Genomic DNA, 43,223 nt, shown 5'->3' on the forward strand with positions numbered 1-43,223 from the left:
ATAGCACGAGCGGCAACGCGGCCTGACAGACACGGGGTCATATCTCAGACTCCCACCAACACCCTTCTGCCGAGCACTTATTGAAATACGGGCCCCGGCCGTGCCGGAGTACTGCCGCTGGACCCCGGCCGAGCGGCCGCCCTTCTTCAAAAAGCCGGTGTCGTCCACGATCAGCACACCACCGGGGTCACCGAGGCGTTCGACGACGTAGTCCCGCACGTCACGGAGGACCGCGTCGGCACCCAGTCGATGCGGTTCAGCCGCCGGTGGATCCGGTCCGGCCCCGCGTGACCCACCCTCTTCGGCAAGGTCCACCGTTCTTCCGCTCCAAGGGAGCGATCAGGCCCCGCATGTATGCCGGAGCCGACTCACACGGCTCCGTCCTCGCGAATCGGTGCACGAACCGCTCATGCAGCTCAGCCGAACCGGCTCGTTAGCCGCACGAACTGCTGGAGCAGTTCCCGCAGCTGGAGCAGCTCTTGACCTTGACGTCGTCGATGACAGGGCCGTAGGGCGTTGGCCCGGATGTACTGGCGAACGTCAGCTTCGTGGAAGTCCGGTTGGCCACGAACGTGAACTACCGGGTTACGTAGCCCATGTTCGTGAATGCCTTGCCAGCGGTGTTGAAGGTGAAGTCCTGGAAGTTCTGCCCGTCGATGCGGACTTCGCCCGTTTTCACGTTCGGCAGGCCCCCAGGGTTGCTGGCGAGCGAATACGTCCCGGTGTACTTCGCCCCGGGCTCCGTCGTGAACGTCTGGGACAACGTGCCTGCGGTGACGCTGTTGAGGTCCACGGACGGTTGCCTTCCGCAGCCTGCCAGTAGCCGTCGTCCTCAAGGTCGACGCTCCCGCTTTCGACCTGCCACAGACCCATCGTCTGACCTGCGAAGTAGGTCGTAAACGAGTTCGGCGGCGCGGTGGGGGTTTCGAAGCTGCCGTTGGTGAAGGCGGTGGTGGCGGCCTGGGCTGCCACCGTGCGGGCCGAGTGGGCGCTGTGAGCAGGGGATGCCACTCCCATAACCGTCCATGAATGCGGCTGGAAGACACACAGACATCAGGGTGAGTACCGACCAGCCATCGAGCAGGCATCTGTTACGCGGCAACTGCGGGAGCGTGCACGGTGATACCGGTCTCCGCCATCGACACGACCACCGACCCGGCGAGCCTGTGCGGTCACAGCACTAGTTCATACGAGGGCCACGGCGCCTGTCACCGGCCCGTCACCCCCGGGGTCGTGCACATCAAGGGCCGAGCCCCGTGGGCCGGGGTAAGCCGAGTTCCAAGAATGCACATCCCGTCGGACGCGAACGGAGATGCCGGCTGTCTCGCCGCCACCGGCCCATCATGACCGCGGAACCCGACGTTCCCCCAGTTGCAGCACATCCTCGAAGGACCGACGATGGAATTAGTTTTCGACTTATAGCGGGGCTATTTACGGTCCACGCCTGTGGGTGTGCACTTCGAGTCTCCTGGGTGCATTTAAAATCGCCGACCGTGACTCCGCGCCACCTTCCGTGAAGGAGACCGAGATGGCTGTGCTGTCCCTGACCATTTTCAGAGATGGTAGTTTTCCGATTAGCGGAGCGCAGCTCGATGCAAATCTTGTATGGATGGCAAGGTCGACCGCGTCACCCCCCGTGGACGATCTTGAGGGCCCTAGACCAAGCGGACCCACAGTAATGTTGCGTCCTGCGGGGCCGGTGGCAGAGATCATTGAAAAGTCTTGCGGGATTCAGTCTGGAACAACGACAGCAGAAGGAAGAATACGCTTCGTTTGGGATCCCCAAGTGGTGGAGCAACACATCAACGATCTCGTGGCCAGCGCCGGCCCGCGAGGCGCAAAGCTCAGCGGAGAGTTCAGGGTGACGCTTCATGTCGACGGTGTGAAGCGTGAGGTTGTGTTCAAGAGGCGAATTCAGCGTTCGGACGAGGGCATCGATCAGAAGATAAGTCTAGTCTTCGCCTACAGTTGTGTTGGGCACACAACGACAAGCGAGTCAACGATCTGGTTCGCTCTGGTAGATCCTGGCCAGGAACAGGAGAGCTATTCTGTCCGTGTGAGTAAATTCGTGGGAACACCCGTAGGGGGTGGCTTTAGCGTTTGGCTGCCCAATCCGGTGTCCACAGTGCGGGCAACGATGAATGGCAGGACAGGGACGGCACGTATTGCCGGGTTGGACGCAGGATCTTCATATCGATACGAGGTTGTGAAGGCGGGACCTCATTCGCCCACCGATGACAGGATCATCGCCAGTGGGTCATTCGGAACCATGAAACGGAATCCGGGACAGATTCGAGTCGCGTTCGGATCCTGCAAAGATTTGGTGAACACGCCCTCCAAGTCCGAGGTGCTGAGGTCGCTGGCCAACCAGCCGCGCGACATGCTGTTCCTCATCGGTGATCAGCTGTATGGCGACTCGACCAAGCGAGCGCTCGATGGGGGCTCTGGATTTCTCGGCGCAGTCGGCGGGATTCGTCCCGGAGGATCTGTCAGAGTCTCCCAGTACTACGAGAATGCATATCTTTACTCGTGGCGCGATCCGTCGTGGCGGGAGTGCCTCACGCGAGGTCCGGTATACATGATGCTGGACGACCACGATATATCGGATGACTGGGGGACCACCTTCACGGAGGCGACAGATGCGGCTCTGGTCGGAGGTGGTCTTGATGCATATCGGAAATGGCAACACTCGCATAATCCGCCAACTCCACCAAATGACTACCACTTCCACTTCTCGGTCGGAGCGGCAACGTTCTTCTTTCTCGATCTGCGCACACATCGCCGCATTCGTGAGGATCCGGACCACCCGTTGCTCGGAAGCAGGCAGGCGACTGCCCTGGCAGCATGGGCGGCAAACGATGCGGCAAACGCCGATGTTGCCGTACTGGTGTCACCAGTTCCGCTGGCACTGATGCCTGCCGATTTGATTCAGGGCGTTCTGGACAGGATTCAATCGGGACGACAAGCACTTGAGGGCCTTCCCTTTGTGGGGGATGGCGTCGAGCTTGCATTCGATATCATCGAATCTGGGTTTGAGTACGTCTCCGGAAAGGAACTTTATAACGGGCGTGTGGTCGAGCCGGACGTCGCGGATCAATGGGTCGTTGAACCCGCTATGACTGACCTTAAATTCGTGCTTGACACGCTGTTCGATCTCGCAAATGATGTTGCCGGCGGTGGGCGACGGCGTAGGGCAGTCATTGTCCTGGCGGGCGATTCACATGTCGGTGCGATCCACGAGATCACCTCAAACGACCCGCGACACTCGGCGCAACCGTCGATCGTCCAGTTGACTTCCTCGCCGCTCACTGCGAATCCAGCAGGTGAATTTGCGGGCAAGTTGGGCGAGCTCGGCCTTCAAGTGGATGCACTGCTTAACAATGGCCTGGGCATGCCATCGCCATATTTTGCGCGGTTCTTGTCCATGCCGCGATTTCTGGTTGCGAATAATTTTGGAATGCTGAGCATAACCAGGACTGACCCCACACTTCGAGCGTATCGAATAGAGGGCTCGATCCGTTCCGGCAGTGGCAGCCTCATCTTCGACCGCCAATACAATCTCAGTGCCCGCCTATCGAATCAGCCCGGTACAAGACTTAGGCGTCGTGGGTGGCTGCGAGGCTGAGGAAGCACGGGTCTTGGTGGTCTGCGTCGTCGGGCTGCATCGTGCTGCACGGCTCACGTCACCCCTCCCCTTTGGGGGGTTGGGGGTCGTAGACGGTCCCGCCGCGGGGGCCGCACGTGGTGGCGGTCTCCAGTCCGCGGTGCAGGCACGCGCCGCTCGCCGCATGCCGCGTGTTCTGGCGAGGTGCTCGAAAGCCCAACTGCGCCCGTTCAACGAGCAGAGCCGGGCGGTCGTCGTCGTGCCCACGTCGCCGTGGTGCACGACGGCGGCCACCTGGCGGAAGAGTGCCTGTTGGTTGACCTCGTCGACGGCGAAGCAGTCGTCCTGGTCGTCGATCAGGGCCAGGTCGGCCCAGCCGCGCCCGACGAGTGCGCGGCGGCCCTGCGCGCGGATCGCCTCGACGGCCACCTCGGCGACGTCCTTCGAGGCGCGCATGGGCATGCTGCCGAAGCCCACGTACACCGGTGGTGTGCCGGCGTCCAGGAACGCCACCAACTCGGCCGGGAGCGGGCGCTCGTCCGGCCGGGACGTCAGGAGCTCGTGAGGATGACGAGTTGCCGGGTCGCTCGGGTCATCGCGACATAGCGGTCGACCGCTCCTTCGATGCCCTTGCCGAACTCTTCCGGGTCGATGAGGACGACCAGGTCGAACTCGAGCCCCTTCGACAGCTCCGGGGTCAGCGACCGGACGCGGGACGTCGTCCGGAATGTGGCATCACCGATGACACAGGCGATCCCGTCGGCATGTGCGGCGAGCCAGGTGTCGAGGATCGAGCTCAGATCCGAAGCAGATCCGTGGACGACGGGGACGTCGCTGCTGCGGATGGAGGTCGGCACGTTGGCGTCCGGGAGCACGGCCCGGATGACCGGCTCGGCTTCCGCCATGATTGCCTCCGGCGTCCGGTAGTTGATGCTCAGCGAGGCCAGGTTGATCCGGTCGAGCCCGATCCGCTCGAGCCGTTCCTGCCACGACTCCGTGAACCCGTGCCTGGCCTGGGCACGATCCCCGACGACGGTGAAGCTCCGGGACGGGCACCGGAGCAGCAACATCTGCCACTCCGCGTCGGTCAGTTCCTGAGCCTCGTCCACCACGATGTGCGCGAACGGGCCGGCGAGCAGGTCCGGTTCGGTCCCGGGCGACGCGGCCTCGTCGACCAGGGTGTCCTGCATGTCCTGCCCGCGCAGCATCGTCACCGCACCTTCGCCGTCGTCATCGGCCTCAAGCAGGACGTCGACCACCTTGGCCATGCGCTCGCGTTCGGCGGCGGCAGAGGCGATGTGCCGACGCTTGCGCCGCGACGCCTCCGGGTCGCCGAGCCGCTGCCGTGCTGCGTCCAGGAGCGGCAGGTCGGACACCGTCCAGGCCTGGGCGTCCCCGCGCTGCAGCTGCTGAACGTCATCAGGGCTGAGCCAGGGAGCGCACATCCGCAGGTAGGCGGGTACCGACCACAGGTCTCCGACGAGGTCAGCCGCTTCGAGCAGCGGCCACGCGCGGCTGAAGGCCGTGAGCAGCTCCCTGTTCTGCAGCAGCGACCTCCGGAGCAGGTCGGGCGAGACGTCGCCGTCGTGCTTGTCCACCAGGATCGTGAGCAGCTCCTCCCAGACCTGGTCGCGCGCCTCGTTGTGCGGAGTACCGGGTTCTGCCGCTTCGAACGCCACGGCCCAATCGTCGGCGCTCAGCCAGATGTCGGACCAGTGGGTCGTGACCGTCATCCCCTTGGTGGGCGGCTCCTCGTAGAACCTGACGGCCGTCTCGATCGCCTTCACCAGGTTCGCGGACGCCTTCAGCAGGGCCACGTCCGGGTCGGCCTCGACCGCTGCCGCGGCTCCCTCGGCGACGAGGTCCCGCAGGGTGCAGGTCTGCACGCCCTCCTCTCCGAGGCTGGGGAGGACGTCGGCGACGTAGGCCAGGTAGGGCCGGTGCGGACCGACGAACAGCACATCGCCCCGACGGTGACCGAGGCGAGGGTCGGAATAGAGGAGGTAGGCGGAGCGGTGCAGAGCGACGACGGTCTTCCCCGTACCCGGACCGCCGTCGACGACGAGAGCGCCGCGGGATCCCGCGCGGATGATGGCGTCCTGGTCGGCCTGGATGGTGCCGAGCACGTCTCGCATCCGTGCCGACCTGTTGCTGCCCAGGCTGGCGATGAAGGCGGACTGGTCGTCGAGCGCGGCGTGCCCGACAAACCCGTCCGAGGTGAACACCTCGTCCCAGTAGTCGCTGATCCGGCCGCGGGTCCAGCGATACCTGCGGCGGCTTGCCAGACCCATCGGGTTGGCGTGGGTGGCTCCGAAGAACGGCTCAGCCGCGGGGGAGCGCCAGTCGAGCAGCAGCCGACGACCCGCGCTGTCCGTAAGACCGAGTCGTCCGACGTACACCGGCTCGGGGTTGTCCGCGCTGACCATGTGTCCGAGGCACAGGTCCAGACCGAAGCGGCGCAGTGCGCGCAGGCGAGCGGTCAGCCGGTGGATCTCCACGTCCCGGTCCATCGCCTGCCGGCCCACGCCGCCGGGCGCCCTGCGCGCGGCATCGAGGCGGTCGGACAGTTCGGCGATCGCCTGCTCAAGGCTCTCCGCGATGGCCGCGAAGTGCTGCTCGTCGCCGGCGATCAGCGTCGGGTCGGCCTTGGGGGAGAGGTGGTCGGGAAGGTCAAACACGCTGGTGGTCAGCGGGTTCACGTCATCGGCTCCGATCTGAGGTCGCTCGCGACCATTGCGTGCAGTAAGGCGTTTGGACTGGCGTGACGAACCTGGTGGCCATGAGGAGCAACGCGCCGCCTGACGTGGACCCGTGTCCGTTGTCGGTTCAGGTCGCCAGGGTTTGCAGGTTCTCGTGTTCTGGGCCGGCTCGGCGATCCCGTGTGGTTCACGCGGACATGGGCGGCGCTTCTCGGCTGATCGCGTCGAGCAGCAGTTTCGCGGCCACGGTCGCCCCGTCGGTGCGGATCGTGCCGGCCACGGCCTTCGCTCGTGCGCGGGTCTCGGGGGTCAGGGCCACCTCGAGTCCGGCCGACAGGGACTCGAAGGTCGGAGTCGGACCGTCGTGTGCCGCGCCGATACCCAGCTCGGCCACCCGGCCGGCCCAGTACGGCTGGTCCACAATCTGGGGTACCACCATCTGAGGAGCGCCGGCCCGGGCGGCCGTCGTCGTCGTGCCCGCGCCGCCGTGGTGCACGACGGCGGCCACCCGGCCGAACAGTGCCTGATGGTTGACCTCGTCGACGGCGAAGCAGTCGTCCTGGTCGTCGATCAGGGCCAGGTCGGCCCAGCCGCGCCCGACGAGTGCGCGGCGGCCCTGCGCGCGGATCGCCTCGACGGCCACCTCGGCGACGTCCTTCGAGGCGCGCATGGGCATGCTGCCGAAGCCCACGTACACCGGTGGTGTGCCGGCGTCCAGGAACGCCACCAACTCGGCCGGGAGCGGGCGCTCGTCCGGCAGGATCCACGCGCCGGTCTGCACCACGTCGAGATTCGTCAGCTCCTGCCACGGGCCCAGGGTCGGGTCAGCCGCCAGCCACGGCCGGTCGGTGAAGACGTGGTCGCGGACGTTGTCCACCGGCGGCAGGCCGATCGACGCCCGGTGTGTGTTGAGCGCCTCGCCGTACAGCGCGTTCACGCTCTGGACGTCCAGGTCCCACAGCACCCGGTTGTCGGTCACCTCCGGTGGGAACGGCCGGCCCGGCCGCGGCGACGGCGGGTAGTGCGGCGACGGCAGTTCGAACGGATGGAAGCACGCGTACACGTAGCGGATGCCCAGTTTCTCGGCCACCGACCGTGCGCCGGCCGGCATCAAGCCGGTCGCCACCAGTGCGTCACATCCCTCGGCCGCCGCGGCGACCGTGTCGAACCGCGCGGCGACCAACTCGGCCGCGAGCCGGGGCACGTCCGCCGCCGACGGCGGGGTCGCCGCGGTCACCAGCGCGCGCACCGACCGGCCGAACGGCACCAGCGGCACGCCGACACCGGCCAGCAGCCGCGTGAACTCCTCGTCCGGCGGCGCGCACACCCGCACCTCCGCGCCGAGTGCCCGCAACTGCACCGCGAGTCCCACCACCGGTTCGACGTCCCCGCGCGACCCGTAGGTCGTCAACAACACACGCATTTCGCGACTTCCATTTCCGCAGATTCTGGCCTCGGCCGGTGATTCTGCGGTACGACCCGGGTCTTGCCGCAAGCCCCCCGGTGCGCTATACGTTGAGAGTGGAAAGGAGTGGGTACTCTCCTTTCGCTTCATCGTCCGCTGTGGACGGACAACCTCCTCGCGAAGACGCTACCGCCGCGTACGGCGGTAGCGTCGGCCCAGCATCATGGGGATCGTTCCTGACCGCCCCGTAACCACTCGGGGTACGGGCCGAACCTGCCTATTGGCAGGAACGGCTCGATCAACACGCACTCTTCGTCCGTGCGTTCCGCACGCTCCACGCCGGCGTTCCACCAGACCGTAGCGCCCGAAGCCGGATCTCACATTGGGGGGCTCCCCAGCTCGTGGGGACACGCTCCCACCCACGCCGCCCGGTACGCCCCCCACCCAGGCGCTCAGCCTTGTGCAGGAAAACGCCCCGCCAGGAAATGCTCGAACGTGGCCTTGCCCACGGTCCGTTCCGGCGCCAGATGCCCGCCCGCCCGGAACCCGTGGTAGGCCCTGCCGGCCAGGCGCACGTTCAGCACGGAACGGCGCCGTCCGCTCGCGCGCAGGTAGGCCCGGGCCAGCTCCGGAAACGTACGGACCTCGGGGCCGCCCATGTCCGGCACCCGCCCCGAGGGCGCCCCGGTTGCGAGCTCGGTCAGCCGGGCGGCGACCTCCGCCACCTCGATCGGCTGGTCGGCGACCCCCGCCGGGAGCAGCATGACCGGCAGCTTCGCCGAGCCCTGCAGGAGCTGCAGCACCAGGTCGTGGAACTGTGTCGTGCGCAGCACGGTCCAGCCGAGCCCCGACTCCTCGATCAGCCTCTCGACGGCGAGTTTGGTCCGGTAGTAGCCGAGCGGCACCTGGTCGACACCGACGATCGAGATGTACGCCAGATGCCGCACCCCGGCCTGGCGGGCCGCCTCGATCAGATGGCGTGCCGCCTGCTCGTCGCCGCCGCGCGGCGCGGTCGCGCAGTGCACGACCGTGTCCACGCCCGCGAGGGCCGCGGCCAGCCCCGTACCCTCGCGCAGGTCCACGGCGTACGGCCGCGAGTGCCGACTCAGCACGCGTACCTCGGCTCCGTCCGCGCGCAGTCGCTCGGTGACGAGCCGGCCGAGCGTTCCGGTGCCGCCGGTCACCAGGATCGTGGTCATCGCAGTTGTCGTCCCTTCGGTGGGCGTGCGCTCCCTGGTGGAGCGCCCGTCATCCTCTGAGAACCGACGAGCACCCATAGATGTGACAGCCTCCTCGTGACCGCACTCACCCCTCGGTCACGCTCCGGGGGCCATTGCGGCGAACTGTCGGCCCGCGAACACGAGTTTGTCCGGGTTCACGACGACCCGCACCTGGGCGATGACACCGTCGCGCAGTTCGAAGGAGGCAACACCGATGAGCTGCTCCGCCGAGTACGCCACCAGCGCCGGAGCACCGTTGACCTCGGCGACCGTGAGGTCCCAGCCGCCCGCGAACCGCTGCACGCCGCCCACCAGGAAGCGCACAACCGTGTCCCGGCCGACGAGGGGACGCCGGGCCGCGGTGACCTTGCCGCCGCCGTCGCTCCACCAGGTGACGTCCTCGGCGAGCAACTTCTCCAGTCCTGCCAGATCGCCCTCGCGTGCTGCCATGACGAAGGACTCGACGAGTTCGTGCTGCCGCTCGGCTGCCGGTGTGAAGCGGGCCTCGGGCGTCGCCACCCGCTGGACCGCCCTGCGGTACAACTGGCGGCAGTTGGCCTGGCTCAGGTTGAGCACCCCGGCGATGTCACGATGGCCGTAGTCGAACGCCTCGCGCAGAACGTAGACCGCACGCTCCGTCGGCGTGAGCCGCTCCAGCAGCACCAGCAGCGCCGTCGACACGGCGTCGCGCTGCTCGGCGGACTCCATGGGGCCGAGCGAACCGTCCTGCGTGAACACCGGTTCCGGCAGCCACGGCCCCACGTACTCCTCGCGCTGTACCCGGGCCGAGGTGAGCCGGTTGAGGCAGAGATTGGTGACGACCCTGGCGAGCCATGCCCCCGGGTGCTCTATCGCCGCACGGTCGGCGCCGCTCCAGCGCAGATACGCGTCCTGCACCGCGTCCTCCGCCTCCTCGCCGGAACCGAGCAACCGGTAGGCCAGGCCGAACATCCTGGGGCGGTGGGCAGTGAACTCCTCGGCGGTCCCTGATGTCACGCACCCAGCCTGCCAGAAGCACGAAAGCATCCGGCATTTGCCCCGGGTAGGAGGTCGACCCACGTGTGGCATCCTGCGGACTTGCGGCTCCACAGCCTGCGCCGGGGGCCGTCATCGTGCTCGTCCTCAGGCTGAGGGGCTTCGTCGCCCGGCCCACGTCACGGTCCGCCGCACGCGACAGCCGAAGCCTCGGTAGTGATTACTGCTGCCTGAGACCACCTTCTGCTTGGTCCAGCTCGTGCCGCTGACCTGATGCGTGGCACCAGAGTCGGAGTCCATGCCGGTTCAGCGTGGCTTCTTCGGTGAGTTCCGTCCCGCAATGCGCTGTTGAGGGACATTGACGCTCGGCCGACCGCGAGCCCGGACTCGGGTTCTGCGTTGTGGTCGGCGCGGCGGGAAGAGCACGCCGGTCTGCTTCCGAAGCCCGGTGCGGCTTCCCGGGCCGTAGTCATCGCGTACGCGATGAAGGGCGGCAGCGATCTCTACTGCTGAGCCGACGAGCAGCCATCACGTCCCAAGCCCATGCCTGGCGCCCGTCGATGTCAGGTCGGCGATGACGGCCGAAACTACGGCGCCTACCCCGCGGAGCGGGCACTGCCCGTACATTCTCGTCGAGTTGCCGGCGTGCGAACGGCGGACGTCGGGCAGCGACAGCTGAAGGATTTACGGATGCAAGCGTCATGGTGGCCCAAGTTTCCGGCTCCCCCGGGACCGTCGGGGGGCGACGGGAGAAGATCTCCGCCGTTGAACAGTGCACTTTCCACGGGGCATTGTCTCGTTCATGACCACGTGACCGCAGGGCCCCTGTCTCGACGCGTTCACCACTGCCACCATGCGGCGGCACGGGACGGTCGCGTCCCGCCTCACGGAGAAACGACCCCGCCGCGAGTCTTCCGAGCCCCGCGGTGGACCGACGAGAGGAGCAGACCGTGCAACGTCTCACCCGCCGCGACATGGTGCGAGCGACCACACTGGCTCTGGCCGGCGCCGCGCTCGCCGGCCCGACTGCCGTCGCCGCGGCGACCGCGTCGCAGCCCCGGGGCTCCCGGACGGCCGGAACCGGTACGACGCGCATTGTCGCCACGCGAGCGGCACAGGTGCCGGAGCCTTTCGACGAGGTGTACCTCGACCGCCACATCGAGGGGTGGCCCGTGGCCGAGGACCACGACGGTCATGACGGCCACAGCGCTCACGGCGGCCACACGATCCGCCCCGCGGACGAGGGCCACAGCGCCGTGGAGTTCGTCGTCCGCGTGGACGACGACGATCTGCACGTGATGCAGAACTCGGACGGCACCTGGATCAGCGTCATCAACCACTACGAGACGCACCACACGCCGCGTGACGCCGCCCGTGCCGCCGTACGGGAGCTGCGTGGCGCATCTCTCGTACCGGTCACCGTCTGACATCGCCTCGAGACCCCCACCGCAAAGGATCGTCGCCATGGCAGACCGCAAGAACCAAGCAGAACTGACCGCCACCGAGAAGCGTGATTTCGTCGATGCGATCCTCGAACTCAAGCGCCAGGGCCGCTACGACGAGTTCATCACGACCCACAACGCCTTCATCATGAGTGACACCGACAACGGCGAGAGGACGGGACACCGCTCGCCGTCCTTCCTCCCTTGGCACCGCCGTTTCCTGTTGCAGTTCGAACAGGCGCTGCAGAGCGTCAACCCCTCCGTCACCCTTCCCTACTGGGACTGGACGGTCGACCGTACGCCCCGCAGTTCCCTGTGGGCGGACAACTTCCTCGGTGGCGACGGCCGCAGCGGGGACGGCCGGGTCACCTCCGGCCCCTTCGCTTTCGGAAGCGGCAACTGGCCCATGAACATACGGGTCGACGGAAGGACCTTTCTGCGGCGGTCACTGGGTGTCGGAGTCCGAGAACTGCCCACCCGGGCCGAAGTGGACTCCGTAGTGGCCATGCCAACGTATGACTCGTCCCCCTGGAACAGCGGCTCCAGCGGCTTCCGCAACAACGTCGAGGGCTGGCGAGGCCCGAACCTCCACAACCGGGTCCACGTATGGGTCGGGGGCCAGATGACCACAGGAGCCTCGCCGAACGATCCGGTCTTCTGGCTCCATCACTGCTTCATCGACAAGCTGTGGGCCGACTGGCAGGGTCGGCATCCGTCCTCCGGATACGTGCCGACCACCGCTCCGCGGAATGTCATCGGCCTGCGCGACACCATGAAGCCGTGGAACGACGTCACGCCGGAGGACATGCTCGACCATACGCGGTACTACACCTACCGCTGACCCCCGGCCGCCGGGAAGTCCACCTGCGGGAGAAGACGCTGTGGCGGATGGTGTACCAGACCAACGCCCGGGCAGAGGAGATCCCGACTGCTGATGGTTGGCACTAGCTCTGCGGGACGTTCTTGACGAACACGATGCCGTCGCTGTCCGCCAGGTGGGCCGGGTCAAGCGGGGAGTAGCCGAACCAGGGGGATATGCGGGGCGCGGGCCGCGTGTCGCCGAGGGCGGCGGCCAGCCGCGGGGCGTCGATGACGCAGCGGTCCTCCGGGAGCGCGTACAGGAGTCCTTCGACGGTGTCCGGCGGCGGCGTGTCCACTCCCTGGTGCCGGATCGTGCCGAGTGCCGTGGCCACGAAGGCGTAACCCTCGCCGAGCTGGGCGCTCACCAGCGCTCCGGCGCTCCACCACTCCAGCGGCATCCCGCCCATCCGCATCGTGCTCTTCTCCCGCTGGAGATGGGAGTTGTGGGCGTGGATGAGTGCCGGGCCCCGTTCGGCGACGGCGAGGAGGTTGTGGGCCATCATCTGGTCCCGCAAGCTCACCAGCCGCGTCATGCGGGCCGGTGACGTGTCGGCCATCCAGAAGTGGTAGCGCAGCAGGCCGGTGGCGGTGCGCCCGTACAGGCGCGCCCGGTCCCAGTCGTCCCGCGAGGTCGCCGTGATCGGGTGCGGCGTCTGCGCGTCGAGCAACGCCACCAGATCATCGGCGAGCAGCCGCAGCCGACTGGCCTCGGCCGACTGCCCCACGGACCGGGCCGGGTCCATCATCGCGGCGGCATTGGTCCACCGGTCGTCGGCGCCGAGCAGGCGGTCGAGCGTTTCCCCGGTGCAGGGGAGCAGGTCCGCGTCCACCCGGGCCGCGAGGTAGCCGTGGAGTGCCGTGAGGGCCTGCCGGGGGCTCGCGGCGCCGGTGATCTCCAGCGGGCCGTCGAAACCGGCGAAGCGGAGCCGCTCGGACGCGGGCCGGCCGTCGTTGTACGCCCGTATCCACCGCACGAGTTCGCGGTTGGCCGCGGAGGTGCCCCAGCCGTGGCTGAATCCGCGCTCCATGACCTCGTCGACGGTGCCCGTGCCCGAGGTGACGTAGTCGTCCACGACCAGGCCCATCATGCAGTCGCTCTCGATCGCGATCGTCCGGTAGCCCTCCTGCTCGACGAGCTGCCGGAAGAGCTCGTTGCGCAGGTCGAGCAGGGTGTCCTCGCCGTGGGTGGGCTCGCCCAGGGCGAGCAGCCGCGGCCGGGCCGGAAGCAGCTTCATGACGGCGGCGGCCTCGAGCGTATGGACGGTGTCGGTGATGTCAGTAGCCATGCCTTCAACGGTATCGTTGAACCTTCGATTGAAACTTGAGCGCGATATTGTCAGGCCCGTGGGACGAAACCTTCAAAACAGCGGGCGGCTCAGGCCGATCGACCTGGCGCGCGGGCACGGTCTGTCCACGCAGGCCATCAGGAACTACGAGGAGGCCGGCATCCTTCCGGCCGCCGGTCGCACACCCCACGGTTACCGCACCTACACCCCGCTGCACGCGCGGGCCCTGGGCGCGTTCCTCGCCCTGGTGCCCGGCCACAGCCACCAGACGGCGACGTCGATCATGCGGGCCGTGAACCAGGGCGCGGTCGATGAGGCGTTCCGCCTCATCGACGAGAGCCACGCCCAGCTACTCGACGACCGGCGGACACTCCAGGCCGTGGAGAGCGCCCTCCGCGACCTGGCGCCCAACACGGCGTCCGAACCCGACGCGGCGGTGTCCGGGCCCGGCGGCACGTTCATCGGGCCGCTGGCAGGTGAGCTCGGAATCCGGCCCGCGACGCTGCGCAAATGGGAGTGTGCCGGGCTGGTGCGCCCGCGCCGCGACCCGCTGACCGGGTACCGCATCTACGACGAGGCCGACGTACGGGACGCCCGGCTGGCCCACCAGCTCAGGCGGGGCGGCCACCTGCTGGAGCAGATCGCCCCGCTGATCGCCCAGGTGCGGGCGGCCGGCGGGCTGGAGCCGCTGGAGGCCGCACTGTGCGACTGGCACGGCCGGCTGTCCGCCCGCGGGCGGGCGATGCTGACCGGGGCCGCCGAGCTGGAGGCGCACCTCCGCGAGCGCGGATGAGACTTCGCGCGCGTCGACGCCGCCGATGACCGGGGTGTATCCCACGTTGCAGCCCTGGGCGACCAGCAGCGCGGCGATCGTGACGTGCAGGTCCCTCGGCCTGGCCTCGCTGCCGGTGACCGAGGAGCGTCCAAGCGCGGCAGCATGGCGTTCACCATCGCCCGTAGGTCCAGCAGCGACGCCGGTTCGGGACTCCGGCTCCAGGGCGGCGAAGTGCAGTCGGCCGTCGTCGTCCAGGAAGATCGCGCGTCGTCCGGCAGACGTCCGACCACCTCGCGGTAGGTGCCGTCCAGCAGCGCGGCCCGCGCCGCCACGTGCTCGTCGGCCGCCGCGTGCAGGCCGAGCCAGCCGGCACGGTGGGTTTGGCCTGGTTCCCGTGCCTCCCCGGCCGGCAGCTTCGCCCGTGGGTCGCCCCACTTGCGAGTAGCTCCGATGTGGTGAGCGGTGGGCCGCCTTCCGATCTTGTGGGGCAATGCAGGCCCGAGGGACCCCCCGAGGTTGTCAGTGGCGGCCTGTTCAATGTGGCTCATGGAGATGGATACGCAGAGGCGTGGGTTGTTCTGGGATGTGCAGGCGGGACGGGTCCCACCGCCTCCTGCAGCCGTGCTGCTCGGCTGGGAACTGGTGGAGGTGGATCTGGAGCTGGGGACAATCGAGGTGGCGTTCCAGGCGGGAGATCAGTTCGCGAACCCCGTCGGCGTGATCCAGGGCGGGTTCTTGGCCGCGATGCTCGATGACACCCTGGGTCCCGCGCTGGTCGCGACGTTGCCGGAGAACCAGTTCGCGCCGACTCTCGATCTCCATGTTCAGTTCCTCCGTCCCGCCCGCCCCGGAAGGCTTCTGGGGCGCGGACGGGTCGTGCAGCGCGGCAAGGACGTGTGCTTTCTCGCCGGTGAACTCATCGGGCCCGACGGCAGGCCAGTGGCTGTGGCGACCGCGACCGCAAGAATCCAGACCATTCGTCAATGGTCGTAAGCGATCAGCGACGCATGACGTGGGCGCCAGTGGTGTGGTTGTGCCAGTGACCGCAGCCATGGCGAGGATGCGCAGAGCGACCCGGACCGCAACGCCGTCGAAGGTCCGGCCACCGTGCTGCTCCAAGTCAAGCGCGAGGCGGCGCGCCTCGGAGCGGAAACCGAACAACGCCTGCGCGACCTCAGTGGCGGCCGGCCCATTCAGCTCACGGGTGCCGTGGTTTCTTCCTCCTTGCGGAAGGTCAGCTCGCCGTCGGCGACATCGATCCGGAGGCGGCTGTGGGGCTGCAGGTTGCCGTCGAGCAGCATGCGGGAGAGCCGGTTGTCGACCTCGCGCTGGATCGTGCGGCGCAACGGCCGGGCGCCGTATTCGGGCTGGTAGCCGCGTTGGGCGAGCCATTCGACAGCGGCCGGCGTGACCTCGACGGTGACGTCCTGAGCGCGGAGCCGACGCCTGGAGTCGTCCAGCAGCATGCTGGTGATCTGCCGTAGCTGCTGGTCGGCGAGCTGGCGGAATATCACGATCTCGTCGATGCGGTTGAGGAACTCGGGCCGGAAGTGTTCGCGCAGCGGGCGCAGCACCCGCTCACGGCGGGCCTGCTCGTCGGCGTCCGCGTCGCCGGCGCCGAAGCCCATCGCACCGCCGCGTCCGGTGATTGCCTGAGAACCGAGGTTGCTGGTCATGACGATGACGGTGTTCTTGAAATCGATCGTGCGGCCCTGGGAGTCGGTGAGCCGCCCGTCGTCGAGTACCTGCAGCAGGATGTTGAAGACGTCGGGGTGCGCCTTCTCGATCTCGTCCAGGAGCAGCAGCGAGTAGGGGTTCCTGCGCACCGCTTCGGTGAACTGTCCGGCCTCCTCGTGGCCGACGTAGCCGGGGGGAGCGCCGACCAGGCGGCTGACGGTGTGCCGTTCCTGGTACTCGCTCATGTCGAGGCGAACCATCCGGTCCTCGCTCCCGAAGAGCGCCTCCGCGAGCGCGCGGGCGAGTTCGGTCTTGCCGACGCCGGTGGGGCCGAGGAAGAGGAAGCTCCCGATCGGGCGGCCGGGGTCGGCAAGACCGGCACGCGAGCGCAGGACGGCGTCGGCGACGGCGGTCACCGCCTCGTCCTGGCCGATGACGCGCTTGTGCAGATGTTCCTCGAGGCTCAGCAGACGGTCCCGCTCCTCCTGGGTGAGGCTGCTGACGGGAATCCCGGTCTGGCGAGACACGATGCCGGCGATGTCTTCGACGGTGACCTCGGCGACATGGCTGCGCGGCTGCTGCGGGTGGCTCTCCTTGCCGATCCGCTGGCCGAGGTCGGCGAGGCGGTCGCGCAGCTCGGTCGCCCGCTCGTACTGTTCGGCGGCGACGGCCTGGTCCTTGTCCCGCGTGAGTTGCTCCACTTCGCGTTCCAGCGCACGGATGTCGGTGCCGCGGGTGGAGGAGCGCAGCCGCACCCGTGCGCCGGCCTGGTCCATGAGGTCGATCGCCTTGTCGGGCAGGTAGCGGTCGGTGAGGTAGCGGTCGGACAGCTCGACGGCGGCCAGCAGGGCCTCGTCGGTGTAGCGGACCTGGTGATGGGCTTCGTAGCGGTCGCGGAGGCCCCGCAGGATCTCGACGGCGTCCGCGGGGCCGGGCTCGGAGACCAGAACCGGCTGGAAGCGGCGGGCGAATGCGGCGTCCTTCTCGATGTACCGGCGGTACTCCTCGAGCGTGCTGGCCCCCACGACATGGAGTTCACCGCGGGCGAGGGCGGGCTTGAGCATATTGCTCGCGTCCATCGGGCCGCCCTCGGAGCCGCCGCCCGCCCCGACGACGGTATGCAGTTCGTCGATGAAGACGATCAGCTCGTCCGAGTGGGCGCGGATCTCCTCGATGAGGCCGGTGAGCCGTTCCTCGAAGTCCCCACGGAAGCGGGTACCGGCAACGACTCCCGAGAGGTCGAGCTGGATGACACGCCGACCGAGCAGGAGGTCCGGCACGTCGCCGTCCGCGATGCGCTGGGCCAGGCCCTCGACGATGGCGGTCTTGCCCACTCCGGCTTCGCCGATCATGACGGGATTGTTCTTGCCTCGGCGGGCGAGCACCTCGATGGTCTGCTCGATCTCCTCGTCACGGCCGATGACCGGGTCGATACGGCCCTCCCGGGCCAGGTCGGTGAGGTCACGGCCGAACTTGTCCAGGTTGGGGGTGTTCCGCTCGCGGGGGCCGGGGCCGGGATGCTGGCCGGCGCTGCCGGGCACGGGTGCGAGGCCTTCCCTGGAACCGGCGGGTGGGGAGAAGTGCGCGGCGTTGAGGATCTGCCCCGCTGCGGAGTCGCGGTTGGCGGCGAGTGCCACCAGCACGTGTTCCGGGCCGATATAGGAGGCGCCGGTGGAGCGCGCGAACTCATGGGCGTCGAGCAGAGCGCGTTTGACCGCCGGCGTGACGGCGATGAAGCTGCGTGGCGGCCCTTCCCCGGCCTGCCGGTCGATCTCGGCGGCGAGCGCGTCGGGATCGGCGCCCGCCCGCGCGACCATGCCACGGGTCGGCTCGGTGGAGAGCGCGGCCCGCAGGAGGTGCTCCGTGTCGAGGTCGGTGCTTCCGTGCTGGGCGGCATAGGACGCTGCGACGGTGACGAGCTGCCGCGCGGGGCCGCTCATCAGACGGCTGAAGTCGATGCGCCGCGGGTCGGGCGGCTCCCCGCCCTGGCCGCTGCCGAGAAAGTGCGAGAGGAAGTCTCCGAGGGGGTCCGGACCGTGGTCCTCGGGACCCTTCTGTCCGTCGGTCATGGGTATCCGTCCCCGTGGCCCGGCCGGACCGGGCCACGCTGTCTCTGTGCACGAGCAGCCGTGTTGGACGCGGTCCCGCAAGTCGGGCGCGACCACGGACCGCCGCAAACCCCACTCGCCCCAATTTAGACGATATGAGAGGTGAACGGGGCGAAGGGGCGGCGGGACCGCAGTGGTGCTCGGCGGGGAGCGATCCGCTGCGGCCCGCACGTGGGACAGCCGGCGTCTGCGGGGACAGTCCCGCGGGGTGCTTCGACCCATAGGCGAGATCCGCACCCATCTCCGCGGCTGGGCCTGGCTCACCCTCATCCCTGAACAACTCGCCCACCGACTCGGGGGACCCGCCGCGCTGAAGGCGACCGGCGCCTTCCACGAGGTGCGGCCGCTGACCGCTGGTGGGTCCTCCTGCGCGCCACCACGCCCTCGCGAATCCTCCCCTGTTCGCGGATCACGCGTCGGCACGACTCGACTCCTCGGGCCGTGCCCGGCTCGGCCCGTGACCGTGTGGCCACTCACGCGAGCTCTCCCGGACCGGCTCCGGCCCACCAGGGCGTGTCGATGAGGCAGGACACGACGGCGCTAGGTGCCGTGGGCGGCCGAGGTGCAGCGCGGCGCTTGCGTGGTCAAGCCCTGCCGTGCGCCTTCTGCGAGAAGTGCGACAGCGAGTCGAGGGCTACGGCGGCAAGAAGCACTCCACCGGTGATCACGGATTGCATCGGCGTCGGGATACCCAGGAGAACCATTCCCGACGCGATGGACTGGATGACGAGTATGCCGAGCAGGACAGACCACGTTGTACCGCGGCCGCCGAACAGGCTGACGCCGCCGATGACGGCTGCGGCAACGGCGTTGATCAGCAGGATGCTGGAGCCCGAGGTCTGGCCCACTGCGGCGACGCGTGAGGCCAGGAAGAGCCCGCCGACAGCGGCCAGCGTCCCGGACACCATGAACGCCGAGATCCGCAACCACACCACGTTGATGCCGGCGCGGCGGGCCGCCTCGGCACCCCCGCCGATGGAGAAGATCTTGCGCCCGTAGAACGTGCGGCGAAGGACGAAGTCGAGGCCGACAACGAAGGACAGGAAGATCAGAAGAGCGAGCGGCAGGCCCTGGAAGCGGTTCAGGATGTAGGCGGCGGCGAACGCGACCAGTGCCACCGCGCCGGTGCGTACGGCGATGACACTGAGCGGCCGGGACCGCACGCCGGCGGCCCTGCGGCGGCGTGCGTCCCGGTAGGACGCGAGGAAGTACGCGGCCACGCTGAGCGCCGCCAGCCCGTAGGCGACCGCCGCGTCGTGGAAGTAGTAACTGGTCAGCGCGTGGACCAGGCCCTGCTCGTGGAGGTTGATGGTGCCGCTCGCGCCCAGGACATAGAGCATGAGGCCGTTCCAGGCCAGCAGCCCCGCCAGGGTGACGACGAACGCCGGTACGCCGATCCTGGCCGAGAAGAACCCCTGAACAGCGCCGATCGCCGCCCCGACGAGCACGGCGGCGACGATCGCCGGCCACTCCGGCAGGCCGTTGCTCACGTTCAGCACGGCGAACACCGCCGCCGTGAGCCCGCTGACGGAGGCGACCGACAGGTCCACCTCACCGAGCAGCAGCACGAAGGCGATACCGAGGGCGATCATGCCCGTGCCGACGATGTCCACGCTGAGATTGGACAGGTTGCGGGGCGACAGGAACTGCTGGTGAAGGCTCTGGAAAACGGTCCAGAGCACGACGATGCCGATGATGCCGGGCAGCGATCCGAGTTCGCCGCTGCGCAGCTTGCGGATGAAGTCACCGACGTAGCTGCTGAAACCGCCCTCGCCGCCCGCTGCCCGGCGCTGGTCGACGGCTGTGGGCACGGCGCCGGCGGAATCGCCACCCGCCCCGGTGGGACCGAGATTCTCGGATGCTCGTGTCCTGTTCACATCGCTCCCTCCGACGACCGGGTCTCGCGATGTGTTACGGCGTTGTCGGTGGCGCCGGTGATGGAGGAGACGATCTGCTCCTGGGACGTGGTCGGCACGCTGAAGAAACCATTGTTGCGACCGAGATGCAGTACCGCCACCCGGTCCGCGACGGCCTTGACGTCACCCAGGTTGTGGCTGACGAGGAGAACGCCGACCCCGCGTTCCCGCAACCGGTCGATCAGGTCGAGGAAATGGATGGTCTGCCTGACGCCCAGCGCAGCGGTCGGTTCGTCGAGGATGAGCATCCTGGGTTCGCTGAGAAGAGCGCGCGCGATCGCGACCGTCTGACGTTGGCCCGCGGAGAGGGAGGCGACGGGGACACGGACGCTGGGGATACGGATGGAAAGGGTGTCCAGCAGTTCCAGTTCCCCTGCCCGGCGCTCCATGGACACCTCATCGAGGATTCCGGTCCTGCCGAGCTCGTGGCCGAGGAAGAGGTTGCCGACGACATCGAGGGTTTCGCACAACGCGAGGTCCTGGTAGACGCCCGCGATGCCCAGGCCCTGGGCATCGCGGGGGCGAGTGATCCGGACGGGACGGCCGTTCCACTCGATGACGCCCTGGTCGGCGGGGGCGGCGCCGGTGATCACCTTGACGAGGGTGGACTTGCCGGCGCCGTTGTCGCCGACCAGGGCCACGACCTCTCCGGCGTGGATCTCCAACTCGACGTCCGTGAGTGCCCAGACAGCGCCGAAGCGTTTGCAGACTCTGCGCAGCGCCAGCAGGGGTGTGCTCGGCACGTGACTACCTCCTTTGCCCGTCCCGTCCCTCCGGCCGGTGATGCCGCACGACGTGCGCGAGGTGCGGCGTCGGGCGGCCTATTCGATGAGTCCGGCTTTCCGGCAGGCGGCTTCGACCGTCGGGGTGCAGATCTGGCTGACCGTGTAGAGGCCGCTCTTGACGACCGTGTCCTTGATCGTGCCGGCGGTTACGGGGACGAGGGGGCCCAGGACGGCCGGAATCTCCTTGTTCGTGTCATTGCTGACACGGTCCTTTGCGATGCTGTCGAGTTTCTCGCCACGGCCCAGGGCGACGGCCATCTCGGCGGCGGCGTTGGCCTCTGCTTCGAAGGACTTGTAGATGGTGACGTACTGCTCGCCCTTGACGATCCGCCGCACGGCCGAGAGGTCGGCGTCCTGACCGGTCACCGGCGGCAGCGGCCTGATACCGGCGGCCTTGAGCGCGGTGACCACGCCACCCGCGAGCCCGTCGTTGGCCGACAGGACGCCGTCGATCCTGTCGGCGCCCAGCTCGGCGATGGCGGCCGACATGTTCCTGAACGCGTTCTCCGGAATCCACTCGGCGGTGTAGTACGACCTGCCGATCTTCACCTTGCCCTCGAGTACGGAGAGCGCGCCCCGCATCAGGTGTCTCGTGTTCGGGTCGGTGGGGTCACCGTTCATCATCACGATCTGGCCGCCGCGCGCCTTGGGACCCATCGCTTTGAGGAGCTCCTCGGCCTGGATCCTGCCGATCTCCTCCGAGTCGTAGCTGGAGTAGGCCGAGACGGGGCCCTCGGCGAGGCGGTCGTAGGAGACCACCGGGACATGCGCGTCGCGGGCTCTGGCGACCGAGGAGCGGAGCGCCTTGTCGTCGACCGGATCAAGGATCAGGACCTTGGCACCGTCCGCGATCATGGACTCGATCTGCTGCTGCTGAGTGGCCACGTCCGCCGAGGCGTAGGCGTGGGTCACCCTGCAGTCGGGGCACAGCGCCTTGACCTTCTTCACGATCAAGGGCTTGTCCGCGGTCGCCCAGCGAGCGGTGTGCGTGTCCGGGAGCAGCAATCCGACCGTGAAGCCGCCCCCACCGGGGGTTCTCCCGCCCGCGTCCTCGCCTGCCTCGCAGGCGGCGAGACCGGCGAGCGCGCACACGGTGGTCACGGCGACGACAGCACGACCCGGACAGTTCTTCGTCCGAGACTTCTTCCTGCCACGTCTCCTGATGCTGTGCACCGTCTGGAGCTGAACCGACATAAGCCCCAATGTATGAGAAAACATGAAGCAGTGATGTCGGGAACCTGGACCCGGGGGACCCGAGGGACCCGCAGACCACGTGCGACGGCCTGCACCTACCAGCAGATCGATCCGGTGAGCGAGCAGGACGGCGTGCAGCCGGACGGCAGCATCCGGGTGGGTTTGCTGTTCCGCACCGACATCGGGCTCACCTTCGCCTCGCCTCCGGCACACAGGGCGATTCCACCACCGCCGTGAGCGCCCCGGACACGTGAGCGCCCGGGACAGTGGCAACCCGGCGTGCCGCGGCAGTCTCGGCACAACCCCGGCCGTACCGGGCTGTCTTGCTACGTTGCGAGGAGATCCGCCCAGCGGGTGATCCCGCCGGTGTGGACACGTAGGCCGTAGCGAGCCGACAGGGCAGTGACTATGGCGATTCCCCGGCCGTGCTCGTCCGGGGCAGCCGACTGCCTGGAGGGGAGCGCGCCTCCCGCGTCGGTGACTTCGATGCGCAGGGCTCTGCGTTCGTCGACGCGGACCCACGACAACCGCAGCGTCGCCGGTGGCAGGGCGTGGACGAGCGCATTGGTCAGCAGCTCCGAGACGACCACGAGCGCATCCATGGTGACGTCCGGGGGAAAGCCCCACTCGGCGAGCACCATGCGGACACGTCCGCGTACGGCCGGGACGGCCGCCGGGGAGTGCGGAACGGGGCAGACATGATCGACTGCCTCGCGGGCCACTGTGTTGAGCTGAGCCGCCATGTGCCCTCCTCGGCGAGCGCTGCCGGCGGGACGCCGACGCATCGAACGCTAGGGAGCGATGCGAGGCAGGTCAATAAACATCGGTCGGCATTACCGAACGCAGGACCCTGATCCGGATAAATCCCTGCATGATGCGCCACCGTGTACCGGAAGGCGGACCTAGAATCGTCTTATGGCCGGTCCGGTCCAGTCGATCGAACGGGCGGCGGCAATCCTGCGTCTGCTCGCTGGCGGCCCTCGTCGGCTCGGACTGGGTGAGGTGGCCGCCTCGCTCGGGCTTGCGAAGGGCACCGCCCACGGCATTCTGCGCACCCTGCAGCACGTGGATTTTGTGGAGCAGGACGCGGCGACGGGAAAGTACCAGCTCGGGGCAGCGCTGCTCCACCTCGGCACCAGTTACCTCGACGTCAACGAGCTGCGGTCGCGCTCCATCAACTGGGCCGACGCCCTGGCCGCCCGCAGCGGGGAGGCGGTCCGCCTCGGCACCCCCCTGGAGGACAGGGTGCTCATCGTCCACCACGTCTTCCGGCCGGACGACACGCTCCAGACCCTGGACGTGGGCGCGCTGCTGCCGCTGCACGCCTCCTCGCTCGGCAAGGTCCTGCTGGCCTACGGGACAGCGACGGTGGAGTCGGCGCTCGAGGCCGGGCTGGAGGCGTACACCCGGCACACCCCGGTCGTCCCGGAGGAACTCAACCGTGCGCTCGCCGAGATCCGGGAGCAGGGATGGGCCGCCGAGGTCCAGGAAATGAGCATGGGTGACGCCGGCGTCGCGGCCCCCATCCGGGGGCACGGCGGCCTCGTCGTGGGCGCCATCGGCGTGTCCGGCCCCGTCGAGCGGATCTGCGATGCCAAGGGCCACCCTCAGCCGGCCCTGATCACCCTGCTCCGTGAGGCCGCACGGGCGATCTCCAAAGACCTGGGGGCGGCCCGCTGGTTAGCCCACCACCGCATCCTCGACGCATCGGAAGGCAGTCCGGATCATGGTTGAACGGTATGTGATGTCCATTGACCAGGGCACCACCTCCACCCGTTGCATCCTGTTCGACCACCGCGGGCGGTTGGTGTCAGTGGCCCAGCGCGAGCACCAGCAGCATTTCCCGAGGCCCGGCTGGGTCGAGCACGATGCCCTCGAAATCTGGAGCAATCTGCGGCGTGTCGTGCCCGAGGCCCTGTCCGGCGTCGGCATCGGCATCGGACAGGTCTCCGCCCTGGGCATCGCCAACCAGCGCGAGACAACGGTGCTCTGGGACCGGCGGACAGGCACCCCGCTGGGGAGAGCCATCGTCTGGCAGGACATCCGCACCGCTTCGCTCGTCGACGACCTGAGAAATCACCCTGGCGACGAATTCTTCCTGGAACGCTGCTGCCTGCCGCCTTCGACCTATTTTTCCGCGCCACGGATCCGCTGGCTGTTCGACCACGTCGCAGGGCTGGAACAGCGAGCCCAGGACGGCGAGGTGCTGTTCGGCACGATGGAGACCTGGCTGATCTGGAACCTCACGGGCGGCACGGCCGGCGGTCAGCACATCACCGACGCCACCAACGCCAGTCGCACCATGCTCATGAACATCCGCACGCTCACCTGGGACGAGGAGCTGCTGGAGTTCTTCGGGGTTCCCCGCGCAATGCTCCCCGAGATACGGCCCTCGGCGGAGATCTACGGTGAGGATCGCTCGGTCCTCTTGGGCGTCCCCATCACGGCCGCCCTCGGCGATCAGCAGGCGGCACTGTTCGGGCAGACCTGCTTCGCCCCGGGCGAGGCGAAGTGCACGTACGGGACCGGCAGCTTCCTGCTGCTCAACACCGGCACCGACGTCGTGCGGTCCCGGAACGGACTTCTCACCACCGTCGCGTACAAGGTCGCCGATCAGCCCGCGGTCTACGCGCTGGAAGGCCCGATCGCCGTCACCGGGTCGCTGGTCCAGTGGTTCCGCGACCGTCTGGGGCTGATCAGCAGCGCCCCGGAGATCGAGACCCTCGCGCGCACCGTCGAGGACAACGGCGGCTGCTACATCGTCCCGGCGTTCTCCGGTCTCTTCGCGCCCCATTGGCGCAGCGACGCACGCGGTGTCATCGTCGGCCTCACCTCGTACATCACCAAGGGGCACCTGGCCCGAGCCGTGCTGGAAGCCACCGGCTGGCAGACCCGTGAAGTCGTCGACGCCATGAACGCCGACTCCTCACTGACCCTGAGTGAGCTCAAGGTCGACGGCGGCATGACATCCGACAACCTGCTCATGCAGATCCTGGCCGACGTCCTCGACGTGCCCGTGGTGCGGCCCATGGTTGCCGAGACCGTCTCGCTGGGCGCCGCGTACGCCGCCGGGCTGGCTGTCGGCTACTGGTCGGACCTGGAAGTCCTGCGCCGCAACTGGCACCGGGCCGCCCAATGGCTGCCCGATATGGACCCCGCGCGACGCGAATCGGAATACGACAACTGGCAGCGGGCCGTCGAGCGATCGCTGGGGTGGATCACATCGCCTAACCGCCCTTGAGGCGCGAACATGACGCATTGCGACCGCAGCCCCCGGCGGACTCCGGCCGCCGCGCGTGCTGCGGCCGTCCGAAGATCGTGACTGCTCCGGCTCAGCGCGCCTGTTGCCGGCCGAGTCGCCTGGGGACCGGGCTCGCGACTGCCGTAGCTGCGGGAGCGGCCCCTGGAGAGAGACGATGGGGGAGGTAGAGCCACGCCGGCCGAGCCGCGGGCCCGGGTCAGCGTCCTGACACCACTGGGTGGCGGGCGTGCAGTGAGGAGGGACTGGGATGTGTGCAACCGAGTCCCTCCGGCCCGGTCTCGACACGGCGAGTGCCGCTCCGACCGCGTCCGGTGGCCTCCTCGATGTGCTGAGCGTGGCGGCCGTTCTCCTCGACTCCGAGGGCAGGATCGATCTCTGGAGCCCGCAGGCGGAGGAGCTGTTCGGCTACAGCGCCGAGGAGGCTCTCGGCGAGTTCGCGGGCCGCTTGCTGCTCCATGAGGAGGACCAGGGGCCGGTACTGGACCTGTTCGCGCAGGTCATGAAAGACGGGGACAGCTGGGCCGGGGTCTTCCCCGTCCGGCACAAGGACGGCAGCGCACGGTTGGTGGAGTTCCGCAACATGCGGTTGCTGGACGACGAGGGGGACTACTACGCCCTGGGTCTTGCCGCGGATCAGGCGACGCTACGGCAGGTCGAACGGGATCTGGCATTGTCCGCCCGACTGGTGTCCCAGTCGCCGATCGGACTGGGTGTGCTGGACACCGACCTTCGGTACGTCTCGGTCAACCCGGCCGAAGAGCGGATGAACGGCGTACCTGCCGCCGAGCATGTAGGCCGGCACGTCCATGAGGTGCTGCCGTTCCTGGACGCGTCCTTCGAAGTGACGATGCGCGAGGTCTTGGCCACGGGCACCCCGGTCCTGGACCGGTACACCGTCGGCCGTACCACGGCCGACCCGGACAACGAGCATGCCTGGTCGATCTCTTTCCATCGGCTCGAGGCGCCCAACGGGAAGGTGCTGGGTGTGGTGACCTCCAGCGTGGACGTCACCGAACGTCACCGTGCTGTCGAGGAACAACGCCGCACCGTTCTCACCCTCCAGCGCAGCCTGCTTCCCCGCTCGCCACCACAAAGGCCGGGGCTGGCTGTCGCCTCCCGGTACCAGCCGGCCCGGGCGGCCAGCGAGATCGGCGGCGACTGGTTCGACGTCATTGCGCTCGGTGGCGACAAGACCGCCCTCGTCGTCGGAGACGTCATGGGCAGCGGCGTCAGCGCCGCCGCCACCATGGGCCAGCTCCGCACCGCCACCCGCACCCTGGCCGGCCTCGACCTCGAACCCGCCCAGGTCCTCCAGCAACTCGACCGCATCACCGAGGATCTGGAGCAGGACACCATCGCCACCTGCGTATACGCCGTCTACGACCCTCGCAGCGCGCAGTGCCACATCTCCCTCGCCGGCCACCTGCCCCCTGCCCTCCTCCGCCTTGACGGAAAGCACGAACTGCTCGAGCTGCCCACCGGAACACCGCTGGGCGTCGGCAAGGGCGACTTCCGCACCACCAGGCTCGCCCTGCACCCGGGCGACCAGCTCGTCCTGTACACCGATGGGCTGGTCGAAAGGCGTGACCAGCCCATCGACGAATCCCTGGACACCCTGCTCGCCCTCCTGGACGACCCCCACCGTTCCCTGGACGACACCAGCGAGCTGCTGTTGCACACCCTGCGCCACCCCGGCGATCACGACGACGTCGCACTGCTCATTGCCCAAGTCCTGCCCTCGAGCGCTTCGCGGAGAGCTTCACGGGCGGTATCAGGAAGAAGCTGAACTGCACGGAGCAGCTTCGGCGAGCACAGTGAATCGTGGGGAGCGCTGGCCAGCCCGATACCGTCTGTGGGCCCGCGGCCCTGCCTGCGGCGGAACCTATGTCCCCGGCCGATCCCGACCGGAGTCCGGGGCCGGTGTCCATCCGTGGTGACACCCATACCCATGCCCTGGCTCCAGATGGCAACATGACGGCTCCGTGGCAGGTGAACGCACCCGGCAGCACCGCCGACGGAACGTGAGACATGTACGACGAGAAGGAGGGACGGGCCGTGCCCGCTCCGCGGATGAGAACGACACCCCTGCCCGGCATCGGTGTGCAGTACGACCTCACCACGCGTGAGCACCGCCATCTGTCGGTGGTCGCGCACCGCGACGGGACACGGACGGTCAACGTCTACCGGGCCGACGACCCGGACGCATGCGCCCAGTCCCTGCATCTGACAGGCGCGGAGACCGCGTCACTGATCGACGCGCTGATGCCTGCCCACCACAGCCCGAACGTGCTGCACACCACCGATCTGGGGCTGGTTGCAGAACGGATCGAGCTGTCCGCGCACTCGTACTGGAACGGACGTGTGCTGGGCGAAACCGCGATGCGCACCGAGACAGGCGTCTCCATTGTCGCCGTGCTGCGCAGGGCCAACGCGATCCCGTCTCCCGCGCCGGACTTCCGCCTCGCCGGTGGGGACACGCTGATCGTCATCGGCACCCGCGAAGGTGTGGATGCGGCGGCGTCGATACTCGGACGGGAGTGACCGGGTGCACTCCGCTGTCTTCCTCATCGAGTTCGGTGCGATCATCCTCGGCCTCGGCCTGCTCGGCAGGCTCGCGGGCCGTCTCCACTTCTCACCGATACCGCTGTATCTGCTGGCGGGCCTCGCCTTCGGCGAGGGCGGTCTGCTGCCCCTGGGGGCGAGTGAGGAGTTCGTCGCGATCGGCGCCGAGATCGGCGTCATCCTGCTGCTGTTGATGCTGGGCCTGGAGTACACCGCCACCGACCTCGTTTCCAACCTCAAGACCCAGTACCCGGCCGGGCTGGTCGACTTCACCCTCAATGCGCTGCCGGGAGCGGCCGCGGCGCTGCTGCTCGGCTGGGGCCCGGTGGCCGCCGTGGTCCTGGCCGGGGTCACCTGGATCTCATCCTCCGGCGTCATCGCCAAAGTCCTCGGAGATCTCGGCCGGCTCGGTAACCGCGAGACGCCCGTGATCCTCAGCATCCTGGTCCTCGAGGACCTGGCGATGGCCGTCTATCTGCCGATCGTCACCGCCCTGGTGGCCGGAGTGAGCCTCGCCGCGGGGAGTGTGACGCTGGCGATCGCTCTCGCCGTGGCGGGAGCGGTGCTCTTCGTCGCGGTCCGCTACGGCCGAGTGATATCGCGTTTCGTCTCCAGCGACGACCCGGAAAAACTGCTGCTCGTGGTCCTCGGACTCACCCTGTTGGTCGCGGGTATCGCCCAGCAACTCCAGGTCTCCGCGGCGGTGGGGGCCTTCCTCGTGGGTATCGCCCTCTCAGGGGAGGTCGCCGAAGGCGCCCACACACTGCTCAGCCCGCTACGGGACCTGTTCGCCGCGGTCTTCTTCGTCTTCTTCGGCCTCCACACCGACCCGGCGAGCATCCCACCGGTGCTGCTGCCGGCCCTGGCGCTGGCGGTCGTCACCGCCCTCACGAAGATCACCACCGGGTACTGGGCGGCGAAGCGAGCCGGGGTCGGCGTCAAGGGCCGCTGGCGCGCGGGTGGCACGCTGGTGGCGCGCGGCGAGTTCTCCATCGTCATCGCCGGACTCGCCGTCACCGCGGGCATCGAACCCGGAATGGGACCGCTGGCCACCGCCTATGTTCTGATCCTCGTGGTCATCGGCCCGCTGACCGCCCGTTACACCGAGCCGGTCGCCGCGTGGGTGACCTCCCGGCGTACACCGTCGCCGCCGCAGGCCACAAGCCCGACAAGCGAGACGTCCACAGCCGACCTCCCGGGCTGAAGCGAGCCGACAGGATGCACGAGGGTCGCCGGAATCCGAGATTGAGCACGGCGACCGGCGCCGTGGGCGGGGTCTGAGCGGAGTGTGAGCCGGGGGTGGGCTTCGCGAACCGGATTCCCTTCGTCACAAGGCGTAGGAACAGCGCGGACCGCTGTCGGCTTTTTGAGAGAGAATGACGCGGTCGAGCCGGACGTTCCAGCGGCCACCGCGCGGGGTGAGGGCGACCGCCGACAGGGGCGGCACAACGAGATGCCAGAAGGCTGTCGCCGGCGCGGACAGAGCAAGGACGAGCAGGGCCCGGACAACGGCCGGTTCGGTGATGGCCAACGCGCGACCCGTGTCGGGCGGCAGGCTGCTCAGCCAGTTCGCGGTTCGCCGGCAGAGCTGGCGTACGGACTCGCCTCCGTGGGGCGCGGAATCCGGATCCGTAAGCCAGGCGGTGAACCCGTGGGGGTCGCAGGTGGCGACGTCGTCGACCGTGCGGCCGCGCCACTCGCCGTAGTCGAAGTCGCGCAGCCCGGCTTCGAGCGTTGTCTCCAGGCCGAGGGCATCAGCGATCTGCGCGCAGCGGGAGGAGGGCGCGCGGACGGCCAGCGGGTACGGAGGCAGCGCTGCTACGGCAGCGCTTGCCTCGAACAGGCTGCGTTCACTCAGGGGACCGTCACCGAAGACTGCATCCCTGGTGGGGTCTCCTGCCGTCGCACTCAGAAATGTCAGGTGGACCGACATGGGGTCGACCTCCTTCCTGGCCCGGCTTGACGCCGGATGGTGTGGCTGCCACCCGCTCAATTGATGAGGCGGGCGGGTGTGGTGGTGGCGGCGTGCAGCATGTACTCCAGCGGTCCGCGCCGGAAGACCCGGGTCCAGGCCAGGGCCAGCAGCATGGCGACCGCGGCGAAGCCGAGGAGGACGGGCAGGGCAGCGAAGGCCGGCAGGTCGTCGGTGCCGAGTGCCTTGATGGCGACGATGTGGCCGACATAAGCAGTCAGGGAGATCGAGCCGACCGCAATGACCGGAGCGGCGAGCCACTGCAGGCGCGCCGATCGGTCCGTTGCGATGAGGCAGGCGGCCAGGCCCGCGAGGGCGACGCCGGTGTTGCCCAGGATGGACCATGTCGTTTGGCTGTGTGGTGCGGCCACGAGCAGCCAGGCCGGAATGCCGGCGGTGGGGTCCTCGCCTACGGCGTCGGACCACCAGGCCGAGGCCGCCGCCCCGGTGTCCGTGGCCGCGTTCACGCCGGCCTGAGCGCCCGGGACCAGGTGCAGGGCCAGCCACGAGCCTCCGTAGCCGAGCACGGCCAGCGCGCCGCCGAGCACGGCGAGCCTGGCAGGTACGCCGCGCCGGGTGAGGTCGAGCTTGGCCAACGCCATTCCGGCGATGATGAAGGGCAGCCAGGTCAGTACCGGGTACGGGCCGGTGATGAGCAGCTCGATGATCCCGTCCGAGCCGGTGATCCAGGCCAGCGGATCGTGGGCGATGACGGCATCGGCCCAGCTTCCGCCTTCGACCGCGGCCCGCAGCAGATACAGGACCTGGGGCATGACGAGCGCGGTCGACGCGGCGATGACGGCCAGGGTGGCCGCGCGCAGCCGGTACAGCGGAAGGGCGAGGACGAAGAGCAGTCCGAATTGGGCAAGGATCACGTCGACCGGGGTGTCCAGGGCGGTCAGGACGTATCCCAGGACGATCAGGATGGCGGCGCGGATCAGTACCCTGCCCGCGGCCTGCCGCCCCGCCCGCCCGGTCCGCGGCTGCGGCCTGCCGGTCAACAGGACCAGGGTGAACCCGGCAAGCACAGCGAACAGGGCAGAGGACCGGCCACGGGCCACCTCCATCACCCAGCCCAGCGGGCCGCCCACCGACGGCTCGGGACCGACATGGGCCGCGAACATGCCCAGGATCGCCAGGCCCCGGGCCAGGTCGAGGCCGATCAGCCGCCCTGTCGACGAGCGGCCCGCCGCAGACGGCACGGCCGGTGATACGTCGTGCGTCATACGCTCCAGGGTTGGGGAAGCTGCCGGTAGCCAACATCCGGCAGGTGTCCGGAACGCCCCCGCCGACTGGCTGGCGCAGCCCCGCCGCCCGGCCCGATTCGGTGTCGGGCACCCGCCGGGCGTCCCTCCGCGTGGTACGAATCGGACAGTGGTCCGATGGCGAGTGGAGCACGCGTGATCCGGGTAATGGTGGTCGACGACGAGGCCTTGATCCGTACGGGCTTTCAGCACATCCTCGACGCGGCTGACGGCATCGACGTCGTGGCTGCGGTTGCGGGTGGCCAGGCGGTCCGGACGGCGCAGGAGATACGTCCCGACGTCGTGCTGCTGGACATCCGGATGCCGGACGTCGACGGACTCACCGTCCTGGCCGGACTCCGCCGGCTGCCGCACCCTCCGGTGGTGGCCATGCTCACGACGTTCGACATGGACGAGTACGTGGCAGCGGCGCTTCGCTCCGGCGCCGCCGGCTTCCTGCTCAAGGACACCGACCCCGAGGAACTGCCGTTCCTGGTGCAGACCCTGGCCCACGGCGGCACCGTACTGTCGTCCAAGGTCACCAGGACGGTCGTGGACGGCTATCTCGAAGCCGGCTCGCACCAGCCCGCCCGTAGCCTCGGCCGGCTGACCGGCCGCGAGCGCGCCGTACTCGTCCTCATCGCGGAGGGGCTGTCCAACGCCGACATCGCCACACGGATGCACCTGAGCACCGGCACGGTCAAGGATCATGTCAGTGCCATCCTCACCAAGCTCGAGGTGGGCAGCCGCGTCCAGGCCGCCCTGCTCGCCGAACGGGCAGGCCTTCTCAAGCCACCGCCGGACCAGGAGGGGGAATGACACCTGACCGCCTGCGCGCCCCGCTGCTGGACGCCGCCCTCGTCGCGGTCTCGCTGCTCGACGTCTGGGCCCACCTCGATACCGGCGAGCCGCTACGGCTGGCTTGTGCCCTGGTCGCTGCCCTCTCTCTTGTGTTGCGCCGTCGCCTGCCGCGGCTCACCTACCTGCTCACCCTGCCGGCCGTCCTGCTCTCCGACGCGGTCTTCGCCGCGCTGGCCGCGCTGTACACCCTCGCCTCGCTCACCCGCCGACGCATTCTCCTGGCCGTCTGCGCGATTGCGTTCACGATCAGCGACATGACCTCGTGGCCGTCCCCGAACTTCGACCTCTCTGCCACCTCGACCTGGATCACTCTGGGCTACACGGCGGCGACAGCGGGCGCGGCCGTCTTCCTCGGTCAACTCGTCCAGACCCGGCGTGATCTGTCGCTGCGGATCGCCGAGATCTCCGAGGCGCGTGACCACGAGCGGTTGCTGACCGACCAGACCGTGCTGGCCAGGGAACGCGCGCAGCTCGCCCGTGAGATGCACGACGTGGTCTCTCACCAGGTCAGCCTGATCGCGGTGCGGGCCGGAGCGCTCCAGGTCGGCACCCGGGACGCCGAGGCCAAGGAAGCCGCAGCCACGATCCGGCGGCTGAGCGTACAGACCCTGGACGAACTGCGGCACATGGTCAGTGTCCTGCGCGCCTCCGGGGGGCGCCCCACGGAGCTGACCCCGCAGCCGTCCCTGGCCGATCTCCAGCAACTGGTCGACAGCAGCGGCATCGAGGCCGAGCTGCGGACGGACCTGCCCGACGGCCTTCCGCCGACCGTCCAGCGCGCCATCTACCGCACCGTCCAGGAGGCGTTGACCAATGTACGCAAGCACGCCCCCGGCGCCGGCGCGACAGTTCGCATGTGCCACGAGGGCGGTGCCGTGCGTGTCACGGTCACCAATACCGCACCGACACGGCCCGCTCTGCCTCTGCCCAGCGCGCACTACGGCCTGGTCGGGCTGCATCAGCGCGCCGAGCTCCTCGGGGGCACTGTCACCTCCGGTCCGACGGTCGACGGCGGCTACGAACTTCGCCTGGTGCTTCCGGTCATGGGCAGCTCGCGGGCAGGTGGGCACGAGCCTGAGCACTGACGGAATGCCGGCACACCTCTCCCCGGGGCGGCGCCAATTGTGCGACGGCGAAGCCGAGTTGGGCATCACACCATGACCGACTCCCCGTGCGCACGGGGCCGATTCGTCCTGCTTGACTTCTATGTGCCTATATGTCTACGTTAGAGCAGATTGAACGGAATAGTCGTCTTCATTCATGGCGAGAAGGCGAACAATCTCTGCATTCCGATCGACGATCACCCGGTCGTTGGTTGTCCGACGGACGGATTCCCCGCCGCGGGGGTCTGCTGTACGCAGCAACCCTGGTGGGCCCGATGCCGCGTATACAGCGTGTGAGTCGGCAATTGGCAACTCCGTCATGGGCGGTACTCCCGCCCTGACGATGGCAACCCCCGCCATACTCAAGGCCGACGTACCGGACCCTTCGCGAACGCATCAGTGCCTCGCTGGTGCTGACGTCACCGCGGCCGTGCAGGTCTCTGACCCGTCCACGCCCCCGGGAAGGGAAAGCACCATGCGGGTAAAGACATCCAGGATTTCCCGGCTGCTCGCCAGCCTGTTCGCCGCTCTGGCTCTGACCCTTGGCGGAGCCGGCATAGCCAGTGCCACCAGCACCAGCGCGCCCGACTCGGTTTCGTCCCGGTACTGCGACGACTACCGGGGAGGTCATCACTACTACGACGACAGGTGCTATGACTACGACTGGGCCCGCTATGGCTATGGCTACTACGACGACAACGCGAGCCTCCGCGACCTCCTTCGCGTGCTCCTTTACCGGTAGCCCCCCGTCGCGGCCGCCGTGGGACTGCCTTCTGTGCTCCTGAGCAGACCGGCAGTCATCCAGCCGGATTCCCTGCAGCCTGCGAGCCTCGCCCGCGTCCCACACGTCGGGCGCGGCCGCTGCACGCCCAGCGGCATCCGTAACGGCCCAGCTTCCTGCGGCATCTCGACCACGGCCCCCCGGCAGCGCACCGGGTGAGGTGTCGGCCCGCGCATAGCGCCGACCGCTTCGTCCTGCCGCACGCAGTCCGGGCTACACGATGTCCTGACCTGGCTCTGACGCTCCCGCGTCGCCGTTGCCGCGCATCCTTCAGGACGGCAGATGCTCCGTACGCGGCGATGGTGGGAGCTTGCCCGGCCTCACCCGATTGGCCCGCTCACTCGCGGGGTGCGGGTGGTCGGGGGCCAGGGTGGTTCCATGTGGTCCCGTCGACTCGTCCTAGGTGCCCTCGTCCTGCCACTGGCTCTGCTGGTGATGCGGGATGCTCCGGTACGGCGTGCGCCGCCGGAGTGGGTTGCCGTCGGCCCCCAGCCGCCGCACGGGGCGCCGCGGCCTGCGATCGTCAGCCGGGCGGCCTGGGGGGCGGACGAGGGCATGGTCCGGCAGCGCGCGGCGTACACGGGTGCGGTGAGCGCGGTCTTCATCCATCACACCGGGCATCCCAACGGTTACGACTGTGCAGATGTCCCGGACATGCTGCGTGCGGTACAGGCGGACCATGTCAGGGGTGAGGGCTGGGACGACATCGGCTACAACTTCGTCGTGGACCGGTGCGGGACCATCTACGAGGGCCGGGCGGGCGGCATCGGACGTCCCGTGCGTGGGGCACACGCCAAGGGGTTCAATGCCGACAGCGTGGGGATCGCGGCGCTGGGCACTTTCGACCCTGGTGCGACGGTCCCGCAGGCGCTCGAGGAGGGGATCGCGAAGGTTGCCGCGTGGAAGCTGCGGCCCGGGGCGAACCCTCGCGGCACGGTACGGCTGGTCTCGACGAACGACGAGAGCAAGTACAAGAAGGGCGAGCCGGCCGAGCTCCATGTCATCTCAGGGCATCGCGACAGCTACCGGACGCTCTGCCCGGGCGACGCGCTGTACAAGCGGTTGCCCGCGATCCGGGAGGCGGTGGCCCGGCTGAGGGAGCGGTGACGGCGCCGTAGCGAGCCGGCCGGGAGATCCCGGATCCGCCTTGTGGGCCCCGTCCAGCGACTCCCGATGGTCAGCCGGTGCGTACCGCCGTGACGGCGAAGCGTTCGACCTCCGCGACATGCCCGCCGGTGGAGGCGACCACTGTGAGCACCCGGTCACGGGCCCCGGAGAAGGACACCGACCGTTTCCAGGGCTGTCCGTTGCCGCCCGCCGAGGTGCAGCATGAGGTGCCCAAGGGCTTGGGGGACGACGGCTGGCGCACCTGCACGCGGATGCTCTCGTCCACGCCGGTGATCCGGCCGCCCGTCTGCATCGGGGAACGGACGAGTGACCCGTATCCGGGCATGGCCAGGGTGAACGTCGTGTCGTCGGTGCCCACGACCTCCCATGGGGCGTCGGGGCCGGTGCCGTACCGAACGAGATGGATGATCGCCGCGGTGCCGCCCTCGGAACCGCGCGGTGCGACACCGATGCGGGCCTGTGAGCTGTTGACGGTGCGTGCGGTGATGCGGTCGATGCTCTCGAAGCCGAGGTAGCCCTGGGTGAAGGAGAGTGCGGTCCGTTCCGGGTCGAGATGCCAGGGCTGGTGTCCGCCGGAACGGTAGTCACGCTGCCAAGCCTGGGCTTCGGCGAGCGTGGCGAACGGCCACAAGGGCTGGAGACGTCCGGATCCGATGGTCGGCCCGCTGTCGCCGGGTGCCGGCGTGGTCGGCGTTCGCGTGCCTGGCGGTGTGGCTGCCGACGGAGCCGCGGGGACGGGCGTGGAGGGCGACTGGGACGGTGTGGACGTTCCCGGTGCGGTGGACGGTGACGCCGACGCGGTCGGGGGCCTGCCAGAGCCCCCGCAGGCGGTGAGCATCAGGCCGGCCACGGCCGTTGCGGCGAAGAGCCGGAGTGGGAGCCAGACGTTCATGAGTGCCCCAAAGGAAACATGTACCGACCGCCGATACGGTCCGGGCGGCTATCGTCCCACCACTCCGGTTCACGTCACAGACCCCGGGGCCGGCCGCGTCCCGCGGTGCAGCGCCCGGTGTGATACCCCCGGCGCGGCGTGCAGCATCCTGACGACGCCCACAGCACTCATCTCTGCACCGTGAAGAGTCTGCGGTCCGCTCCCGCACCGACGGCACAGGACCGTGGCCGTTCCGAGCAGCCCTGAACGAGGCTGCGCAAGCAGGTATCGGCGGCACGAATCGGGCGGGTGAGCGGAGCGGCAGTGCGCGGTCGCAGGCGTGGGTGCGCGGTTACGCCCCCGTCGGCGGCCTGCGCGCAGCGTACGTTCCCGCGCCCGCCGCCACCAGCATCACGCAGCCAGAGAAGATCAGCCCGGCTTGGCGCAGCCCGAGCCATGTGGCCATGGCGCCGACACCGACCACCGGCACCGAGATCCCGGCGTAGGCGACGACGAAGAACGCCGAAATGGTGCCGCCCCGATGCTGTGCCGGGGCCGCGCTGCTGACCAGGGTGAGTGCCGCGCGAAAGGCCAGTCCCTGGCCGGTGCCGCCGCACAGGGCGCCCAGGACGAGCAGGAGCATGGATTCGGCGATCAGGGACGACGCAACCAACAGCAGGCCCACGACGAGGATGCCGCACCCCACGGGGAGCGCGCGGCGCGGGCCGATCCGTTCGGTCAAGGTCTGCCCGACGGTCGAAGCGAGGAACACCGAGAACACCACAGCGCCCGAAACTGCCAGGTTGTGCACACCCAGCGTCTGCGAGGCAAAGCTCGGCGCGACCGCCGTGAAGAGCCCGAGAAGCGCGAACCCGGCGAACGCCGCCAGGGCGGCGGGCATGAACACACCCTTCACCTCGGGCGGCACGGTGACTCCCTGCGGCTTCAGAGGGGGCCATCGCTTCGGCTCCGCCACGGTCTCCGGCAGGAACCAGGTGATCCCACCGGCCACAGCCACCAGCCCGAGGTGGACCCAGAACGGCAGCGTCAGCGGCCAGGGTGTGTACTGCGCGAGGAGGCCCGAGAGCAGGGGACCGCAGCCCAGACCACCCATGTTCGCCGCGGTGGCGGCGAACCCGGCCCGCGCCTTCTGCCCAGGTCCGGCCAGCTCGATGACGGCCGCTGTCGCCGCGCCGCTCAGCAGGCCGGCCGCGCAACCGGACAGCAGCCGACCCGCGAAGAGCAGAGGCAGACCGCTCTGCAGGAGGAAGCATCCCGCACTCGCGGCCGACAGAGCCATGGCGATAAGGAGCACAGGTCTGCGGCCGACCTCGTCGGAGTAGTTGCCCGCCACCAGCAGCACGGTGATGACCGCGACGGCGTACACGGCGAAGACAACGGTCACCATCAGCTCGGAGAACCCGATCTGTTCCTGATAGAGCCCGTACAACGGTGTGGGCAGGGTGGTCCCGGCCATCCCGATGGCGAACACCGCCGCGGCGGCCGGATACCCCGGTCGCCACCCACCGCCTGCGTTCACCGCGTCCTCGCGAACGTTCACTCACCTCACCCCACGAGCGCGCGTCACCGCAGCGGCGCCCGGCACGAGACGGCGCACCGGGGGGACTTGAGGATTCGTCAGTCCCAGAGTTTGTACGTCACTTCCCGCTGTGTCTGCGGTGGCTTGCTGTCGGTGTAGACGAGTCGCAGCCGGGTGAAGTGCTGGAGCTCAGGATGCTTCTTCCAGGTCGCCGGGCGGTCGAGCCTCACGGTGACCCGGTAGGAACGGAACTTGCCTGCGGCGCAGTAGGGCTGACAGTCATTGACCAGGTCGAGTCCACTTCCCACAGCGGATGTCGGTCCCCAGCTGGACCATCGGAGCGCCGTCAGACGGTTGTTGCCGTCCCCGCAGGCGAGCAGAAAGTCGCCGGGGCGTACCTGTGAATTCGAGAAACAGTCGACGGCCACCACGCGTGCGGGCGAGGGTGACTGTGTGGAAGCGGATGCGGGTACTGCTGCTGCCGCGAGTGCTGTCGCGGCGCACAGGGTGACCGCTGTCTTGAGCTTCTGTCCGTGCATGTCGGCTCCCCAGCTGCCTTTTTCGAGCCAACCTGGCCCGTCTGCCCCCAGTTGTTCCCCCATCGACGCTACGACCGTGCCCGGGGATGCACCACCCGAACAGTCCATAACCAATCGCGGACGGGGATGATGTCGGGCGCGCCGAGCCGGACCGCGTCCGCGGCGCGGTCGTCCGGCTGCTGTTGTGCTTCGCGTTCCGCGGCAACCCGTGCGACGTACTGCCCGACTTCGCGTTCCGCCTGCTCGTTGTCCCATCCCAGGTGCGGTGCCATCAGCTCGGCGACCGGTCCGGCGGCGTCCGTGCCCCGGTCCCAGGACTCGATGGAGATACGGGTGCGCCGGGTGAGGACGTCCTCGAGGTGCCGGGCTCCTTCGTGGGTGACGGCGTAGACGGCTTCGACGCGCAGATAGTCGTCGCTGCTGGGCAGCGGTTCACCGAGGGCGGGGTCGGCGGCCACCATGTCCAGGAGTTCGTGCACGAGCGAGCCGTAGCGGCCCAGGAGGTGCTCGATCCGGGCGACGTGCAGTCCGTAGCGCTGAGCGAGGAGGTGCCGGGAGTTCCACAGCGCCGGATGACCGTCGGCGCCCAGCAGGGGCACCTTTGATGTGACGCAGTCGGGCACCAGCTCGTCCAGCGCGCGGGCCGCTTCGTCCACGGCATCCTTCGCCATGACGCGGTAGGTGGTGTACTTCCCGCCTGCCACCACCACCAGTCCGGGCAGGGTATGGGCGACCAGGTGCTCGCGTGAGAGCTTGCTGGTTTCGGCGGCCTCGCCCGCGAGGAGCGGACGCAGTCCGGCGTAGACGCCCTCGACGTCGGCCGGCGAGAGGGGGGTGACCATGACGGCGTTGACGTGGTCCAGGAGGTAACGGACGTCCTCGGAGCTCGCGGCGGGGTGTGCCTTGTCCAGGTCCCAGTCGGTGTCGGTGGTGCCGATGATCCAGTGCCGTCCCCAGGGGATGATGAAGAGCACGCTCTTCTCGGTGCGCAGGATGATCCCGGTGCGGGAGTTGATGCGGTCGCGCGGGACCAGCAGATGGACACCTTTCGAGGCGCGGACGTGGAACTGTCCGCGGGCGCCCGCCAGGGACTGGGTGTCGTCCGTCCACACGCCGGTCGCGTTGATGACCTGCTTGGCTCGCACCTCGGTCACGGTGCCGGTTTCCAGGTCCGTCACGGCCGCGCCGGTCACGCGCTCGCCCTGGCGCAGGAATCGGGTTGCCTGGGTGCGGTTGGCGACGAGGGCTCCGTAGGCGGCGGCGGTGCGGGCCAGGAACAGGGTGTGGCGGGCGTCGTCGACCTGGGCGTCCCAGTACTGGACGGCTCCTACCAGGGTGTCGGGCCGGAGTGCGGGGGCCTCGCGCAGAGCCTGCCGTTTGAGCAGATGGCGGTGGTGGGGCAGGCCACGGGAGGTGCCTGAGGCCAGTGCCATGGTGTCGTAGAGCAGTACGCCGGTCCCGACGTAGAGGCGTTCGCCGAACCGGTGTTGCAGCGGGTAGAGGAACGGCACGGGGCGGACGAGGTGGGGCGCGAGGCGCTGGAGAAGGAGCCCGCGTTCCTCCAGTGCCTCGGCGACCAGATGGAAATCCAGCATCTCGAGGTAGCGAAGGCCGCCGTGGATGAGCTTGCTGGAGCGGCTGGACGTGCCCGACGCCCAGTCCCTGGCCTCGACCAGGCCGACCCTCAGGCCACGCGTGGCGGCGTCCAGCGCCGCTCCGGCACCCACCACACCGCCGCCGATGACCAGGACGTCGAGCTCGCCCCGGCCCAGACCTTCGAGGGCCTGCGCCCGCGCCTCGGGCGAGAGAGCCACAGCTTTCACGGCAATCGTCTCCTCCCGTTTCGGCGGACCGGCCCGCGCCGACGCCGTCGGCGCGGGCCGGTCCGCCCTGTCCGCGGCCGCTACTCGACCTTCGCCCAGTCGAAGGTTCGCTCCACCGCCTTCTTCCATCCGGCGTAGCCTTCCGCGCGCTGCTCGTCGCTCCACTGCGGCTCCCACCGCTTGGACTCCTGCCAGTGGGTGCGCAGTTCGTCCTCGCTCTGCCAGAACCCGGTGGCGAGGCCGGCGGCGTACGCGGCGCCGAGCGCGGTGGTCTCGGCGACGACCGGGCGGCTGACCGGGACGCCGAGGACGTCGGCCTGGATCTGCATGCACAGGTCGTTGGCGGTCACACCGCCGTCGACCTTGAGCACGTCCAGATGGACGCCGGAGTCCTGCTCCATGGCCTCCACCACGTCGCGGCTCTGGTAGCAGATGGCTTCCAGCGTGGCCCGGGCAATGTGGCCGCCGTTGTGGAAGCGGGAGAGCCCGACGATCGCACCGCGGGCGTCGGAACGCCAGTAGGGCGCGAAGAGTCCGGAGAAGGCGGGCACGAAGTACATGCCGCCGTTGTCCTCCACACTGCCGGCCAGCCGCTCGCTCTCCGCCGCATCACGGATGATCTTCAGCTGGTCGCGCAGCCACTGCACGGCCGAACCCGTGACGGCCATGGACCCTTCGAGTGCGTAGACCGCCGGGTTGTCGCCGAGCTGATACGCCACCGTGGTGAGCAGCCCGTGCTGGGAGTGCACGAGCTCGGTGCCCGTGTTGAGCACAAGGAAGTTGCCTGTGCCGTAGGTGTTCTTGGCCTCGCCGGGGGCGAAGCACACCTGGCCCACGGTGGCCGCCTGCTGGTCTCCCAGCACCCCGGTGATGGGGATGGCGGCCCGAAGCGGCCGGGAGGTGCGCGCCTGGCCGTACGCCTCGGCGTGGGAAGAGGGGTTGATGCGCGGCAGCATCACCCGCGGGATGCCGAAGAACCCGAGCAGCTCGTCGTCCCAGTCGAGGGTTTCCAGGTTCATCAGCATGGTGCGGCTGGCGTTGGTCACGTCGGTGGCGTGGATTCCGCCGTCCGGGCCGCCGGTCAGGTTCCACAGCACCCAGCAGTCGGTGTTGCCGAAGATGGCGTGACCCTGCTCTGCCGCCTCGCGCAGGCCGTCGACGTTCTCCAGCAGCCATTGGATCTTGCCGCCGGAGAAGTAGGTGGCCGGGGGGAGGCCCGCCTTGCGGCGGATGACGTCGCCACGGCCGTCCCGTTCGAGGGCCGCCGCGATGGAGTCCGTCCGGGTGTCCTGCCAGACGATGGCGTTGTGGTACGGACGGCCGTTCCGCGGATCCCAGACCACGGTCGTCTCCCGTTGGTTGGTGATGCCCACGGCGGCCAGGTCCGATGCGGACAGGTTCCGCTCCCGGATGGCGGTCTGCATCACCGTGTTGGTGCGCTCCCAGATCTCCACCGGGTCGTGTTCGACCCAGCCCGAGCGCGGCAGGATCTGAGCATGCTCCAGCTGATGCTTCGCCACCTCGTTGCCGTCGTGGTCGAAGATCATGAACCGGGTGCTGGTGGTTCCCTGGTCCACCGCGCCGACGAAGTCCGCCATGGGGTGCCGCCTCTCCACAGAGTTGGGCCGGGGATGCTGAGGCGGTCAGGCCTCGGGGGTCGGGACGCGTCCCGGGGGCTCGGGTTCCGCAGTCGGCAGGAAGCGGCCGATGAAGAACTTGTAGAAGAACGCACCCACCAGTCCGCCGATCAGCGGCCCGATGATCGGTACCCAGAAGTAGAAGTTCCCGTACTGATCTCGCCACGCGGTGCCGTAGCCGGTGATGAAGCTCGCCAGCCGCGGGCCGAAGTCACGCGCAGGGTTGATCGCGTATCCCGCGTTGGTGCCCCACGCCATGCCGATCCCGACCACGATGAGGCCGACGATGAACGGGGCGAGGTTGGCGCCCGGGGGGGTGTTCAGCAGGTCCGTGACCGCCATGATCAGCAGCAGGAGGATCGCTGTGCCGATGATCTGGTCACGGAAGGCACCCCACTCGCCGACCGGCAGATTCGTGTTGCCGTTGGCGGGCAGGGTCGAGAAGACGCCCTGGGTCTTGAACGTGTGCCCGGGGTCCGCCTTCGCCAGCGCCTCGGTGTAGTTCCAGCGCACCAGCAGAGCGGCCACGAAGGCACCGGCGGTCTGGGCGAGGGCGTAGGGGGCGACCTTCTTCCAGGGGAAGCCCCTGAAGGCGGCGAGAGCCAAGGTCACCGCGGGGTTGAGATGGGCGCCGCTGAGGCGTGCCGCCACGTAGACGCCCAGCGTGACTCCGAGGCCCCATGCCCAGGAGATGCTGTCGTGATTGCCCAGCCCGCCCGGGGGATCGGTGAGGGCTCCGCCGGCGACCACTTGGGCCACCACACCGCAGCCGAAGAGAATGAGGACCATCGTGCCGGCGAACTCCGCCGACAGCTCCATCACGAGCGCTGATCTGTTCGCACGACCGGCCATAGGATCCTGCTTTCCAGCCGATTTCGAACCGGCAGTTCAATCGCCGGAAATGTCCGAAACAACATCATAGGTCCGGGAAAATCTCGCGCCACCTGGCGCGACGGTGCCCCAGGTGGCACCACATCTGCCGGCCGGGCCACGGCCGGTCCTACGGGATCCGACGATCGTCGGTGAGGTCGGGAAAACGCTGCTCCCGGACCGTTGCCACGGCTCTGAGCCGGCGCTGTGCCGGACACTGCCCGAACCATGCGCACCGGCGCCCGTGGCACCGGTGCAGCCGCCCGCCCTCGTCCCGGGAGAGGCCGCCCCGCGGTCGTCAGACGGGGCGCGGGGGTGAAACGGCCGCGGGAACCTCGGGTCGGACCTCGTCGCGGACGAGGTTGACAACCTGGTCGGCGATGGTGTCGAGGATGTCCGCCGCCGCCGCGTCGTCGCCGAGGACGAGGAAGTTCAGGGTCAGTCCGTCGGTCATGACCGCCAGATAGCGGGCCAGCACCGGGACAGGTACACGGAGCTCGAACTCCATGCTGTGACGGAGCTGTTCGATGAGTTCGGTGTAGGTGTCGGAGTACAGCTCGTACTGCCGCCGCGCCAGATGCTCGAACCCCGGCTGTCGCAGCGCGTACTGCGTGAGTTCGTAAGTGAGCATGTGTTCCCCGGGGTTGGCGGACACATGGTCCCAATAGGCCTGGAATCCGGCCCGGATGGTCTCCCGAAGGGTGGTCTTCGGCCGGATTGCCTCCTTCACCACCGTGACGTAGTGATCGGTGATCGCCGCGATGACGGACTCGAGCAGGGCCTGCTTGGAGTCGAAGCAGTAGTGGAAGACGCTCAGTGAGACGCCCGCCTCGGCGGCGATGGACCGGGTCGTCGTCCTGGGGACACCGTCACGTGTCATCGCGCGGATCGCTGCCTCGATCAGCTGTCGGCGCCGCTCGGCCGACGACATCCGTGCCATGTGGTTCCCTTCGTTCCTGTGCCGCGCGCGGGCACGAGGCCGGGGCCGGGCGGGTGAGGGGGGGGGATACCGGCCGGCCCCCGCCGGGGGGGGCGCCACGGGGGGGTTTGCGGGGGTTGACGCCGCCCACAATTCGGGCATAA

35 protein-coding genes and 4 pseudogenes are annotated in these 43,223 nt (G+C 68.8%); 16 read left to right on the plus strand and 23 right to left on the minus strand.

What is annotated here, in order from left to right; translation table 11 throughout:
- Both ACFYWI_RS22875 and ACFYWI_RS22880 read right to left on the minus strand, forming a co-directional pair.
- A pseudogene (locus ACFYWI_RS22875) lies at positions 1-415 on the minus strand (transposase); the annotation flags it as partial.
- Positions 416-577: 162 nt separating this feature from the next.
- The gene (locus ACFYWI_RS22880) at positions 578-793 is read right to left on the minus strand and encodes a hypothetical protein (RefSeq protein WP_389235587.1); all 216 of its coding nucleotides are present in this window, start codon (positions 791-793) and stop codon (positions 578-580) included.
- Between the two features lie 735 nt (positions 794-1,528).
- On the opposite strand from ACFYWI_RS22880, the gene ACFYWI_RS22885 reads away from it, so the two are divergent.
- Complete coding sequence (locus tag ACFYWI_RS22885) at positions 1,529-3,625, plus strand: alkaline phosphatase D family protein (protein ID WP_389235590.1); 2,097 nt, start codon at positions 1,529-1,531, stop codon at positions 3,623-3,625.
- 225 nt (positions 3,626-3,850) lie between these two features.
- Here the strand turns inward: ACFYWI_RS22885 and ACFYWI_RS22890 are convergent.
- From ACFYWI_RS22890 to ACFYWI_RS22910, 5 genes and pseudogenes are all read right to left on the minus strand, one after another.
- Positions 3,851-4,147 (minus strand): annotated as a pseudogene (locus ACFYWI_RS22890) (glycosyltransferase); the annotation flags it as partial.
- A gap of 8 nt (positions 4,148-4,155) precedes the next feature.
- Complete coding sequence (helR, locus tag ACFYWI_RS22895) at positions 4,156-6,303, minus strand: RNA polymerase recycling motor ATPase HelR (RefSeq protein ID WP_389235593.1); 2,148 nt, start codon at positions 6,301-6,303, stop codon at positions 4,156-4,158.
- Positions 6,304-6,490: 187 nt separating this feature from the next.
- Positions 6,491-7,726 (minus strand): glycosyltransferase, encoded by a 1,236-nt coding sequence (locus ACFYWI_RS22900; protein WP_389235596.1) that lies wholly within the window; start codon positions 7,724-7,726, stop codon positions 6,491-6,493.
- A 434-nt stretch (positions 7,727-8,160) separates the two neighbouring features.
- Complete coding sequence (locus ACFYWI_RS22905; RefSeq protein WP_389235599.1) at positions 8,161-8,907, minus strand: SDR family oxidoreductase; 747 nt, start codon at positions 8,905-8,907, stop codon at positions 8,161-8,163.
- 117 nt (positions 8,908-9,024) lie between these two features.
- Positions 9,025-9,924: an RNA polymerase sigma-70 factor gene (locus ACFYWI_RS22910; protein ID WP_389235602.1), complete on the minus strand. Its 900-nt coding sequence runs from the start codon at positions 9,922-9,924 to the stop codon at positions 9,025-9,027.
- Positions 9,925-10,853: 929 nt separating this feature from the next.
- Here ACFYWI_RS22910 and ACFYWI_RS22915 point away from each other — a divergent pair.
- The 3 genes and pseudogenes from ACFYWI_RS22915 to ACFYWI_RS22925 form a co-directional block, all read left to right on the plus strand.
- Positions 10,854-11,330 (plus strand): tyrosinase family oxidase copper chaperone, encoded by a 477-nt coding sequence (locus tag ACFYWI_RS22915; protein ID WP_389235605.1) that lies wholly within the window; start codon positions 10,854-10,856, stop codon positions 11,328-11,330.
- Between the two features lie 37 nt (positions 11,331-11,367).
- Complete coding sequence (locus ACFYWI_RS22920; RefSeq protein ID WP_389235608.1) at positions 11,368-12,186, plus strand: tyrosinase family protein; 819 nt, start codon at positions 11,368-11,370, stop codon at positions 12,184-12,186.
- 8 nt (positions 12,187-12,194) lie between these two features.
- Positions 12,195-12,269 (plus strand): annotated as a pseudogene (locus ACFYWI_RS22925) (site-specific integrase); the annotation flags it as partial.
- A gap of 20 nt (positions 12,270-12,289) precedes the next feature.
- On the opposite strand, the gene ACFYWI_RS22930 reads toward ACFYWI_RS22925, so the two are convergent.
- Positions 12,290-13,492 carry an erythromycin esterase family protein gene (locus ACFYWI_RS22930; RefSeq protein ID WP_389235612.1) on the minus strand — a complete coding sequence of 401 codons (1,203 nt, stop codon included), beginning with the start codon at positions 13,490-13,492 and terminating at the stop codon, positions 12,290-12,292.
- 58 nt (positions 13,493-13,550) lie between these two features.
- On the opposite strand from ACFYWI_RS22930, the gene ACFYWI_RS22935 reads away from it, so the two are divergent.
- Positions 13,551-14,285, plus strand: a complete 735-nt coding sequence (locus tag ACFYWI_RS22935; protein ID WP_389235615.1) for a TioE family transcriptional regulator — start codon at positions 13,551-13,553, stop codon at positions 14,283-14,285.
- Positions 14,286-14,297: 12 nt separating this feature from the next.
- Here the strand turns inward: ACFYWI_RS22935 and ACFYWI_RS22940 are convergent.
- A pseudogene (locus tag ACFYWI_RS22940) lies at positions 14,298-14,704 on the minus strand (Tn3 family transposase); the annotation flags it as partial.
- A 109-nt stretch (positions 14,705-14,813) separates the two neighbouring features.
- On the opposite strand from ACFYWI_RS22940, the gene ACFYWI_RS22945 reads away from it, so the two are divergent.
- On the plus strand, positions 14,814-15,260 hold the full coding sequence (locus ACFYWI_RS22945) for a PaaI family thioesterase (RefSeq protein WP_389235618.1): 447 nt from the start codon (positions 14,814-14,816) through the stop codon (positions 15,258-15,260).
- Positions 15,261-15,460: 200 nt separating this feature from the next.
- Here the strand turns inward: ACFYWI_RS22945 and ACFYWI_RS22950 are convergent, their stop codons facing one another.
- The 4 genes from ACFYWI_RS22950 to ACFYWI_RS22965 form a co-directional block, all read right to left on the minus strand.
- On the minus strand, positions 15,461-18,013 hold the full coding sequence (locus tag ACFYWI_RS22950; protein WP_389235621.1) for an ATP-dependent Clp protease ATP-binding subunit: 2,553 nt from the start codon (positions 18,011-18,013) through the stop codon (positions 15,461-15,463).
- Positions 18,014-18,636: 623 nt separating this feature from the next.
- On the minus strand, positions 18,637-19,929 hold the full coding sequence (locus ACFYWI_RS22955; protein WP_389235624.1) for a sugar ABC transporter permease: 1,293 nt from the start codon (positions 19,927-19,929) through the stop codon (positions 18,637-18,639).
- On the minus strand, positions 19,926-20,711 hold the full coding sequence (locus tag ACFYWI_RS22960; RefSeq protein ID WP_389235627.1) for an ATP-binding cassette domain-containing protein: 786 nt from the start codon (positions 20,709-20,711) through the stop codon (positions 19,926-19,928). The genes ACFYWI_RS22955 and ACFYWI_RS22960 overlap by 4 nt, the downstream gene beginning before the upstream one ends.
- Before the next feature lie 78 nt (positions 20,712-20,789).
- On the minus strand, positions 20,790-21,854 hold the full coding sequence (locus ACFYWI_RS22965; protein ID WP_389235630.1) for a sugar ABC transporter substrate-binding protein: 1,065 nt from the start codon (positions 21,852-21,854) through the stop codon (positions 20,790-20,792).
- 126 nt (positions 21,855-21,980) lie between these two features.
- On the opposite strand from ACFYWI_RS22965, the gene ACFYWI_RS22970 reads away from it, so the two are divergent.
- Positions 21,981-22,184 carry a hypothetical protein gene (locus tag ACFYWI_RS22970; RefSeq protein ID WP_389235633.1) on the plus strand — a complete coding sequence of 68 codons (204 nt, stop codon included), beginning with the start codon at positions 21,981-21,983 and terminating at the stop codon, positions 22,182-22,184.
- 89 nt (positions 22,185-22,273) lie between these two features.
- Here ACFYWI_RS22970 and ACFYWI_RS22975 read toward each other — a convergent pair whose 3' ends face one another.
- Positions 22,274-22,690: an ATP-binding protein gene (locus ACFYWI_RS22975; protein ID WP_389235636.1), complete on the minus strand. Its 417-nt coding sequence runs from the start codon at positions 22,688-22,690 to the stop codon at positions 22,274-22,276.
- A 172-nt stretch (positions 22,691-22,862) separates the two neighbouring features.
- Here ACFYWI_RS22975 and ACFYWI_RS22980 point away from each other — a divergent pair, with 172 nt between their 5' ends.
- The 5 genes from ACFYWI_RS22980 to ACFYWI_RS23000 all read left to right on the plus strand — a co-directional run bounded on the left by ACFYWI_RS22980 (position 22,863) and on the right by ACFYWI_RS23000 (position 28,975).
- Entirely contained in the window at positions 22,863-23,681 is an 819-nt protein-coding gene (locus ACFYWI_RS22980) for an IclR family transcriptional regulator (protein WP_389235639.1), read from the plus strand.
- 10 nt (positions 23,682-23,691) lie between these two features.
- A complete protein-coding gene (glpK, locus tag ACFYWI_RS22985) occupies positions 23,692-25,188 on the plus strand; it encodes a glycerol kinase GlpK (RefSeq protein WP_389235642.1) in 1,497 nt (498 codons plus the stop codon).
- Positions 25,189-25,456: 268 nt separating this feature from the next.
- Positions 25,457-26,995, plus strand: a complete 1,539-nt coding sequence (locus tag ACFYWI_RS22990; RefSeq protein ID WP_389235645.1) for a SpoIIE family protein phosphatase — start codon at positions 25,457-25,459, stop codon at positions 26,993-26,995.
- Positions 26,996-27,279: 284 nt separating this feature from the next.
- A complete protein-coding gene (locus ACFYWI_RS22995; protein ID WP_389235648.1) occupies positions 27,280-27,750 on the plus strand; it encodes a cation:proton antiporter regulatory subunit in 471 nt (156 codons plus the stop codon).
- 4 nt (positions 27,751-27,754) lie between these two features.
- Positions 27,755-28,975 carry a cation:proton antiporter gene (locus tag ACFYWI_RS23000; RefSeq protein WP_389235651.1) on the plus strand — a complete coding sequence of 407 codons (1,221 nt, stop codon included), beginning with the start codon at positions 27,755-27,757 and terminating at the stop codon, positions 28,973-28,975.
- A 123-nt stretch (positions 28,976-29,098) separates the two neighbouring features.
- Here the strand turns inward: ACFYWI_RS23000 and ACFYWI_RS23005 are convergent, their stop codons facing one another.
- Together ACFYWI_RS23005 and ACFYWI_RS23010 are read right to left on the minus strand one after the other, a co-directional pair.
- Positions 29,099-29,704: a histidine phosphatase family protein gene (locus tag ACFYWI_RS23005; RefSeq protein ID WP_389235654.1), complete on the minus strand. Its 606-nt coding sequence runs from the start codon at positions 29,702-29,704 to the stop codon at positions 29,099-29,101.
- Between the two features lie 56 nt (positions 29,705-29,760).
- Complete coding sequence (locus tag ACFYWI_RS23010) at positions 29,761-30,969, minus strand: DUF418 domain-containing protein (protein WP_389235657.1); 1,209 nt, start codon at positions 30,967-30,969, stop codon at positions 29,761-29,763.
- Between the two features lie 174 nt (positions 30,970-31,143).
- Here ACFYWI_RS23010 and ACFYWI_RS23015 point away from each other — a divergent pair, with 174 nt between their 5' ends.
- From ACFYWI_RS23015 to ACFYWI_RS23030, 4 genes are all read left to right on the plus strand, one after another.
- Complete coding sequence (locus ACFYWI_RS23015; RefSeq protein ID WP_389236038.1) at positions 31,144-31,806, plus strand: response regulator; 663 nt, start codon at positions 31,144-31,146, stop codon at positions 31,804-31,806.
- Positions 31,803-32,933: a sensor histidine kinase gene (locus ACFYWI_RS23020; protein WP_389235660.1), complete on the plus strand. Its 1,131-nt coding sequence runs from the start codon at positions 31,803-31,805 to the stop codon at positions 32,931-32,933. Before ACFYWI_RS23015 ends, ACFYWI_RS23020 begins: the two co-directional genes overlap by 4 nt.
- Before the next feature lie 493 nt (positions 32,934-33,426).
- On the plus strand, positions 33,427-33,693 hold the full coding sequence (locus ACFYWI_RS23025) for a hypothetical protein (protein WP_389235663.1): 267 nt from the start codon (positions 33,427-33,429) through the stop codon (positions 33,691-33,693).
- 417 nt (positions 33,694-34,110) lie between these two features.
- The gene (locus tag ACFYWI_RS23030; protein ID WP_389235666.1) at positions 34,111-34,839 is read left to right on the plus strand and encodes a peptidoglycan recognition protein; all 729 of its coding nucleotides are present in this window, start codon (positions 34,111-34,113) and stop codon (positions 34,837-34,839) included.
- 70 nt (positions 34,840-34,909) lie between these two features.
- Here ACFYWI_RS23030 and ACFYWI_RS23035 read toward each other — a convergent pair whose 3' ends face one another.
- The 7 genes from ACFYWI_RS23035 to ACFYWI_RS23065 all read right to left on the minus strand — a co-directional run bounded on the left by ACFYWI_RS23035 (position 34,910) and on the right by ACFYWI_RS23065 (position 43,080).
- On the minus strand, positions 34,910-35,491 hold the full coding sequence (locus tag ACFYWI_RS23035; RefSeq protein WP_389235669.1) for a hypothetical protein: 582 nt from the start codon (positions 35,489-35,491) through the stop codon (positions 34,910-34,912).
- Between the two features lie 592 nt (positions 35,492-36,083).
- A complete protein-coding gene (locus ACFYWI_RS23040; RefSeq protein WP_389235672.1) occupies positions 36,084-37,292 on the minus strand; it encodes an MFS transporter in 1,209 nt (402 codons plus the stop codon).
- A 77-nt stretch (positions 37,293-37,369) separates the two neighbouring features.
- Positions 37,370-37,810 (minus strand): hypothetical protein, encoded by a 441-nt coding sequence (locus tag ACFYWI_RS23045; protein WP_389235675.1) that lies wholly within the window; start codon positions 37,808-37,810, stop codon positions 37,370-37,372.
- A 68-nt stretch (positions 37,811-37,878) separates the two neighbouring features.
- Positions 37,879-39,633 carry a glycerol-3-phosphate dehydrogenase/oxidase gene (locus ACFYWI_RS23050; RefSeq protein WP_389235678.1) on the minus strand — a complete coding sequence of 585 codons (1,755 nt, stop codon included), beginning with the start codon at positions 39,631-39,633 and terminating at the stop codon, positions 37,879-37,881.
- A gap of 80 nt (positions 39,634-39,713) precedes the next feature.
- Positions 39,714-41,231, minus strand: a complete 1,518-nt coding sequence (gene glpK / locus ACFYWI_RS23055; RefSeq protein WP_389235681.1) for a glycerol kinase GlpK — start codon at positions 41,229-41,231, stop codon at positions 39,714-39,716.
- Positions 41,232-41,276: 45 nt separating this feature from the next.
- Positions 41,277-42,122 (minus strand): MIP/aquaporin family protein, encoded by an 846-nt coding sequence (locus ACFYWI_RS23060; protein WP_389235684.1) that lies wholly within the window; start codon positions 42,120-42,122, stop codon positions 41,277-41,279.
- Positions 42,123-42,438: 316 nt separating this feature from the next.
- Positions 42,439-43,080 carry a TetR/AcrR family transcriptional regulator gene (locus ACFYWI_RS23065; RefSeq protein ID WP_389235687.1) on the minus strand — a complete coding sequence of 214 codons (642 nt, stop codon included), beginning with the start codon at positions 43,078-43,080 and terminating at the stop codon, positions 42,439-42,441.
- Between the last annotated feature and the right edge of the window lie 143 nt (positions 43,081-43,223).

The sequence above is a fragment of the Streptomyces sp. NPDC002889 genome, from assembly GCF_042888425.1.
GTDB lineage: Bacteria > Actinomycetota > Actinomycetes > Streptomycetales > Streptomycetaceae > Streptomyces.

What these genes read in the sequence shown, in the direction of transcription:
- ACFYWI_RS22885 (WP_389235590.1), top strand. Translation starts at nt 1,529, where the DNA reads ATGGCTGTGCTGTCCCTGACCATTTTCAGAGATGGTAGTTTTCCGATT.
- ACFYWI_RS22900 (WP_389235596.1), bottom strand. Translation starts at nt 7,726, where the DNA reads ATGCGTGTGTTGTTGACGACCTACGGGTCGCGCGGGGACGTCGAACCG.
- ACFYWI_RS22905 (WP_389235599.1), bottom strand. Translation starts at nt 8,907, where the DNA reads ATGACCACGATCCTGGTGACCGGCGGCACCGGAACGCTCGGCCGGCTC.
- ACFYWI_RS22920 (WP_389235608.1), top strand. Translation starts at nt 11,368, where the DNA reads ATGGCAGACCGCAAGAACCAAGCAGAACTGACCGCCACCGAGAAGCGT.
- ACFYWI_RS22930 (WP_389235612.1), bottom strand. Translation starts at nt 13,492, where the DNA reads ATGGCTACTGACATCACCGACACCGTCCATACGCTCGAGGCCGCCGCC.
- ACFYWI_RS22945 (WP_389235618.1), top strand. Translation starts at nt 14,814, where the DNA reads ATGGAGATGGATACGCAGAGGCGTGGGTTGTTCTGGGATGTGCAGGCG.
- ACFYWI_RS22950 (WP_389235621.1), bottom strand. Translation starts at nt 18,013, where the DNA reads ATGACCGACGGACAGAAGGGTCCCGAGGACCACGGTCCGGACCCCCTC.
- ACFYWI_RS22970 (WP_389235633.1), top strand. Translation starts at nt 21,981, where the DNA reads ATGTCGGGAACCTGGACCCGGGGGACCCGAGGGACCCGCAGACCACGT.
- ACFYWI_RS22975 (WP_389235636.1), bottom strand. Translation starts at nt 22,690, where the DNA reads ATGGCGGCTCAGCTCAACACAGTGGCCCGCGAGGCAGTCGATCATGTC.
- ACFYWI_RS22980 (WP_389235639.1), top strand. Translation starts at nt 22,863, where the DNA reads ATGGCCGGTCCGGTCCAGTCGATCGAACGGGCGGCGGCAATCCTGCGT.
- glpK (WP_389235642.1), top strand. Translation starts at nt 23,692, where the DNA reads ATGTCCATTGACCAGGGCACCACCTCCACCCGTTGCATCCTGTTCGAC.
- ACFYWI_RS22990 (WP_389235645.1), top strand. Translation starts at nt 25,457, where the DNA reads ATGTGTGCAACCGAGTCCCTCCGGCCCGGTCTCGACACGGCGAGTGCC.
- ACFYWI_RS22995 (WP_389235648.1), top strand. Translation starts at nt 27,280, where the DNA reads ATGAGAACGACACCCCTGCCCGGCATCGGTGTGCAGTACGACCTCACC.
- ACFYWI_RS23005 (WP_389235654.1), bottom strand. Translation starts at nt 29,704, where the DNA reads ATGTCGGTCCACCTGACATTTCTGAGTGCGACGGCAGGAGACCCCACC.
- ACFYWI_RS23010 (WP_389235657.1), bottom strand. Translation starts at nt 30,969, where the DNA reads ATGACGCACGACGTATCACCGGCCGTGCCGTCTGCGGCGGGCCGCTCG.
- ACFYWI_RS23020 (WP_389235660.1), top strand. Translation starts at nt 31,803, where the DNA reads ATGACACCTGACCGCCTGCGCGCCCCGCTGCTGGACGCCGCCCTCGTC.
- ACFYWI_RS23025 (WP_389235663.1), top strand. Translation starts at nt 33,427, where the DNA reads ATGCGGGTAAAGACATCCAGGATTTCCCGGCTGCTCGCCAGCCTGTTC.
- ACFYWI_RS23030 (WP_389235666.1), top strand. Translation starts at nt 34,111, where the DNA reads ATGTGGTCCCGTCGACTCGTCCTAGGTGCCCTCGTCCTGCCACTGGCT.
- ACFYWI_RS23045 (WP_389235675.1), bottom strand. Translation starts at nt 37,810, where the DNA reads ATGCACGGACAGAAGCTCAAGACAGCGGTCACCCTGTGCGCCGCGACA.
- glpK (WP_389235681.1), bottom strand. Translation starts at nt 41,231, where the DNA reads ATGGCGGACTTCGTCGGCGCGGTGGACCAGGGAACCACCAGCACCCGG.
- ACFYWI_RS23060 (WP_389235684.1), bottom strand. Translation starts at nt 42,122, where the DNA reads ATGGCCGGTCGTGCGAACAGATCAGCGCTCGTGATGGAGCTGTCGGCG.
- ACFYWI_RS23065 (WP_389235687.1), bottom strand. Translation starts at nt 43,080, where the DNA reads ATGGCACGGATGTCGTCGGCCGAGCGGCGCCGACAGCTGATCGAGGCA.